Raw genomic sequence first — 57,671 nt, forward strand, 5'->3', positions numbered from 1 at the left:
CAAGCGGATGGCTTACGGCTACCGGGACAGCGAGTTCTTTTTCATGAAGATCAAGAATGACTTTCCCGGCAATCCGTGAAGAACCTTTTTTTTGCATGAAATTCTTACTGAGCAAGGCGAACTGAGCACCTGTGGGAGCGGGCGCGCCCGCGAAGAGGCGCATAAAACCTCCAAAACCCTATGGCTGGACCCACGCTTTCGCGGGCATGCCCGCTCCCACCTTGTCCGCGCCAGCCTGCTGCTACAAAAACTTTTTCACCCAGCAGCGAAATCTGCTTTCAGGAGCCCTGTGGAAAACCCCGCTTCAGCTCCGTTGATAAGCAGGCTTTTTTTCTGAGGGCAAACCCGCCTGTGGGTAAACAGGCATTTAATCCACAGGCTAAATCGTGTTATCCATAACCCTCATGGCACTCCAACCACAGGGTTTAATTTCTCTGTACATGCCGTAATTCATGGCCTTCAAAGGTTTATCCACAGATCAGGCTGTGCATAAGAATAAACATAAAAACAAAGCTTTTATAAATTTCTTCTTGTTGATTTCTGTTGTCTGCCACTCATCCACAGACTGGTCAAAATTTGCTCAGATGGTTTCTTTAAAGGGGGTGAAGTCCCTATACTTGTCCGCTTACCTTCTCTATTCGCAAAAACAGGCACGAGGTGCGTGGTGGATTTCCCTTCCCGTTTTGAAGTGATCGTCATCGGCGGCGGCCATGCCGGTACCGAGGCTGCGCTTGCGTCTGCACGCATGGGTGTGAAAACCCTGCTGTTGACCCATAACGTGGAAACCCTCGGTCACATGAGCTGCAACCCCGCCATCGGCGGTATTGGCAAAAGCCATCTGGTCAAAGAGATCGATGCCCTCGGCGGCGCCATGGCGCTGGCCACCGACAAGAGCGGCATCCAGTTCCGCGTTTTGAACAACCGCAAGGGCCCGGCCGTACGCGCCACCCGTGCACAGGCCGACCGCGCCATCTACAAGGCAGTGGTGCGTGAAATCCTGGAAAACCAGCCGAACCTGTGGATATTCCAGCAGTCCTGCGACGACCTGATCGTCGAACAGGACCAGGTCAAAGGCGTGGTCACGCAGATGGGTCTGCGTTTCTTCGCCGAATCGGTGGTGTTGACCACCGGTACCTTCCTTGGCGGCCTTATCCACATTGGTTTGCAAAACCATTCCGGCGGTCGCGCCGGTGATCCGCCTTCGATTGCCCTGGCCCACCGCATGCGTGAACTGCCGCTGCGCGTCGGTCGCCTGAAAACCGGTACACCGCCACGTATTGATGGCCGTTCGGTGGACTTCTCGGTCATGACCGAGCAGCCAGGCGATACGCCGATCCCGGTGATGTCGTTCATGGGCAATGCCGAGATGCACCCACGTCAAGTGAGCTGCTGGATTACCCACACCAACGCGCGCACCCACGAGATAATTGCCTCCAACCTTGACCGCTCGCCGATGTATTCGGGCGTGATCGAGGGCGTCGGCCCGCGCTACTGCCCTTCGATCGAAGACAAGATCCACCGCTTCGCCGACAAGGAAAGCCACCAGGTGTTCATCGAGCCGGAAGGCCTGACCACCCACGAGCTTTACCCCAACGGCATTTCCACTTCGTTGCCGTTCGACGTGCAGCTTGAGTTGGTGCGTTCGATCCGCGGTATGGAAAACGCCCACATCGTGCGCCCGGGCTACGCCATCGAGTACGACTACTTCGACCCGCGAGACCTCAAGTACAGCCTCGAGACCAAAGTGATCGGTGGCCTGTTCTTCGCCGGGCAAATCAACGGCACAACCGGTTACGAAGAAGCCGGCGCACAAGGCTTGCTGGCGGGTACCAACGCTGCACTGCGCGCGCAAGGCCGCGAAAGCTGGTGCCCGCGTCGCGATGAAGCGTACATCGGGGTACTGGTCGACGACCTGATCACCCTGGGTACCCAGGAGCCGTACCGCATGTTCACTTCGCGTGCCGAGTACCGCCTGATCCTGCGTGAAGACAACGCCGACCTGCGCCTGACCGAAAAAGGCCGTGAACTGGGCCTGATCGATGACCAGCGCTGGGCCGCCTTCTGCGCCAAGCGCGACGGCATCGAGCGTGAGGAACAGCGCCTGAAGTCGACCTGGGTGCGCCCGAACACCGAGCAAGGCCAAGCCATTGTGGATAAGTTCGGCACCCCGCTGAGTCACGAGTACAGCCTGCTCAACCTGCTGGCGCGCCCGGAAATCGACTATGCCGGCCTGATCGAGGCAACCGGTGGTGAGACGATTGATCCACAGGTCGCCGAGCAGGTCGAAATCCGCACCAAGTACGCCGGCTACATCGACCGCCAGCAGGATGAAATCGCCCGCCTGCGTGCCAGTGAAGATACGGTCCTGCCTGTGGATATCGACTACTCGACAATTTCCGGCCTGTCCAAGGAGATCCAGGGCAAGCTTGGCCAGACCCGTCCGCAAACCCTGGGCCAGGCCTCGCGCATTCCTGGCGTGACACCGGCGGCGATCTCCCTGTTGCTGATTTACTTGAAAAAACGCGGCGCTGGCCGCGAATTGGAGCAAAGCGCTTGAGTTCCCTGGTCACCCCGCAACACGCCGAAGAGTTGTCCACAGGTGCGCGCCAGCTCGGTGTCGAGTTGAGCCCCGAGCATCACGAAAAACTGCTCGGCTACCTGGCCCTGCTGATCAAATGGAACAAAGCCTACAATCTCACCGCCGTGCGCGACCCGGACGAAATGGTGTCGCGCCATCTGCTCGACAGCCTCAGCGTCATGTCGTTTATCCACAGCGAGCGTGAAAACTGGCTGGACGTCGGTAGCGGTGGTGGCATGCCCGGCATCCCGTTGGCTATCCTGCATCCGCACAAACGTGTGACGGTGCTGGACGCCAATGGCAAGAAGACCCGCTTCCTGACCCAGGTGAAAATGGAGCTGAAACTGGACAACCTCACGGTTATCCACAGCCGGGTCGAAGCCTTCCAGCCGGCACAACCGTTCGACGGAATCATCTCCCGCGCCTTCAGCAGCATGGAGAACTTCACCAACTGGACCCGCCATCTGGGCGACACCGGGACGCAATGGCTTGCAATGAAGGGGCTGCATCCTGCCGATGAACTGGTAGCATTGCCCGCAGACTTCACAGTGGAAAGCGAACAGGCCCTGACCGTTCCGGGTTGCCAGGGCCAGCGCCATCTGCTGATACTGCGCCGCAAGGCATGACTGGGAACACGCGCATCAATGGCTAAGGTATTCGCAATCGCGAACCAGAAAGGTGGTGTAGGCAAGACCACCACCTGTATCAATCTCGCCGCCTCGCTGGCTGCGACAAAGCGTCGTGTGCTGCTGATCGACCTCGATCCGCAGGGCAACGCCACCATGGGCAGCGGTGTGGACAAGCACGAGCTCGAGCACTCGGTCTACGACCTGTTGATCGGGGAATGCGACCTGGCCCAGGCCATGCATTACTCCGAGCACGGTGGCTTCCAGTTGCTGCCGGCCAACCGGGACCTGACCGCCGCCGAAGTGGTGCTGCTGGAAATGCAGGTCAAGGAAAGCCGTCTGCGCAACGCCCTGGCACCCATCCGCGAGAACTACGACTACATCCTCATCGACTGCCCGCCGTCGTTGTCGATGCTTACGCTCAACGCCCTGGTCGCTTCCGATGGCGTGATTATCCCCATGCAGTGCGAGTACTACGCACTGGAAGGTCTCAGCGATCTTGTGGATAACATCAAGCGCATCGCTGCCCGGTTGAACCCGGAGCTGAAGATCGAGGGCTTGCTGCGGACCATGTACGATCCGCGCCTGAGCCTGAACAACGATGTTTCGGCGCAGCTGAAGGAGCACTTTGGTCCGCAGCTGTACGACACGGTGATTCCGCGCAATATCCGCCTGGCCGAAGCCCCGAGTTTCGGCATGCCGGCCCTGGCTTACGACAAGCAATCGCGCGGCGCGCTGGCTTATCTGGCCCTGGCTGGGGAACTGGTTCGCCGTCAACGCCGTCAATCACGCACTGCACAAACAACTTAAGGAATCCGTATGGCCGTCAAGAAACGGGGTCTCGGACGTGGGTTGGATGCACTGCTCAGTGGTCCTTCCGTCAGCGCGCTCGAAGAGCAGGCTGTAAAGATCGACCAGAAAGAACTGCAACACCTGCCGGTCGAGCTGATCCAGCGCGGCAAATACCAGCCGCGCCGGGACATGGACCCGCAGGCGCTGGAAGAACTCGCGCACTCCATCCGCACCCATGGCGTCATGCAACCGATCGTGGTGCGCCCGATTGGCGACAACCGCTACGAAATCATTGCCGGTGAGCGCCGCTGGCGGGCAACCCAGCAGGCCGGCCTGGACACGATCCCGGCCATGGTCCGTGAAGTGGCCGATGAAGCCGCCATTGCCATGGCGTTGATCGAGAACATCCAGCGCGAAGACCTCAACCCGCTGGAAGAAGCCCTGGCGCTGCAGCGCCTGCAGCAGGAATTCGAGCTCACCCAGCAACAGGTGGCTGACGCCGTGGGCAAGTCGCGGGTAACCGTGGCCAACCTGCTGCGGCTGATCACCCTGCCCGAGGCGATCAAGACCATGCTCGCCCACGGCGACCTGGAGATGGGTCACGCCCGTGCATTGCTCGGTCTGGAGGAAACCCGCCAGGAGGAGGGGGCGCGTCATGTTGTCGCACGTGGCCTCACCGTGCGCCAAACTGAGGCACTGGTGCGTCAGTGGCTCAGCGACAAGCCTGATCCGGTCGAACCGAGCAAACCTGATCCGGATATCGCACGCCTTGAACAGCGGCTCGCAGAGCGCCTGGGCTCGGCTGTTCAGATCCGTCATGGCAACAAGGGCAAAGGCCAGTTGGTTATTCGTTACAACTCGCTTGACGAGTTGCAAGGCGTGCTTGCTCACATCCGCTGAAACAATTCCTGTTGTAGCGCGCAGTCGGAAATCACTACCGAAGAGTTGAATAGGGGTTAAACCACCCCTATACTCTGCGCGCATTTTGTCGGCACAAATTATGCCAAGTCATTACTGACTTGTTGGTCGACTTCCGAGGAGCAGTTGTGATGGAAATCCGCACGCCAAACCGCCTGCCTTTCCATCGCTGGGCGGTTTTTCCGGTACTGCTGGCTCAATTTGTCGTACTGCTGCTGGCAACCCTGATGTTGTGGCAGTGGAAAGGGGTAGTCAGTGGATATTCAGGCCTTTGCGGAGGTTTGATTGCTTGGCTGCCCAATGTGTATTTCGCCTGGAAGGCTTTTCGCTTCAGCGGAGCTCGGGCGGCACAAGCCATCGTCAAGTCGTTTTACGCGGGCGAGGCAGGCAAGATGATTTTGACGGCAGTGCTTTTTGCACTGACCTTCGCAGGAGTGAAGCCACTGGCGCCGTTAGCAGTATTCGGCGTCTTCGTGCTGACCCTTTTGGTCAGCTGGTTCGCGCCCCTGCTGATGAATAAAAGACTTTCGAGACCTTAGGGCGTTTGAGGCAACCATGGCAGAAGAAACCGCTTCGGGTTATATCCAGCACCACTTGCAGAACCTGACCTATGGTCAATTACCAGACGGCAGCTGGGGCTTTGCCCATTCGGCTGCAGAAGCCAAGGCAATGGGCTTCTGGGCGTTCCACGTGGACACCCTGGGTTGGTCCGTCGCGCTGGGTCTGATCTTCCTGTTCATCTTCCGCATGGCGGCCAAGAAGGCGACTTCCGGCCAACCAGGCGGCTTGCAGAACTTCGTGGAAGTGATGGTCGACTTCGTCCATGGCAGCGTGAAGGACTCCTTCCACGGCCGTAGCCCGGTAATCGCTCCGCTGGCGCTGACCATTTTCGTCTGGGTATTCCTGATGAACGCCGTCGACCTGGTTCCGGTCGACTGGATTCCTCAGCTGGCCATCCTGATTTCCGGTGACCCGCACATTCCGTTCCGCGCCGTGTCGACCACCGACCCGAACGCGACCCTGGCCATGGCCTTCTGCGTGTTTGCCCTGATCATCTTCTACAGCATCAAGGTCAAGGGCCTGGGCGGCTTCATCGGCGAGCTGACCCTGCACCCGTTCGGCAGCAAGAACATCTTCGTTCAAATCCTGCTGATTCCGGTCAACTTCCTGCTGGAATTCGTCACCCTGATCGCCAAGCCGATCTCGCTGGCACTGCGTCTGTTCGGCAACATGTACGCCGGCGAACTGGTGTTCATCCTGATCGCGGTCATGTTCGGCTCCGGCCTGCTGTGGCTCAGCGGCCTGGGTGTGGTGCTGCAATGGGCGTGGGCTGTGTTCCACATCCTGATCATCACCCTGCAAGCTTTCATCTTCATGATGCTGACCATCGTCTACCTGTCGATGGCGCACGAAGATAACCATTAAGACCGCCTGGCGTGTCTGATAGCCTTCCCCGCCTGTTTGGGGGGAGGGCTTAAAAAGTCCGCAAGGGCATGCTGTACCAAACGATTTGTTTTACCGCTTCAACTTAAAAACCTAACCAATACGACGTAAAAGTCGGGAGGAAAGATGGAAACTGTAGTTGGTCTGACCGCTATCGCTGTTGCTCTGCTGATCGGCCTGGGTGCTCTGGGTACCGCCATTGGTTTCGGCCTGCTGGGCGGCAAATTCCTGGAAGGCGCTGCTCGTCAACCAGAAATGGTTCCGATGCTGCAGGTTAAAATGTTCATCGTTGCCGGTCTGCTCGACGCCGTAACCATGATCGGTGTTGGTATCGCTCTGTTCTTCACCTTCGCGAATCCGTTCGTTGGTCAGATCGCCGGCTAATCACTCGTCACCACGAGTTGATGGCTGTATGAATTAAGACCGAGCGAGGTGTTGGCGTGAACATTAATGCAACCCTGATTGGCCAATCCGTTGCTTTTCTGATTTTTGTACTCTTCTGCATGAAGTATGTATGGCCTCCGGTCATCACTGCCCTGCAAGAGCGCCAAAAGAAGATTGCCGACGGCTTGGACGCTGCCAACCGCGCAGCTCGCGACCTGGAGCTGGCCCAAGAGAAAGCGGGTCAGCAACTGCGTGAAGCTAAAGCCCAGGCAGCCGAAATCATTGAGCAAAGCAAGAAACGCGCTGCTCAGCTTGTCGAGGAAGCCCGTGAACAGGCCCGCGTCGAAGCTGACCGTGTGAAGGCTCAGGCTCTGGCCGAGATCGAACAGGAACTGAACAGTGCTAAAGACGCCCTGCGTGCCCAAGTGGGTGCCCTGGCCGTTGGCGGTGCTGAAAAGATCCTTGGCGCCACAATCGATCAAAACGCGCATGCGGAGCTGGTTAACAAACTGGCCGCTGAAATTTAAGCGAGGGCGATCATGGCAGAACTGACCACGTTGGCCCGACCTTACGCTAAGGCTGCCTTTGAGCATGCCCAGGCCCATCAGCAACTGGCCAATTGGTCAGCCATGCTCGGCCTGGCTGCTGCGGTGTCGCAAGACGACACCATGCAGCGCCTGCTCAAGGCCCCGCGACTGACGAGCGCAGAAAAGGCCGCCACGTTCATTGACGTGTGCGGTGACAAGTTCAATGCACAGGCACAGAATTTCATTCATGTTGCCGCGGAAAACGACCGTCTCCTGCTTCTGCCGGAGATTGCCGCTCTGTTCGACCTGTACAAGGCCGAGCAAGAGAAGTCCGTGGACGTGGAAGTCACCAGTGCCTTCGCGTTGAACCAAGAACAGCAAGACAAACTCGCCAAGGTTCTCAGTGCACGGTTAGGCCAGGAAGTGCGCCTGCACGCGTCGGAGGATGCCAGCCTGATTGGCGGCGTCGTCATCCGCGCTGGTGACCTGGTAATCGATGGCTCTGTTCGCGGCAAAATCGCGAAACTGGCCGAAGCATTGAAATCTTGAGTTTGAAGGGGCAGCAGAGCAATGCAGCAACTCAATCCTTCCGAAATTAGTGAAATCATCAAGGGCCGCATCGACAACCTCGATGTGAGCTCCCAAGCCCGTAACGAAGGTACCGTTGTTTCGGTATCCGACGGTATCGTGCGGATCCACGGTCTGGCCGACGTCATGTACGGCGAAATGATCGAGTTCCCTGGCAGCGTATTCGGCATGGCCCTGAACCTGGAGCAAGACTCCGTAGGTGCAGTGATCCTGGGTGCATACGACACCCTCGCCGAAGGCATGAGCGCCAAGTGCACCGGCCGTATCCTGGAAGTTCCGGTTGGTAAGGAACTGCTGGGTCGCGTCGTTGACGCACTGGGCAACCCGATCGACGGCAAAGGTCCTCTGGGCAACACCCAGACCGACGCAGTCGAGAAAGTAGCTCCAGGCGTGATCTGGCGTAAGTCGGTAGACCAGCCTGTACAGACTGGCTACAAGTCCGTCGACGCCATGATCCCTGTCGGCCGTGGCCAGCGCGAGCTGATCATCGGTGACCGTCAGATCGGCAAGACCGCCATGGCCATCGACGCCATCATCAACCAGAAAGACTCCGGTATTTTCTGTGTTTATGTTGCTGTCGGCCAGAAGCGTTCCACCGTTGCCAACATCGTTCGCAAGCTGGAAGAAGCCGGCGCCCTGGCCAACACCATCGTGGTCGTTGCCAGTGCTTCGGAATCCGCCGCACTGCAGTTCCTGGCGCCATACGCCGGCTGCACCATGGGCGAGTTCTTCCGTGACCGCGGTGAAGATGCCCTGATCGTTTACGATGACCTGTCCAAGCAGGCCGTTGCCTACCGTCAGATCTCCCTGCTGCTGCGCCGTCCACCAGGACGTGAAGCGTACCCAGGCGACGTGTTCTATCTCCACTCCCGTCTGCTGGAGCGTGCATCGCGCGTTTCGGAAGAGTACGTCGAGAAGTTCACCAACGGTGCTGTGACTGGCAAAACCGGTTCCCTGACCGCTCTGCCGATCATCGAAACCCAGGCTGGCGACGTTTCCGCGTTCGTTCCGACCAACGTGATTTCCATCACCGACGGTCAGATCTTCCTGGAATCGGCCATGTTCAACTCGGGCATCCGCCCTGCAGTGAACGCCGGTGTTTCGGTATCCCGCGTAGGTGGTGCCGCTCAGACCAAGATCATCAAGAAGCTGTCCGGTGGTATCCGTACCGCTCTGGCTCAGTACCGTGAACTGGCTGCATTCGCCCAGTTCGCCTCCGATCTGGACGAAGCGACCCGCAAACAGCTGGAGCATGGTCAGCGCGTAACCGAGCTGATGAAGCAGAAGCAGTACGCGCCAATGTCCATCGCGGACATGGCCCTGTCGCTGTATGCCGCTGAGCGTGGCTTCCTGACTGACGTAGAAGTCTCCAAGATCGGTAGCTTCGAGCAAGCACTGATCGCCTTCTTCAACCGTGATCACGCTGAACTGATGGCGAAGATCAACGTGAAGGGTGACTTCAACGACGAAATCGACGCTGGCCTGAAAGCCGGTATCGAGAAGTTCAAGGCCACCCAGACCTGGTAAGCCGCAGCGGGGGCCCAGGCCCCCGCTTGCTAACCTGATAGGTGATACATGGCAGGCGCAAAAGAGATTCGCAGTAAGATTGCGAGCATCAAAAGCACGCAAAAAATTACCAGCGCCATGGAGAAAGTGGCGGTCAGCAAGATGCGCAAGGCACAAATGCGCATGGCTGCTAGCCGTCCTTACGCGGAGCGTATCCGCCAGGTGATCGGTCATCTGGCCAACGCCAACCCGGAATACCGCCACCCGTTCATGATCGAGCGCCCTGTAAAGCGCGCCGGTTATATCGTGGTGAGCAGTGACCGTGGTCTGTGCGGTGGCTTGAACACCAACCTGTTCAAGGCCCTGGTCAAGGACATGAGCGCAAACCGCGAACAGGGCGTGGAAATCGACCTGTGCGTGATCGGCAGCAAGGGTGCGACTTTCTTCCGCATCTTTGGCGGCAACGTTGTAGCCGCGATCAGCCACTTGGGCGAAGAGCCATCGATCAACGATCTGATCGGCTCCGTCAAAGTGATGCTGGACGCCTACCTGGACGGCCGTATCGATCGCCTCTCCGTGGTTTCGAACAAGTTCATCAACACCATGACCCAGAAGCCAACGGTCGAGCAATTGGTACCGTTGGTGGCAACCCCGGATCAGGATCTCAAGCATCACTGGGATTACCTGTACGAACCCGACGCAAAAGAGCTGCTGGACGGCTTGATGGTGCGTTACGTGGAGTCGCAGGTATACCAGGCGGTGGTCGAGAACAACGCTGCTGAACAAGCGGCCCGGATGATCGCCATGAAGAACGCCACAGACAACGCCGGTGATTTGATCAAAGAGCTTCAATTGATCTACAACAAGGCGCGTCAGGCTGCGATCACCCAGGAGATCTCGGAAATCGTCGGCGGCGCTGCCGCGGTTTAACGGTTCAAAAATTCAGAGGATCCAGCTATGAGTAGCGGACGTATCGTTCAAATCATCGGCGCCGTCATCGACGTGGAATTCCCACGTGACGTCGTGCCGAGTGTTTACAACGCGCTGAAAGTACAAGGCGCGGAAACCACCCTGGAAGTTCAGCAGCAGCTGGGCGACGGTGTGGTTCGTACCATTGCGATGGGCTCGACCGAAGGCCTGAAGCGCGGTCTGGAAGTCGTTGACTCCGGCGCTGCCATTTCCGTTCCAGTTGGTAAGGCCACCCTGGGCCGTATCATGGACGTACTGGGCAACCCGATCGACGAAGCCGGCCCGATCGGCGAAGAAGAGCGTCGCGGTATCCACCAGCCAGCGCCTTCGTTCGCTGACCAGGCAGGCGGCAACGACCTGCTGGAAACCGGCATCAAGGTTATCGACCTGGTTTGCCCGTTCGCCAAGGGTGGTAAGGTTGGTCTGTTCGGTGGTGCCGGTGTCGGCAAGACCGTAAACATGATGGAACTGATCCGTAACATCGCCATGGAACACAGCGGTTATTCCGTGTTCGCTGGTGTGGGTGAGCGTACTCGTGAGGGTAACGACTTCTACCACGAGATGAAGGACTCCAACGTTCTCGACAAAGTAGCGCTGGTCTACGGTCAGATGAACGAGCCACCAGGAAACCGTCTGCGCGTAGCGCTGACCGGCCTGACCATGGCTGAGAAGTTCCGTGACGAAGGTAACGACGTTCTGCTGTTCGTCGACAACATCTATCGTTACACCCTGGCCGGTACCGAAGTATCCGCACTGCTGGGCCGTATGCCTTCGGCAGTAGGTTACCAGCCGACCCTGGCTGAAGAGATGGGCGTTCTGCAAGAGCGCATCACCTCCACCAAGGAAGGTTCGATCACCTCCGTTCAGGCCGTATACGTACCTGCGGACGACTTGACCGACCCGTCGCCAGCGACCACCTTCGCCCACTTGGACGCCACCGTCGTTCTGTCCCGTGACATCGCCTCCCTGGGTATCTACCCAGCGGTCGACCCACTGGACTCGACTTCGCGCCAGCTGGACCCGAACGTGATCGGCAACGAGCACTACGACACCGCTCGTGGCGTTCAGTATGTTCTGCAGCGCTACAAAGAGCTGAAGGACATCATTGCGATCCTGGGTATGGACGAACTGTCCGAGACCGACAAGCAACTGGTAGCCCGCGCTCGTAAGATCCAGCGCTTCCTGTCGCAGCCGTTCTTCGTGGCCGAAGTCTTCACCGGTTCGCCAGGCAAGTACGTTTCCCTGAAAGACACCATCGCTGGCTTCAGCGGCATCCTCAAAGGTGACTACGACCACCTGCCAGAACAAGCGTTCTACATGGTCGGCAGCATCGACGAAGCGATCGAGAAAGCCAAGAAACTGTAATTCCTGCGCCCCGCAAGGGGCGCTATCAGGTTGAGGCAAGCAGATGGCTATGACAGTCCATTGCGATATCGTCAGCGCGGAAGGAGAAATTTTCTCCGGTCTGGTCGAGATGGTGGTTGCGCACGGTAACCTGGGTGATCTTGGTATCGCTCCGGGTCACGCGCCGCTGATCACCAATCTGAAGCCAGGTCCGATCACGCTGACCAAGCAGGGTGGCGCCCAAGAGGTGTTCTACATCTCTGGTGGCTTCCTCGAGGTTCAGCCGAACATGGTCAAGGTGCTTGCCGATACCGTGCAACGTGCTGCAGACCTGGATGAAGCTCAGGCTCAGGAGGCCCTCAAGGCTGCTGAGAACGCCCTGAATCTGAAAGGCGCGGACTTCGACTACGGTGCCGCCGCCGCACGTCTGGCCGAGGCCGCAGCTCAGCTGCGTACCGTCCAGCAAATGCGCAAAGGCAAGTAATTGGCCCTTGGCTGATAACTTCTGTTGCGATTGAGTAAAAGGGTAGCCTCGGCTACCCTTTTTCTTTTTCTGATTTCTCCCCCCGGTCATTTCACTGACCGCCCAGGATTGGTAGCCAGTAATGTCACTCGATATCGTTATTCTCGCCGCCGGCCAAGGCACGCGCATGCGCTCGGCGCTGCCCAAGGTGCTGCACCCGGTAGCCGGCAATTCCATGCTCGGCCATGTTATCCACAGTGCGCGCCAGCTGCAGCCGCAAGGCATTCACGTGGTCATTGGCCATGGTGCCGAGCTGGTTCGCGAGCGCCTGGCCGCTGACGACCTGAACTTCGTCATGCAGGAAAAGCAGTTGGGTACCGGCCATGCGGTAGCCCAGGCCCTGCCGGCCGTTACCGCCGACACTGTGCTGGTGTTGTACGGCGATGTACCGTTGATCGAAGTGGAGACCCTGCAGCGTCTGCTGGCCAAGGCCAATGACCAGCAGCTGGGCCTGCTCACTGTCACCCTCGACGACCCGACCGGCTATGGTCGTATCGTGCGTGACGAGCAGGGCAAGGTAACTGCCATCGTTGAGCACAAGGACGCCAACGACGCGCAGAAAGCAATCAAGGAAGGCAATACGGGTATTCTGGCCCTGCCAGCCGCCCGCCTGGCCGACTGGATGGGCCGCCTGTCGAACAACAACGCCCAAGGCGAGTATTACCTGACCGACGTCATCGCCATGGCGGTGGCCGATGGCCTGGTTGTGGCCACCGAACAGCCGCACGATCCGATGGAAGTGCAGGGCGCCAACGACCGCCGCCAGCTGTCCGAGCTGGAGCGTCACTACCAGCTGCGTGAAGGCCGCCGCCTGATGGCCCAGGGTGTGACCCTGCGCGACCCGGCGCGCTTCGATGTACGGGGTGAAGTGACCGTTGGTCGTGATGTGCTGATAGACATCAACGTGATTCTCGAAGGCAAGGTGGTCATCGAGGACGATGTGCAGATTGGCCCGAATTGCGTAATCAAGAACACCACCCTGCGCAAAGGCGCGGTGGTGAAGGCCAACAGCCACCTTGAAGGGGCCGTGATGGGCGAGGGCAGCGATGCCGGCCCGTTTGCTCGCCTGCGCCCGGGCAGCGTGCTGGAGGCCAAGGCCCATGTGGGTAACTTCGTCGAACTGAAAAACGCCCACCTGGGTGAAGGAGCCAAGGCCGGTCACCTGACCTACCTGGGCGATGCCGAGATTGGTGCGCGCACCAACATCGGCGCTGGCACCATCACCTGCAACTACGATGGCGCCAACAAGTTCAAGACGGTGATGGGTGAAGACGTGTTCATCGGTTCGAACAATTCGCTGGTGGCGCCTGTAGAAATCCAGGCCGGTGCGACCACGGCTGCCGGTTCGACCATTACCCAGACAGTCGAGGCTGGTGACCTGGCCGTGGCGCGTGCGCGCCAGCGCAACATAGCGGGTTGGAAGCGGCCGGAGAAGATCAAGAAGAGCTGAGTTATTCACAGCTGTTTCGATCGAAAGCCGACTTATGTGAATAAGTCGGCTTTTTTTTGGCTGGACACATACCCACGGCATTAACTGCTTTGCTCAATTTCCAGACACCGCCGCGATCCCCTGTGGGAGCGGGCGTGCCCGCGAATACCGGCGCAGCCGGTGCCATTCACCGCGCTGGATTCTTCGCGGGCTCGCCCGCTCCCACAGCGGCCAGGTTGTCGCAAAGGTTTATCCACAGCTTGACGAATCGTCCATCTTAGGTTTTGATTGCAATCATTATCTTTCGAAACGAAACTTAAGCGCTCATGTCGAAACGAAACACACCGCAACGTCGTCACAATATCCTGGCTTTGCTCAGCGAGCAGGGCGAGGTGAGCGTGGACGCCTTGGCCAAGCGTTTCGAGACTTCGGAAGTGACCATTCGCAAAGACCTCGCCGCGCTGGAAACCAACGGCCTGTTGCTGCGCCGTTATGGTGGTGCGGTACCGGTACCGCAAGAACTGCTCGGTGAGCCAGCCCAGCCTGTGTCTTCCTACAAGAAGGCCATTGCTCGCGCCGCCGTTGGCCGTATCCGTGAACATGCGCGCATCATCATCGACAGTGGCAGCACCACGGCAGCGATGATCCCTGAACTGGGGCGTCAGCCTGGCCTGGTGGTCATGACCAACTCGCTGAACGTGGCCCGTGCCATCAGCGATCTCGAACACGAACCGGTGCTGCTGATGACCGGTGGGACTTGGGACCCGCATTCCGAGTCGTTCCAGGGCCAGGTCGCCGAGCAGGTGTTGCGCTCCTACGATTTCGACCAGCTGTTCATCGGTGCCGACGGTATCGACCTCAGCCGGGGCACCACCACGTTCAACGAGCTGCTCGGGCTTAGCCGGGTCATGGCTGAAGTTGCCCGTGAAGTGATCGTGATGGTCGAGTCGGACAAGGTGGGGCGCAAGATCCCCAACCTTGAGCTGCCCTGGAGCAGCGTGCACACCCTTATTACAGACGAACGCCTGCCCGCAGCGGCACGCGAACAAATTCAAGCCCGCGGCGTCAATCTGATCTGCGCCGCGATCAGCCAGGAGCAATAAAACATGTGTGGAATCGTTGGCGCCGTCGCCGAGCGCAACATCACAGCCATCCTGATCGAAGGCCTCAAGCGTCTTGAGTACCGCGGCTACGACAGCGCCGGTCTGGCCGTTCTCACCCAAAGCGGTGAACTGCAGCGCCGCCGCCGCATTGGCAAGGTCAGCGAGCTGCAAGCTGCTGTTGCCGCTGAGCCACTGGCTGGCCAGCTGGGTATCGCCCACACCCGCTGGGCTACCCACGGTGCGCCGACCGAAGGCAACGCCCACCCGCACTTCTCGGGCAATGAAGTGGCTGTGGTGCACAACGGCATCATCGAGAACCACGAAGAGCTGCGTGAAGAGCTGAAAGGCCTGGGCTACGTCTTCACTTCGCAGACCGACACCGAAGTCATCGTCCACCTGATCCACCACACCCTGAAGAGCATCCCCGACCTGGCCGATGCTTTGAAAGCTGCGGTGAAGCGCCTGCATGGTGCCTATGGCCTGGCACTGATCAGCGCCAAGCAGCCTGACCGCCTGGTGGCTGCTCGCAGCGGCAGCCCGCTGGTGATCGGCCTGGGCCTGGGCGAAAACTTCCTGGCCTCCGACCAGTTGGCGCTGCGCCAGGTCACCGACCGCTTCATGTACCTGGAAGAAGGCGATATCGCTGAAATCCGCCGTGACCAGGTCACCATCTGGGACCAGCAGGGCAACAAGGTCCAGCGCGAAACCGTGCAGTACCATGAAGGCGCCGAAGCTGCCGACAAGGGCAACTACCGCCACTTCATGCTCAAGGAAATCCATGAGCAACCAAGCGTCGTGCAGCGCACGCTGGAAGGCCGCCTGGGCAAAGACAACGTGATGGTCCAGGCCTTTGGCCCGAACGCTGCCGAACTGTTCGCCAAGGTGCGCAACGTGCAGATCGTTGCCTGTGGCACCAGCTACCACGCCGGTATGGTCGCCCGTTACTGGCTGGAAAGCCTGGCTGGCATTCCGTGCCAGGTGGAAGTGGCCAGTGAGTTCCGTTACCGCAAAGTAGTGGTGCAGCCGGATACCCTGTTCGTCTCCATTTCGCAGTCCGGCGAAACTGCCGACACGCTGGCTGCGCTGCGTAATGCCAAGGAACTCGGCTTCCTCGGCAGTCTGGCAATCTGCAACGTGGGCATCAGCTCGCTGGTTCGTGAGTCGGACCTGACCCTGCTGACCCTTGCTGGCCCGGAAATCGGCGTGGCCTCGACCAAAGCCTTCACCACCCAGCTGGTGTCGCTGATGCTGCTGACCCTGGCCCTTGGCCAAGTGCGCGGTACCCTGGAAGCCGGTGTCGAGGCCGAGCTGGTTGAAGAGCTGCGTCGTCTGCCGACCCGTCTGGGCGAAGCCCTGGCCATGGACGCGACTGTCGAGAAGATCGCCGAGCTGTTCGCTGACAAGCATCACACCCTGTTCCTAGGCCGTGGTGCGCAGTACCCGGTGGCGATGGAAGGTGCTTTGAAGCTCAAGGAGATTTCCTACATCCACGCCGAAGCTTACCCGGCAGGCGAGCTGAAGCACGGCCCGCTGGCCCTGGTGGACAACGACATGCCGGTGGTTACCGTTGCGCCTAACAACGAACTGCTGGAGAAGCTGAAGTCCAACCTGCAGGAAGTGCGTGCCCGTGGTGGCGAGTTGGTGGTGTTCGCCGACGAGCAGGCTGGCATGAGCAATGGTGAAGGCACCCACGTGATCAAGGTACCGCACATCGCCGATGCCCTGGCGCCGATCCTGTACACCATTCCGCTGCAGCTGCTGTCGTACTACGTGGCCGTGCTCAAGGGCACCGACGTAGACCAGCCGCGTAACCTGGCCAAGTCGGTTACGGTTGAGTAAACACCGCTAGTTGTCGGTTTGAAAGTGAAAGTCTGGAATTAAGTCGGTAACGCAGGAATAGAATCGGTAACGGACGGCAGCCGGTAGCGGCTCCCGTCCTTATCAATTTCACCCCTTAACTACTATTGAACACCTCACGACGGCGTATCAGATGCTTTTACAAATCCTGCCTGATGAGTCGCTCGGTTCGTATGTGCGTCGGACGCTCTTCCTGAACAGGTACGACGCTAATTTCGGGGCATTCAAGTTTCTAGCTGGTCGGCCAGGATTCAGGAACAGTGAGATCAATCTGATTGCCGAGTCGCTCGGATGGCCAGGTTGTTACGGATTCAACCGTCTATTGCACCATCACACTCCGATGGCCGCTCATTTCGTCATAAAGTACCCCCAAGAAGCCGCGTACTCAGGTAAGGCTTATGGTGAGCGCGTGTCGCACTTTGAGGTCTGGGACGCTTCGTTCTGTCCAGACTGCGTGCGAGAAGATCTTTTTAACCTGGGGTTCTCTTACTGGCGACGCTTGCTCAACCCTTCAATCACTGCGTGTCATAGGCACAACACCGTCCTGCTCGACCGTTGCCCCTTCTGCGGTAAGTCCTTTAACTGCCGGGGGCACACAATGGATGTGATGTGGAGTGGGTGCGGAGGAAGGCATCTTGGGGAAGCCATTTCGGTGCCTAACCAAGACCATCATGAGTTTAAGCGAGCCAAGGCTTTCTACGGCGTATGCTCGTCGCCCAACTACATCCCTTACGAAGGGACGATTCGTGCCCTTTATGCCAAGACCGAATTCCTTCTCTCATTCTCAGATGGGGCCCGAGCAACTGAGCTTCAGACGCTGAGTCAGCGTTTAGGCGCACGCTTGAGACATATAAGCAAACAAGCGGAGATAAAGGAGGCATTTCCATTCGAGCAACTCAGATACCTGCTAATTGATATAATTGCGATTGTCTACGAGTCGGTTACTGAGTTCTTGGTGGATGCCAGTTTTCATGAGCAGCGTCCTCGTGCTATCAGCACGCTCTGGGCGACCTACCAAGCTGGCGGCCAAGAGTCCGCTCATTATGTTGAAGAAGACTACATTTACGGAGTTGGACATTGGTATTGTCCATACCCATCGGCGAGCAGCGAGCAGGACCGTAGTGGCGATGGCTATGCAAGGCGTCGTCCTAAAATCTATCCGTGTTGCAATTTTCCCCATTCCAAAGGCAAGGGGCAGCGACTTTCAAGCATTACGGTGAAAGCGCTTCCGGGCATTCCTGTGCGGCCAGCACGAGCGAAAGCTCTCGGGCTGGCCACTCCCCCAATTCCCGCTGAATAGCTAGAGAATCAGTGATCAATCAGCCGGAATGACCGGCTTAGCTGGCGCGCTTGAGATGATCGATCCGTAGATAGGTTTCATACAACGAGATGAGATTTCCTTGAGCCATTACCTCAAGCGGTGTGCGGCCACCGAAAAAGGGATTTTCGTTGCGCATCCCAGCGAAACCCTGAACGTTGTCCTGGTTTTTGAACACGCTGCGCAGGGAAGCATGGATATTCAGCACCAAGCTGATTCTCTGCTGTTGGTCCCGGTCGAGGCGAACAATGGCCGTGCGTTCCTGTATGACGCGGTGACGGGTGGCGGGACAAATGCGCAAAATGCGACACGCTTGGGAGTCGGTTGCTCGCCATGCTTCGATGATTCGCAAAGCAGCTCTTAACCCAGTGGTCGCTTGGGCATGGGTGAGCGATAAATTTGAGCCAGCCATTCTCCTAAGCCCTCTGAGTACTGGAAACACTACGTGGCACGTACGCAATGATGACATAAAAATGCTTTACCGCTCGAATCCCTGGATTCGAGCCATAAATTGGCTCGCCCTTGGCTATGAAACTCAGGCGTGGCACCAGGCAATCCGCGAGCAATAGCAGCATCAACACCCGCTCGAAGAGGTTTGGCTCTTGGCTCATATACGTCGAATTTATAGGTACATGTAGATGACCAGTACGCAATTAAACCCTAAGACGGCGCTATTCCGGAGCAATCTGGGCTGCCATCAGCTTAGATGCTGGCACCGTTGAGCTTTAGTCCCAAGCTCAAGCGAGCTATCAGATTATACGCGCCGTACCAAACCCGGCAGTAACCCTCGCTACCACCATGACCTCCGATAAACTGACCGGGCGCCCAGCTTTCAGAGGGTCATCAAGCGTCGCCGCATCAGCGTGATGGTTCGCCCAACTTGATCCCCCCAAGATACACCGATTCCGCCAGACAGGTTTAGCCTGATGATTTTTCAGATTCCTCGGCAATCTTCGAGCGACTCTCCGCAATGGAAAGCAACTGCAGTTTGAGCTTTCCTAGTTCGGCTATATCGAGCGAAGATAGATCCATGGTTGACGAGTCCACCTCAGGAATTGAAATTGGAGCACGTTGAGCATATGGTCCTAGAAGGTTCCTAACGGCTTGATGCTCCTTTAGGGAAAATTCAGCCAGCTTCAAAGTTCGCTCCGCCTTCTCCCTGCTGAATAGAGTGTGAGGCCTTGCAACGACCCCATCAATTATTCCGACATATAGCGACGAGTTTTTGTTGTCGTTCCTATAATTGACCATTTGAGAACCGAATTTTGCGATGATTTCAGCTAAATCAGATACCCCTGCGCCGGCTGCCATAATCATGGTATCTGCAGATTCGCTCCTGAGCTTCTCTTTATGATCGGTGAGGCGTTTCGAGAGCTTTCTGAAGTCAACCTTGTGTCCAGCTAAGAGCCTGGTTCCAGCTGCTTCGAGCATTCCGACTTTCGCCAATTCCTCTCTCGCGAAATGCGCAAGCGAGAAACTTCTCGCATATGCATTGCCATCCAATAGCAGCCTGCTTTCACTAATCAATTGTTCGGCGTTAACAATTAAACCTTCGATATAGGAGTCGATCTGCTCTATTGACCAAGTCATGAGCGCTTCCTTCAATGTGGCAGCACGCCCCATGGGCGTGCCGAAAAACATTCTGTAGCCGGAGACCCTCTCGCTAGATTTTGATCGAGCACTTATTGATCGTTCTCCGGTAAAGCGTGACGAGAGTTGGCTTCGACTTATCTGTGGGAGAGAAGATGCTTTTTAAGTGAGGAGCTATCGCCTTCCAAGCTCTTTCCGAGCGAACCTCATAGCCGCGCGAGTGCTTGATAATTTCACCGGAGTCGATCAGCTCGCTCAGTGATGGCGCGCTGTTAATCTGATCAATGCGCTCTTGCAGCTTGCCGCGCAGGTCGTCCATATCCAAGTTCATGTGATATCCCTGTAAGCTGGGTGGTGGAATCCAAAGGTTTGAAAGGCCGCATCCGCGCACACGGCCTTCCTAGCCTCACACCTTTGTCAGGACAACAGCAACGCAAAGCACCAGTACAACAGCGGTTACTGGGGCAACGCCAGCTGTGCAGAGCACAGCGACGACGCTACCGAACGCCGTAAGGCGCAGGTGTAAAGCTGCTGAACCAGCTCGTTCGAAAATGCTCATCGCATCCCTCCCTCGCTGTTCTCCCAGTCTCATATAGCAGTTGGCGGGGAGGTTCAGACTTCGCTGCAGATTTCCCGTTGGGTACAGTGGGGTAGGACGCAGCGTCCAACTGTTCTTTGGCAACCATCGCAATATCGAGATGGCCAGAATCCTCAAGGCGAGCCATCAAATTAGCATCACGTGTGAAGTGCGTCCAGACACCCAGCACTCAACGCGTTATGCGTCATAGGCTGCAGATGGTCTGCTCCGAACCGACGATGCGTGATTGGTAGCAGGCTGCGATAATTGTCGCTGGGGTGCTGGGGTGCTGGAGGCTTATGGCGACCGTGGCCGGCGCTGCATGGATCATGGTTACCTGGATCGACAAGATCTCCAAAGAGCGCAAGCACCCAGCGCCTAGCGATTCTTCAGTTTCTTCGCAATTTTTTGCCAACTGCGCAAGACCGCTCTAGGCCTGTGGCTGTTTTGGGTGAAAGGAAGCCTAGGGGGCCAAAGCGGTCATTCATGAAGGCTGCTTCCGTGCTTCAAATAAAGGCGGAGCTGATTACAACCTGCAGCACAACCTCAACAGTGTCATTCCAGGCCGGAGCATTCCACGCGCAAAATTGGAAAAAGTTCGTCTGGATTACGACATTCGCTGCTCATCCTTGCACGCGCTGCTTCCGCTAGCGCCTTGGTCGGATAGCTTGGCTCCAGCCGAAGCTTCTCTTGATTATCGTAAATGTCAAACCCACCCGGCACTGTAACCGCGTAGAAGCGAGATCCTGATTGAATGGCCTCCTTTTCTATCGGTACAGCAGGAACGATAACGAATCTTGGTTGCATGTTTTTGCCTCCCCAAGCTTATACCTTAGTATTAGCCTGAGTATTGAATATCATCAACATGACTCATGAAGCCGAATCAGTGACGTTGTGAGCACCTTTAGCTGATGTCTAGAGTCACGTCTCTATTAGTGGCGACTAGTGGCGACGACCCGATTTCGCCCCACAGCGGCCACCAGTGGAAGGCAGCTCACCGCACAATTATGCCGATCAGAACGGTGGGTATCGGTGTAGCCGTCTAGCCCGAAGCCTCTTCCGACGGCAGAAATTCGGTTCGGATTTCAAGTTCCAAGATCGGATCTGGACTGGGGCGAAAATCTGCGAAACCCAGCGGGTAGGTACCCTTTCGTTTCATCACTCCAACGCTGGGATTCGACAATTCTACGCCTGTATCGATACGTCGCTCTGTTCTACAGCCATCAGATCTAAAGGCAGTAGGCGGCGGTTATCTGAGCAAAATAAAGTCCCGTTTCGCTGCCGGGGCTTTTGCATTTCGTAACCTGAATCGAACACGGGATCGACCGGCTTAGGCTGCTTTCAGAGCTGCGTTACCTGTGGCTCGGGCTTTCATATTGTTCAAGAGAGCATCCACGCTTATTGCCCCACCGCCGAATGCTGCGATCTGCAACAAACCGCCCGCGATCGAGATGTTCTTGAAGAAGTTGATGAATTGACCTTGGTCCACCAGCTCGTTGTGGAAGGCCAGCGCGGCGATCACTGTAAACAGAGCCATGACCACAGATACGATGCGCGTTTGAAACCCGATGATCAGCAATGTTGCGAGCCCCAGTTCAACGCCCAACGCCACCAGGTAGCTGAGAACCGGGAACGGCAGGCCGCTCGATTCAATGTAGGCAATCGTACCTTCGGGCGAGGCTAATTTGCTGAAGCCACTAAGTAAGAACAGGACGGCCAGCAACACGCGGCCAATAATTGCAGTTGTATCCTTCACAGAGTTCATTTCGTTGCTCCTAACTTGAGTTAGCCGGATCGGCTTGAGATGGCGAAATCATAAAAGCACCACGTTTCAGCAACAATATGACAAATATAAACTTAACTGTTTCCAGATCTGAGACAATCTACAAATCGTAGCGCTAATAAGCGCCACAGAGCTAATCGCTTCAACGAAAGGAATGCTTACGGTCGCAAGCTGCAGCCTCTTCAGAGGCAGCAGATCTCAAATTGAAGACTTAAAAAACTTCCGAAAAAAAACCGCGACCTCCAATGCATTCTGTGCAGTAGGGATCGCGGCCTAAAGGGAGGACGTAACGGAGTGACCGAGCAAAGTCTCAAATGGGGGAAGACTATGCTGGGTCGGGGCTTGGAGCCCGAGGATCAACACTATCGATTTGAAACCGGGGGGCATCGACAAAGGATAGTGAAAAGGAGATCACGCCTCTGTCCTCCAAATGCAACAAAAAGCCTTAAGTTGCGGGATTAGGTTAATACCGCTAGAGGATTATTTCTTGCATAGACGTGCTGTACGGCTGGCTGCTCCGGGTGCAGCCCCTACGGATCGCTCAGCGAAATCGCTGAGGAGAGCCAGGCCACCAACAGGGCGCTTTCATTCCGCTCCGAACTGTTGACGGTACTGATTAGGGCTCACCCCGATACGCTCACAGAACACCTTCCGCATGTACTTGGCGGTGCAGAACCCGCATCGAGTCGCGATGGTTTTGAGAGGCAGGTTTGTTCCCTCAAGCAGCCTTCGCGCGTGATCAATCCTGGCGTTCTGTACGAACTGCATCGGAGTCAGGCCTGCCTCCCGCTGAAACGCCCTAGCGAAATTCCTCGAACTCATGGCAACCATGTCAGCCATCGACTGGACGGAGTACATCTGTTCGATGTGATCAACGACGTAAGCTTGAACCCTAGCTACGGGCGAGCCATCTCGGGTCACTGATGCCAGCAAAGGACCAAATTGCGTCTGGCCCCCTTGCCGCTTCATAACGACCAGCAGCACCTTGGCCACTTCCAAGGCGAGCTCCTTCCCATGGTCTTCAGCGACGATCGCCAGCGCCATGTCGATCCCCGCAGTGATCCCCCCTGAAGTGATCAGATTGCGGTCAACAACATAGATTTGCTCACTCTCGACCTTTGCCTCAGGATGTCGCTGAGCCAGTCTGCCGATATAGTTCCAGTGAGTAGTACAGCGATATCCATCAAGCAGACCTGCTTTGCCCAGCAGGAACGCCCCCGTGCAAATGGCACCAAAACGCTTGGCGTTTCGCGCTGCTTCGGGAAGCCACTCTTGAATAACAGGATGAGGGTCGTCGTAAGCCCCTGGCCCGCCTGGAACTAATAGCAGATCTACATCACTAGGCGCTTGGGCCAACGCAAAATCGGCTTTAACCTGAAGCCCGCAAGAGCTTCGAATCAATCCATCCTCAACCCCTAGCGTCAGCATGCGATACCGTCTTTCCTCAGGAAGGAAACGGTTCGCCACCGCAAATGCATCCATTGGCCCGGTGATGTCTAGCATCAAAACGCCATCAAACACGACCATGGCTATCGTTTTGGCTGTCTCGCCTTCTTGCATGTTGCGCCGCCTGCATAGGAGCCGTTGAAATACAGTTCCAGCCTTGGAATTGAGTGATGGATTCAATGCGGCAGTAGGGAAGGTAGAGCCAGCATTGGGGCTAAAATACCACCTATTCGTACAGAAATGACCCGATTGGATCTGTGGAAATGCCAGATAGTGCGCGACGTTTGCCGCCCAGTGGCATGATCACCCTTCGACATTGCCAGGCATACCACTCAGCAATGGCGAGCGTCCTAGCGAATGCTGCTGAACTGATTTAATAAGTCTTAAGAACTTCCTAAGGACTTTGCTTGCGGACAGTTGCCAAACTCTCCAGTACTGAAATGGAGAGTCGCTATGAGCTATCAACAAGCCGTTCGGGCTGAATCGACCAACCATCGACACATCCAGTTACTCGTTGGAATTGATGAGGCGCTTCTTCGAATCAAGCCGACCGAACTTGCTTCACAGCGTCCAACTTCCGTGCCGGAGAGCCTTTGGGGTAACGAAAAAAAAGCGACTCCCGGCTCCCTAGCGCCGCATCACCTACGGCGGGCAACTGAGCTATTGCTGGCTAACTTGAGCGGCCCCATGGGGATCATTGAGATCGCCCACGCCTGCGACCTAACTCGCAGCCATTTTTCGCGTGCTTTCAAGCTCAGTACAGGGGTATCGCCGGTCGAGTGGCGCCTGAATGCACGCCTAGAGAAAGCCAAGGAATTGCTCACTACCTCGCTGACCCTTACCGAGGTGGGACTGGAAGCAGGGTTCTGTGATCAAGCGCATTTCACGAAAGCTTTCACGCGCTCGGCAGGGGTTACTCCAAGAAAATGGCGGGCCGAAATCGCAATTGAATCAATTTGATACATCTATTAATGGCTAGCTACACCTCGGGGTATATCCCTCGGGACAATAGCGAGAAGAGCCCATTGCTGAAATTCTAAAGATCCTCGTGCATGAGCGAGGGTTCAACTTTTTGCCGCATTGGCGTTACTTCATAGAGGTGAACATGGGTGCCCACGAAGAAATCGTGACGCTTGTCATCAAGCATCGGGTGAAGCCTGGTTACGAGGCAGCCTATGAAACCTGGTTGAAGAAGACGGTGAACGTTGCTAGCCGACGTGAAGGTCACTTGGGTGCTGACATTCACCGGGACAATCGTGGCGGGCTTCAAGTTTTTACCTGTGTGCTGCGCTTTTGCTCGACGGATGTAATGCAGTCATGGCTCGACTCGGCGGAACGGCACGATCTAGTTCAAGAAGCACTGCCTATGCTGGCAGATGGGGATCAAACAGAGGTCACTACAGGCAGCGAATTTTGGTTTGCGCCGGCTGCTGAAAATCAGCAGCAGCCCCCACGCTGGAAGCAAGCGGTTATCTCCTTCCTGGTGATTCTGCCGCTGAGCTTGATCGTCCCCAAGCTCTGGATGCCAGTTCTCGGTCTGCACCCCTTCTGGGCCGGCTACCTCGGTAGCAACATCGTGATCACCGCAACAATCGTAACGCTCGTTGTGTACCTCTGCATGCCTGCGGCGATGCGTCTGTTTGCCCCATGGCTTAGCAAATCCAGTACACCGACTATCCAAAGTGAGATTTAGCTGACCATGCGGCCTCTACGCTCACAGCCATGAAAAGACTCGGCTCTCCAACGTGCCTGGCAGCGATCTCCAAGGTTTCTGGGGCGTCCTCAACTGCTCCTTCTTCACGTTCTAACAAACCGCAATTTTCATCCACCCGCGTAAGGTGCAATAACATGAGCAATCCAGATTACAAGCGCTTGAACAAAGACGACGCCGTGGTCCTGCTGGTAGACCATCAGACCGGCCTCATCTCGCTTGTGCAGGACTTCTCGCCAAACGAGTTTAAAAACAACGTTCTGGCCTTGGGTGACCTGGCCAAATTCTTCGGTCTGCCAACCATTCTGACCACTAGCTTCGAACAGGGCCCGAACGGCCCGATCGTTCCTGAGCTGAAGGAAATGTTCCCGGACGCTCCGTACATCGCGCGCCCTGGTCAGATCAACGCGTGGGACAACGAAGACTTCGTCAAAGCCATCAAAGCTACCGGCCGCAAGCAGCTGATCATCGCTGGTGTTGTAACCGACGTATGCGTTGCTTTCCCGACGTTGTCCGCCCTGGCTGAAGGCTTCGAAGTGTTCGTTGTGACCGACGCTTCCGGCACCTTCAACGAAACCGTGCAGCAAGCTTCGTGGGCTCGCATGACTCAAGCCGGCGCTCAGCTGATGAACTGGTTCTCGGTAGCTTGTGAGCTGCACCGCGACTGGCGCAACGACATTGAAGGCCTGGGCAACCTGCTGTCCCAGCGCATTCCTAACTACCGCAACCTGATGAACAGCTACGCTGCACTGACCTCCAAATAGAGGCGTGTGCTATGAAGAAGCCTGCTATCGCAGGCTTTTTCATAACTGCGGCCCCAAATGTCACAACGCAAAACAGATGATTGTCTCGCAAGACGAGACAGTGTGATCTGCTTTGATGGGTTTTTCCGGACGTAGAGTTTCTTTAGTATTTAGACATTGCTTCACAGCACCTACTTAATTATCTCAAGCCATATTAATCATTAGGGAAAAATCATGTCTGATAAAAAAACAGCATTGCCAAAGAAAACCGCCAGCTTCGGTGTCGCCTGGGAAGGTTTGTACGGGTACGTTCAAGCTGTGCAAGTTAAGGACACCATCTACCTGTCCGGTCAGTTGAGCCATGATCGGGAAGGTAATCTGATTGCACCCGCAGCGTTGAATGACAGCGGTAAGCCCGCAGATTTCTCGACCATGGAAGCTCAGATGAGGCAGACCTATGTGAACATAGTGTCACTGCTCGAAGAGTTTGGCGCCTCTTTGGATGATGTTGTGGAAGAGACCATCTTCGTCATCGATGTGCCTGCAGCGTTCGCTGCCTGCGGTAAAGTACGCAAAGAATTTTATGGAGTGGAAACACCGCAAGTTGCCAGTAACCTCATCGGCGTCTCCGGGTTGGCGTTCCCTGAGCAACTTGTGGAAATTACCATTCGAGCGGTCGTGGCCTAACCCCATTGGCTCAAGGGGTGTATGCCCAGATGGAGGCCATCATTCGCCGCTATCTGGGCATGCATCGACGGTCCGGCTCATAGCCTCAGTACCGCTCATCACCATGCCAGCGCTAAATAGGAACACACCACCGAATACGACAACCTCCGGAGGGGGATGTCTCTGCATACAGTCTGCCCCCGTGAGCTTTCACAACCGAACTGCAGATCGCCAATCCCATCCCCAGCCCCTGTGTCTTGGTCGTGTAGAAAGCTCCGAAGATTTGTTCGCGTTCGTCCAAGGGGATGCCGGGACCGTTGTCATCGACGCTCACCTCAACAACTTCACCCACTCTGCGGGTCGTAATCCGCATCACACCATCACCAGTGCGAAAACCTGATAAGGCCTCCAGGCCATTGTTGATAAGGTTGTAGACCAACTGCTGGATCTGCACCGAATCCGCCATAACGGGCACTTGGGCGTCAAAATCGGTTTCAATTTTCACGCCTTGCTTCAGCGCTTCCGCTGAAGTCAACCTAATCACTTCTTGAACAACATCGTCCAGAGCGATAGCCCTCAACTGGGCGGGTACTTGCTTAGCTAGCGCGCGAAGAGCCCTCACGATACCAGCAGCTCGCTCACTGTCGGCTCGAATATCTTCGAGACCTGCGATCGCTTCGTCCATGTTGGGTGTGCCTCGTTTTAGCCAACGCAAACTCGCGGCAGCATTCGATGCGATCCCCAACAGCGGCTGGCTTATCTCATGAGCAATGGATGCGGAGAGCTCACCCATTACTTGCGTATGGGCGGTGCGGGCCAGCTCTGCTCGGGAGCGCCTAAGCTCCTCCTCCATCTGAGCTTTGATCTGATTATCCTCCGCCAGCCGCGTGAAGAACTTCGCAGCCTGGAGCGAAACCGCAGCTTGAGAGGCAAGAATCTCCAGCATGGCCAGACGTTGAGAACCGAAAAGATGAGGTACCAATCGGTTTTCCAGATAAACCAAGCCAATCAGCACTCCCTGTTTTACAAGCGGCAAGCAAAGCACCGAACGGGCATTTCGCTGCTGCAGTTCACTCCTGAAAGCATCTGGGCACTCGAGCAGAGCATCATGCAACACCAGGTTTGACTTGGTACGCATCGTAGCGTTCAGGATTGAAACTGGGGCTTGAGTCAGGAATTTCTGGCAATTCTCCATCGTGACATTGAGCCCATCATCATTGATGTCCGCGAGCGCAGCCATTTGGAATTCCGCGCCGCTCACGATGAGTAATGCACCATGGTCAGCACCAGAGTGCTGCATCAGATGGCTCATCAGCGTTTCAATGAGCCGCTCAAGAAGCACCTCTTCTGAAAGCGCTCGCGCGGCCTCAATACCGACTTCCAAATCTAGGTTGGCTTGGGATGAGCTCCTGAAGGTTTCCTGAACCGGCTGAATGCGCAAAAACGGGTGCAGTGTCTCCAACTGTCGAACTTTTCCATTGGCTCCCCAGATGTGGAAGCAGTCTCGAGCTACGCGAAGGTGCAAATTTGCACCGGAAATGAGACCGCTAGGTATACACACTTCAGCGAGCTGCTCGTGGGCAAGAGCTTGCTCGTGGAGGAAACCGGCTGCCGCAGCTGCAATTTGCGCCTGATCGAAGCAGCGAATCGCTACGAGTCCATCACCGTTCAACTTGGCGATGACGCCTTCGATCAGCAATAGCTTATTGCGGAACGTGACGGGGTTCAGGGCTGCCCAGCTAGCAAAGCGTTCACGGTTATTAGACAGCGCTTCGAGTTTCGACTCTGTCGTTCCTGGTGCCTCTGGGCTTCCCAGAGCCAAACTATAAAACAGATATAAATCAGAAAGGTTTATATGCGCAGGTGCCGACCATGCCACTGTCTGGGCGGCTTGGAAGCGGCGGACAGCATAGGGGATATTTCCCAGATAGAAGGCAGACATCCCAGCGTAAAGCGAGCTGAAGAAAAGCGTGGTTTTGGAGGTCGCCGCTCTCTCAATCGCTTCGTACAGCGGCGATTCCGTAGAAGCCAAGTCGACCGTTAGCCTTGGCGGACATCCATCAGAAAGCTCTTGAACGAAGTGCTCCTGCGCGACAAGAATTTTCTCGACGTCCGCGTAGTCGTACTTGCGAACCACCTCAAGACCTCGGTCGATCACCTTGGCAACCTCCTGCAAATGATCGCCCATGATCAACGAGTCAGAAACTAAGTGGTTGCATGCGTAACAGGCCATTGCCAAGTCGCCGCTCAGGTGTCCCGTATCGAATGCCTCTGAAGCTTTCTGCTTGGAGTACTCCATCGGGGCTGTCCACGCACTGACTTGATCAAGCGCAACCAGCGCACCCGTCAGGTCAGCCTCGAAGCCGTAGCGTTCGATAATTTTGATAGCGACTAAGCAACACGAATAACCGTCGTGATACTCACCAAAACGCTCAGCGATCATCACGCCATACCACGACAGGCCATAGGTACTGCCAGGAGCGATGCCGTACTGCAGAGAGAGCTCGATAATCTTGGCAAGGTGCAGGAACCGGATATCGTCCTCAATGAAGAAAGACGAGCCGAGGGTAGCGAGGAGCTCGATGGCCGCTTCGGCTTCTGGATTCGTGACTCTTGGTAGAGACTCCAACCCAAACAATCCGCGCTTACTGATCAGCTGCTGAATCTTGGCGTGCTCGGCAGCAGCGAGGTCTGGAAGGATACCGCGATGTACTGTTATCCCTAATCCTGCGAGTCCTTCAAGAGCTTCGCCAATTGCAGATTCGTAATCCGATCGCAGAGTGAGGAGCTTGGCTTTGAGTTTGTGACCACGGGCACGCTCAATCCCATTGTTCGCGCGACGCATGCACTCTGTAATTTTTTGTTCCGCGCTGACCATGTCCGATAGCTGCATATCGCATTCCGCCGCTTGGCACATGATCGCGAATGAGAACTTGAGTCGAAGTTCGTCGGAGCCGCTTGATTGCTGAAGCTCCTCGGCGGAGACAAGGTAGCCTGCTGCCTGATCGAATGCTGCCGCATCACGTGCTCGAGCAGCTGCTTCCAGTAGCAACGCGATGAAGTCCTCAGCCTGGCTTGGCTGATACGCAATTTTTTCTGAGAGATGTACCTGGTTGGCAATTTCGAAGGTCGCTTGAGGAAGCTCATCTCGCCACAGTTTGTGCATATTGATGGCGATTTCAGCGTGCTGCTTCGGGCGCTGCGCGGGCGTCGTCAATTCGTATGCTGCTTCAAGCACCCGATCGTGAGTAAAGAGAATGCCTCCCTGGACCGATGAAACGAAACCAGCACTGACCAAGCTTTTAAGGCGACTCGACAAAAGCTCTGAATCAGTTTTGGCCAGTGCTGCCAGCAATTTTTCATCGCATTTTCCTCCGGCAGCAGCGATCAGCCGAAGGATCTCCTGCTGTTTGGAAGGCAGACGCTGCAAGCGCTGGATCATGAGATCGGCCACGTTATCAGCGTAGCGATGCTGCGCGACTGCCTTTAAAGACCAAGTCCAGCCCATCTTTGTGCTGTCGAATTCGACCAGCTTATCTTCGATCATCACCTTCAAGATCTGATTGACGAAAAAGGGGTTGCCGGCGGTCTTCTCGTGAACGAGTTTTGCGACATCAACGACACTTTCGAACGGGCTATGGAATCGTTGCGCGATCAGCGCTGTCACTGCTTCTACTGATAGCGGGGGGAGAGAAATGTGGTGAGAAAGAATCGAGCAAGCCCCCTGCTGCAGTAGGCTCGAATCCAATTCCTGCAAAGCCTCTTGGTCTTCTGTGCGAAAGGCTAGTACCAGAAGCGTGTTGCGTAGCGGGCGGGCAAGATACTCCCTCAACAGGCAATGGGTTGAGTCATCAGCCCATTGCATGTCATCGAGGAAAATCACCAAAGGCTTACCTGGCGCGCCGAAGAACTCCAAGAAATCGAGAATCGCTCTGTTTTCTCTCTCCAGTGCGAGCCGCGTAGGCTTTTCAGGAAGTTCAGCCATGGGGCCGATGATGATTTTCAAATAAGGAGCTAGCTTCGCGAGTAGCTTGCCACGGCCTTTAAGTCGACTCCTGATGTCAGCTTTGATTGAGTCGAGGTCACTGCTGTTTTTGATCAGCAACTGGGTAGTCAACGACCCCAGGATGTCTCTCCATGGCCCATAGGGAATCGCCTGATCAGAGGTATTGCACTTCCCTGAGGCCCAATAGCTTTCCGTATGCGCTCGTAGCGAGGAGGTCACCAATGAAGACTTACCGCTACCCGCAGGACCAGAAACGGTAAGCACGCGAGGACCGCTGTCACGACGCAACACACGAAGGGTGCTCTCGACCTTCGCCTGTTCCTCAGCGCGACCAAATAGAACATCGCCGCCAATTGAGGTGATATCAGCAGTCCCCAGGACGAATGGGGATATGAGTCGACTAGCCGACCACTGACGCAAGCAGTGCTCTAAGTCGACTGCCAACGCTTTAGCGGACTGATAGCGAGCGTTCGGTTCTTTGGCCAATGCCTTCAGCAGAATGTCACTGAGCACGGGAGGAACATCAGCGTTGATCTCGGCAGGTGGCTTCGCCTGCACGCCTGCATGTAGCTGTCGCCAATGCGATTTGTCCCGCCCTTCTAGAGGCAACTCACCAACCAGCAACTGGTATAGCGCAGCACCCAATGCGTAGATGTCGCTTCTCTGATCGGTTAAAGACCCATGCGGACACACCTGCTCCGGTGCTAGGTAATTCCAATGATCCGTTGTGGAGCTTTCCGTATTGATTAGCTCCAGCGTGTCAGCCCTAAAGCAACTGAGCCTGACAGAATCGTCGTCTTTAACGACGATGTGCTGAGCCTGCAGAGAGCCGTGCGTTACCCCCTTCTCGTGGGCAAGAGCCAGAGATTTTGAGGCATTGGACGCTAGACGAAGGAAACGCTCATGAGATACGCCACCTGCGGTAACCAAGTTTTTAAGACTTTGATCACTGGAAGGCGGATAGATCATCAATGGCCCCTCCGCAGAACGGACGAAGCCCACCGGAAGGATGGCCCAATCGGGCTCGAGCCGGATTCGGTAGTCTCGCTCAAGCCGCTGACAGGCAGCTGGTGACTCAATCGGCGCACGAGCTGCCATCCAGATCTTAGAGGTCTCTGGATCAAAGAAGTCACAGTAAGTGAGCTCTCCCTCATGCCTTCGAAGGGAAACGCTGCATCGATTCAGCCACTCCTCATCTAGCATAAGTTCCTCGCGCAAAAGCATGTGAGGGAGACGTTCTTCTAGCATCGTGCCACCATTAATGAACCATTCATTTCGTTCCGCGGTCGAGTATACGCAGGGCGTTTCGGTTGTAGGACGACACTGGTAGCTTTGGCTGAATGAGGCCCCCTGATGACCGTCGAGTACCCCTAATAGCGGTTACACTAACTCTGCGATTACAGATACATGCAGCAATTCATAAATGAGCCCTATCCCCCAGCATAATTGTATTAAGACAGGATTAAGCTTACGGTCGCGTGGCCTTGCTCCGGCCAACGTCGGTTAGTCAAAAATGTTGAGAACATCATGATCCGATTAGGCAACGCGACAATTTCCCTGGAGCGCCGAGAGGCATTCCTAGACGGTCGGCCGGTCCGTATCGGCGGCCGTGCATTTGACATCCTCGCCGCCCTCATCCGAGCGAAAGGTCGGATCGTTGAGAAAGATGATCTGATCAACCAGGTGTGGCCTGGCACCGTTGTTGAAGAAAACAATCTCCAGGTGCAGATCTCTTCGCTTCGCAAAACATTCGGTCCGCAGGAGCTGATACAGACCGTACCGCGACGCGGATACCGTCTGTCTGCTGAGATCGATATCGCTGAGACTCAACCGCCTCGAAATGAAATAATCCTACCGACAGAGACAGCTTCCTCAGTGGATGCCTCTGCCGTAAGAGTTTTCGTGATCGATGACGATGCATCTATCAGGAACGCATTGTCACGACTGCTCCGTGCTGAAGATATACCTCATGCATTGTTCGGATCAGCTGAAGAATTTCTGGCCGCTAAGTGGGAAAGCCCATACGCTTGCATTTTGTTGGATATCAACTTGCCTGATAAGAGCGGTCTCGACCTGCAAGAGGCATTGAGAAAAATTAAAGCGCCTTGGCCAATCATTTTTATGACCGGCAACGGAACTATTCAAATTACTGTCCAGGCAATGAAGGCAGGGGCCAAGGAATTCCTAACAAAGCCTTTTGATGATGAACATCTGCTTGATGTATTAGCAAGTGCTCGCAAGAAGGCAGTAGAGTGCGGTGATGCATGGCATTACATGAAAATGTCGATCGAGAAGTATGGCAAGCTGACTAGCCGTGAAAAAGAAGTATATTCGCTAGTCGTGAGTGGCCTGACCCATAAAGAGATATCCCAAAAGATAGGCACTAGCGAAGTTACAACGAAAGTCCATAAAAAGAACATCATGTTAAAGATGCAATCGAGATCACTCATTGAGCTGGTATCGATGTACAACACGATTAAATTGAACCGCCATCCTGAGGATCAGGAACCTGCATGAATAGAAACTCTGAGTGCGAAGCATTCAGTTCGGATACGTCAGATTTGATTGTCGTCTGCATCGTTGACGATGACTCATCCGTACGGAGGAGCCTTTCGAACCTACTGCGCTCTGCCGGCTTTGACACCTTGGCATTCGCATCAGGGGAGGACTTCCTTGCCTCGCCGCAAGCACTCGGAGCAGGTTGTGCTTTGCTCGATTTGAAGATGCAGGGGTTGTCTGGCTCGGACGTGCAAAAGGAGCTTATACGCTTAGATAACCCATTGCCGGTGATCTGCATGTCCGCTCATTGGGACGATAGTGCTCTGTCGGAGTCCATACGGCAGGGTGCCATTGCATGCTTGTCTAAGCCGTTTACCGAAGAAGCCTTGCTCGATGCCGTCGAAGAAGCGACCAAAGGCACAAGACACTGAGCAGCAATCAGCAACCAAGCTCTGCCCTCAGAGCACAGCTTTGCAATAAATATTATTGATGGCTAGATATTCTCTAGGCTCACCCTTTTACCGCAGAGCTGAGAATGTCCAGCCTCCAAGTACTTTGCATTTCCGCTGCACTCTTGACTGCAAACATTCCTTGGGGCAAATCAGAAGCCCCAACTCTCACAGCAGTGCCAGCTTGGACCGGGCAAGCGTGTCGCTGAAATCCCTTTGCTCAAATGGACCTGTCCAGCATATCCGCCTCTTAAGAGCATCTGATCGGCCGTTAGTGCGAGACTGGTGGGGATACCGAGCAGAGAACGAAAACAGCCCGTGCAATTCTGCACGAGCTGGGATGGGGATGTCTGCGAAACGATTAGGAAAGGGTGCGCTGAGGTGCCTTATGCACCATGGTGTAGGCGTAGTCGACGCCCATGCCGTAGGCACCGCTGTGTTCCCGGACCAGGTCCATGACCGGCTGGTAGGTGTCCTTGTGAGCCCAGTCACGCTGATACTCGAGCAGAACTTGCTGCCAGGTCACTGGAATTGCGCCGGCCTGAATCATGCGTTGCACCGACATGTCGTGGGCTTCTTGGGTAGTACCGCCCGAGGCGTCAGTGACGATATAGACCTCATAGCCGGCTTCCATCGCTTCCAGTGCTGGGAAGGTCAGGCAGACCTCGGTCCACAGTGCCGCCATGATCAGCTTCTTGCGGCCGGTGGCCTTCACCGCTTCTACCAGCTTGGCGTCTTCCCAGCTGTTCATCGAAGTGCGTTCAATCGGCTGAGCCCCTGGGTTCACCGCCAGCAGCTCCGGCCAGATGTAGCCGCTGAAGCTTTCGGTTTCGACCGAGGTGTAGATGGTTGGGACGTTGAAGATCTTGGCGGTTTTGGCCAGGCCAACAGTGTTGTTCTTCAGCGTCTGACGGTCGATCGACTGAACACCGAAAGCCATTTGCGGCTGGTGGTCGATCAGGATCAGAGCGGAGTTGGTTGGGTTCAGCAGTTCGCGTTTAGACATGGTCGTAATCTCTTCAGAATGGTTGAAAGCTTTGGGTTTTAAATGGGTCCCGCGCTTAGCCGGTGGCGTTGTCAGCGGTATGGGGCCATTCTGAAGCTGGTGATGATTCAAGACAATTAGGCAAAAACAAGAATCATTGATTCAAAATAAGGGACAATTTCGTGGATCGAATTGAATGCATGCGGACCTTCATCGCCACCGTTGACGCGAATGGATTTACTGCGGCGGCTAGGATTCTGCATGTGCCACGTTCAAAGGTGAGTAAGCAAATCCAAGCTCTGGAAGAGGCGCTTGGCGTTCAACTGTTGCACCGTACGACGCGAAGCTTGCATCTCACTGAGGCCGGATGCGAGTACTACGAAGCGTGTCGTGAAGTGGTAGCTTCGCTTGAGGAAGCGGAGCAGCGAGCACGAAGTGGCTTGGCGGAAGTGCAAGGCGTATTGCGTGTGAACGCACCAATGTCCTTTGGGCTGTGTCGTCTAGGCCCGCTGTTGCCTCAGTTTCATGCTCTCTATCCCAAGGTAGAGCTGCAGCTAGTACTGAGCGATCAGCAAGTCGACCCTATCAAAGGGGGATTCGATGTGACGATTCGTATTGCGAGTCTGACGGACTCGTCGCTTGTGGCCCGGCACCTCTCCCCAGCGCCCCGGGTGTTGGTCGCGTCGCCAGGCTATTTGGCGCAGCATGGGGTACCAGAAGCCCCTAAAGATCTTGCGTGTCACCAATGCCTAAACTACGGCTACCTACAGAGTGGAGCTAGTTTGCAGTTGAGCAACGGCAAAGAAACTCAGCGGGTGCACGTGACGGGGCCTCTGCATGCGAATAACGGCGATCTGCTTGCGCAGGGAGCTGAGGCTGACATGGGGATTGCCTTGCTGCCCCTCTTCATTGTCGAAAAGGCTTTAGCTGAAGGTCGGTTGATCCAGGTCCTGGACGAGTGGGAGGCACCTCCAATCTCGATCAATGCCGTTTATCCAACGGCTCGTCGAGTACCTCTCAAGACGCGCGCGTTTCTGGATTTCCTCGCTGCGGAACTTCGGATTTCCGAGACAGCAATAGTTTCATAGAAATCAGATAGGGGCCGAGTCGCTGATGTTAGCCTGAGCAAGGTTGTCACTCAGGCTATCGGCTTCACGCCTTTCTGTCAGGACAGATATTGAAGGCCATGCCTCGGTATGTCGCGGGCAAAGCAAGAATCTCTAGAGTCGGCAGGCGTCTGGAGCTCTGCCTCATGATTGCTCAGTTATACTGCAGGTTAGCTTCGGGCTCGGCTGCTGCCTGGCGCACTGAGACCTTGACTGCCGCCAATGGCTCAGCGGATTGAGCAGGCGGTAGTCATATCATCCCGCTATACCGCGCGAAAGTGAGGGACGTCGGAAGAAGCATTACTACCTGCTAGGTTGGGAAATTGCATCTGATTTGACCAAGCGTTTGCACCCCAATGGACCACCTGTTCGCATTCGACTTGACCAGCCATTTGCATCAGACGTGACCAGCGCACGGGTACGTTTTGACCGGCTGGAATCGACCCAAGCGGCCCTCTGTTACGGGTGCGCGGTACGATGGGACCGCCATCGTGCCTCTACCCACTGTTTTGGGGACATCCGATCCATTTTGAGATAAGATTGAGGGTCTCCGTATTACGGTTGAGCAATTTTTCCGTGCTAGTGCAAGGGAATTGATCTAGTGAAGAAACGTAGACAATCAGACTGGATAAAGCAATGCAATGCGTCTCGTCGTGCATACCACAGTTTAGCGAGACCAAAGTACTCACCCAGTCCGTATCTCGTAAATTCGGTGTTAGGCTTATATACTATTCCATTGCCTGAGAACTTGAGCGTATTCTCCGACACTAAACGCTATGAACTTTACAAGCTATTACGCCAGATAACTGACACTCCCAAAGAAGCAAAGATACTGCTAGACTTTCGTCGCCTTTCAACATTCAAGATCTCAGCAATCATTATTCTTTTTGCGCATCTAGAGATGCTAATTGAATCGCGCGAAAAAATGAGAATGAGATGGCACCTCTCCTTGGATGAAACAATAAATGAAAAGCTTGATCAACTTGGGTTCTGGGAGCTCCTGGGGGGGGATTACACCCCGAAGGAAAACACAATTAAAATTTGCTCCATATCCCATCAGCAGAAAGAAAATGACGATAAGCGCCCACTGAAAGAAGCAATTCGTTACGCTGAACGCGCAATTTCTTCCTACGAACCAACTAGCCCCACTGAAGAAACAGACGCCCTCTTATTTGAAGCCGTTTCTGAATCATTCTCAAATGTATGGCAACATGCATATGCATCTGATATCGAAAAGAAGCATAGCACTTTGCCGGTAGCAATCAAATCTCAGAAGTGGTGGATTGCTCTTCAGCATGTTGATGACCAGCTATTTATGGCTGTATATGATATTGGAGTCGGCATACCCGCAAGCACAAAAAGGAAGCCGTGGTATAGATCACTTAGCGCTGAGGTGCTAGCCAGATTAAAAGGGATGAGTTCAGACAGCATTGATATCCAGACTGCTCTAGAGTATGGAAACTCAAGATATCGAACTCAAGGTAGAGGCAACGGCTTACCTGCCGTAAAACGTTTTGTTGAGATCAATCCAAATGGACAGCTACATATCATGTCCGGTAAGAGCCTGTATAGATTCCGGTCCAAAGGAAAGGCGGAGAACTGGGTAAGCCTTCAAAATCAGTTCCCTGGGACTTTGATTCAGTGGAACTTTGCCTTGACCGATACAAATGGTGATAGTGATGAAACCTGAGAAAGTATTCAATGTAGCAAAATATACCGACACACCAATCGGACGAAACTCTCTCGACGGTCCAAAAAACGGCGCTGACTACAGAGACAATGTTATTGTGCCTGCACTTTCAGATTACCAAACAATCAAACTTGATTTCTCGGAAACTATAGGCACCACGCCTTCCTTCCTTGAGGAGATTTTTGGGGGCATCATAAGGGATAGAATCCTTAGTCCGACTGAGCTAAAAAGGCGCGTTATCGTGATCTCGAAGTACGAAAGCGTCAAAAGAAATATAATCAAATACATCGACGAAGCAGCTGCGAAACTGAATTAAGTGGACGATTCTTAGGATGGACAAACTTGCGCTCGTCATTGCCGTGATTGCGATAGTCGCCACATTTGCCTCTGCAACTTCTGCGAGCGTCCGCAATGAGGCTCACCAGCAGGCTAATAACATTCAATCGATCCTCAAGGAACTTTCGGAGATTACGCACCGCCAATTTGAATCTTATCTATCGCTTGGGCAAGAAGATGCCACAATCGAGCATGCTAAAGCCAATATATACGAAGCTACTTTCAACATGAAGCTGGACTTGCTTGAGTCAACCCTTGAATTATTAGTAAGACGGTGTTCCCGCATGTTTTTCTATGATGCCGAGTCCCCAGAGTTTCATGATCAGTACATTGAAATGATTAGCGACCTTAGGAATCAGATATCAACCTTCGCATATATGACTAAAGATTCGCGCCGCAGCATACTTGTTATTGATGGAAAGTTGACAGCATTGTACTCAGAACTCAATCGCTATATAGGAAATAGGTTCAGGCCTATTTTTGAAAAAAGAGATGACACAATCTAAACGACCAGTAAAAGATAAATTAGCCCGACGCATAGCACTAAACAGTTCGATCAGTTTTCCTATAGGCGGAAGATCTGCCGTGAAAACGCCGCGACCTCCAAGATAACGTCCATGAAATATCCCGGCCACGATAATCGGTTAACTTTAATACATTGCTCTCCATTGTTGAACCGGCACATCATCTCCTCCTCATCTCCCAGTCAGGGGAAGCTGTACACTGGCGGTCCACATTGTTCAATTCTCCTCTCGCATTCGTTGAATTCATCCATCACTTGCATCAACCGGTCACATGTCACCGACTGCTTGAGCGTATCTGCTGACCCTGCCCGCTTACGGCCTGCTCAAACTGCCACTCTCGATGGCGCCACCTATGCTGGACTGCAGGACAAAGTAGGCAGCATGATATCCCGGCACAGGCAACGTCTTTGGCGCCGTGGTACACGCGGCTGAGCGCAGCGATGTCGATACTATTATCGCGCAGATCGGTCACCGGTAATTAGTATTTTTCTCTACTGATGCCGGTTTTAGCCGATCTGTTAGGTAGGAACACCATAGCTGCCGGCACCGCATTTTTGTTCGTATGTGGATGCTTGCGAGGGGTAAGCGTCCGGTTAAGTCATCTTGACGAGCGAGAGCCGGGAGGTAGCTCCAAGAGTGTGAGCATTGGCCAAACCTCTAACCAGCTTTTGGACTTGACGCGCTTTTGATAGATAGCATTTTTCTCTGTGGCGAACCTCCCCGCTGGGCGGATGATCAAGTCGAAAAGATCATCAAGCCCAAGCGGCGCGGCGATTTCGCATGTGCCGTTCTCTAGCAGCCTTACTGCTACCGCCGTGGCCGTTTCTGGCCAGTAACGCATTGCATCGGTCGCTGAATGATAGGAATCATCGCCGTTTTGAACATGCATTCTCGCTTGGTTTTTCACAGACCACAGTACGTTCGGATCTAGGTCTCTGAGGCGCGCCTCCAGAGCATCATCTTGTTTCTGTGTGCAGCGGTCGCCATCAAACCAGATGACGTCAACGTCTGTTGAGACCGGTGATGAGTCACGACCATGCAGATAATCCCAAACCGCGTTTCGGACGAAACCTGCTCCTATCCAGCAGTCTGGCAAGTTTAGGGAGCGTACTATTTCGAGCAGCCTTCGCCGAACGGGGTCATCCGAAATGATCGCTTGAATTGTCGAGCTATTGTCCAATCAGATATCACCTTGTTGAAGCTAGGCCTGCCACTGATGCGGCAGCAACTGTCCAATCTCACTGGCCTTCTGCGTCGGCAGCCGCATCAGCACATCCTTGAGATAGGCATATGGGTCATGCCCGTTCATGCGCGCCGATTGGATCAAGCTCATGATGGCCGCAGCCCGCTTACCGCTGCGCAGCGATCCAGCAAATAGCCAGTTCGAGCGCCCGAGTGCCCATGGCCGTATCTGGTTCTCGACCTGGTTGTTGTCGATGGGCACAGCCCCATCGTCTGGGTAGCGCGTCAGCGCTACCCAGCGTTTCAAACTGTAATCGAGGGCTTTAGCTGTGGCTGATCCGTTGGGCACCAAGTCGCGCTGGGCCAACATCCAGTCATGCAGTGTTTTGAGGATCGGCACCGCCATTTCCTGACGTATTCGCCAACGGTCTTCGTTGCTCATATCCCGAGCCTGGCGTTCAACCTCGTACAAACCGCTAATCGAGTGCAGAGCCTGTTCGGCCAGCTGACTTTTGTTCGCGACATGCAGGTCGAAGAACTTGCGGCGAGCATGAGCCATGCAGCCGATTTCAGTAATGCCTTGCTCAAAACCGGCTTTGTAGCCCGCGAAGTCATCGCAGACCAACTTGCCATTCCAGGTGTCCAGGAAGTTGCGCGCATGTTCGCCTGCGCGGCTTGGGCTGAAGTCATACACCACCGCGTTGAGTGCTGAAAACGGCGTCGTGCTGTAGGCCCATACATAGGCCCGGTGGGTTTTCTTCTCGCCTGGCGCAAGCATTTGCACCGGTGTTTCATCGGCGTGAATTACGCCTTGGCTCAGCACCGCTTCACGCAGTGCATCGACCAACGGCTGGAGCCGCACGCCGGTTTGCCCGACCCACTGGGCCAAGGTCGAGCGAGCAATGGCCAGCCCGGCACGGCCAAAGATTTTCTCCTGCCGGTAGAGCGGCAAGTGATCGGCAAACTTGGCCACCATCACGTGAGCCAGCAGGCCTGCGGTCGGGATACCTTTGTCGATAACTTGCGCCGGAACCGGCGCCTGAATCAGGGTTTCGCACTGACGGCAGGCCCATTTGCCACGCACATGTTGCTCGACGGTAAACACGCCCGGCGTGTAATCCAGCTTCTCGCTGACATCTTCGCCAATGCGCTGAAGCTGACAGCCACAGGCGCACTGAGTGTTTTCGGGTTCGTGACGAATCACGGTGCGCGGAAACTGCGGCGGCAATGGCGCACGCTTGGGCGATTGTCGCGATTCGGCCTGTGACGAAGCGGGAAGAAGCTGTTTTAGCTCTGCCTCGATAGCTTCAAGGTCTGTATCGAGCAGGTCATCCAGCAAGCTGCCTTGCGCCGGGCTGATTTGTTCGCTGCGCTTGGCAAACTTGTGGCGCTTGAGCAGGGCGATTTCGAACTTGAACTGTTCGATGAGGATTTCATCGTTCTGGATCTTCTTGCTCATCGCCTCGACCTGGGACTGCAACTGCAACGCCTGTGCCGCCAAGGCACGAAGCTGTTCCGGGGTCATCTGGTCGAGGTTGGGCGAGGAAGTCATGCCGCCGATTGTGCCAGAGCAGGCACGTGACGACGACACGTAGACCGGCCAAATGCACGGCGGTTACAGCATGCTGATCACACCGCCTGCACCAACGCGCTGCCACGGCAAGCCCAGCACCAAGGCCTGGAGTTGTTCACTATCGAGTTCGACCTCGCAACCATGACGAATGCCGGGCCAGTGAAACTTGCCTTGATTCAGGCGCCGCGCGGCAAGCCAGACACCCACGCCATCGTGCACCAGCACTTTCATCCGGTTAGCCCGGCGATTGGCGAACAGATAAGCGCAGTGCGGCTTCGCCGCACCGAACACCGCGATCACTCGGGCTAATGCGGTTTCGGTACCAGCGCGCATGTCCATCGGCTCGGTGGCCAGCCAGATCGTATCGATGCGGATCATTGAGCGACAGCCCGGATAAATTGCGCGCAGCCCTCGGGATCTGAGGTTGGCCATTTCACCGTGATCACTTGCCCGGCCATGGGCAACTCGATGATCACTGACGCTTCAGCTGGCCGTTTAGGCGCAACCTTCAGTGGCACAAAGGCCGGTAGCGAAGTTGTCGCGGACTGGTCTCGATAGAGCGGCAGCCATTTGCGGATGACATTGGCGTTGATGCCGTGGCTGATGGCGACACTGGACACTGTCGCGCCAGGTTGTAGGCATTCCTGAACGACCTGGGCTTTGAAAGGCTTCGGATAAGAGCTTCGTTGGCGCATGGAGATCCTGGCGATAAGGGTTATCGCGTCCGCTTAAAAATACGCGGACACCATCGCCCTTAAAGCTGGAGTTCGGAAGGTGAGTTCGCCGGACGCTTACTGCGAGGGTGCGCTGTGGGTCGATAGCGGTCAATTGTGAATACTGCTTTCGCCTCTTTCCATGCGAGCGGAGGGTCAATATCGAAGAAAATCACTGGTCAAATGAAGGGCAGTTTTTCGCTGCTTGCATGTAGGGGATGAGCTGACGTGGGCCGTATATTAATGACTTTTTTGTGCGGGCCCGCCAAGGGCGTTCAGCTGGTAGTCTGTGACCGCCTGGAAACGATGTTCAGCCATTAACCGAAGGCGCTCCAACTCCGCTCCAACGACCCCTTCAGCCTGGGCTTGGTGATACAACTTGAGTGCTTCGACGGCCTCGGTGTACAGAGGGTGATCGGGCTTAAGTACTTTGCTCTGATCTCGTTTCACGATCTCTCCCTTTCGCCATGGCGATCCCGACACGACGCCATGCCACCAAGGCGTGAATTTAGCCTACCACTGCTGATCAGGTTGGACAGAGTGGGCGTACATCAATGCTTCGTCTGCGAGTTCCGACATATCGACCAAGGTTCCTGAATCTGCGGCATGCGTGTCAGGTAGCGGATATGCTTGATGCAGGAGCTCGAGGTGATGTTTCCTCGGCGCTTGAAGCAATGCTTCGGTGTCGTTGAGGAGCTGTCGCCACTCTTGAGTCGTCATTACGGGAAGATTGGTGGCTGTCATGGAGGCATCCTCGCTGCCGTATGTACGTACAGTCTCCAGAAAAAGCCCGACTGCATGGCTATTACAGACGAAATGCGCCTGCAGGTAGGTTTTCGGTGGGAGCGACCATGCATCGCCCAGATGGAACTCCACATAGCATCACCATAGAAAAAGCCCCCCTCAAGGGGGCTTAAGCGAACCATAAGTGGAGCGTGTTACTGGGCGAGCCAGCCTTCCACCACGTCCGCACCATACTGGGCTTTCCACTCTTTGAGCAGCTTGTGATTTCCACCCTTGGTCTCGATGATTTCACCGTTGTGCGGGTTCTTATACTGCTTAACTTGGCGAGCGCGACGTGGGGCCTTCTCAGCTACTGCTGGGGCGACAGCACGACGGTTGGCTTGAGGATCCAGGATGTTGACGATGTCGCGCAGGCTGAAACCATATCTGTTCAGCAGGTCACGCAATTTGGTCTCAAATTCGATTTCTGCTTGAAGCTCTGATGAGCCTTTCATCGCTTCCAGTTCGGCCAGCTGTGCGGCCAATGTTTGCTCAAGCTTACGGAATTCTGCGAGGCGGGACATATGAAATCCTCAAATTTAGGGAAACAGACGGAACATCTTAAAGCATCTCGTTAGCGATGTCTTTCAGTAGGACGTTGATTCTGAATCTTTGTTCGATTTAGTTCGAATTAAACTATTTAGAAGCGTGAACTCAGGTCTCGCCATTTCAATTATCCGTCTGGGGCGATCGAGTCAAAAGAAGATAGGTGTTTCTCTAAATCCATAAGCCTCGACGCCTTGGTGATGTCGTACTCACCACGACCGCGACCAAGCCAAATGCCTTCATCGCTGCTATTTTGTAAGTAAACAGCGAATGCCGTCACCCGGATGAACTTTTTCCGTTCTTGAGGGTGGAATGCATTGCTACCGAGAAGTGACTTGGGAGAGCTGCTTGCCCCGCCAATGTGGGGGCTTTAGGTGAGCGCAGAACAAGCAGCTGGTTAGCCGAGCGAGTCTGAGTCGATAGCCGTCAGTCGTGAACGGCGGCAGCCGGCCCAAACTCCGTCACTGCGTGTCTTGATTGGTCACATCCTATGCGCAAATGCATGGTCAAGTCGAATGCAAACACGAGGTCAAATCAATGCAACTACCCATACTTCCTAGCAAATATGGAGTTTTGCGCAGGCTGGTAGTCGGTAAGCCTGCTAGGAAGCCCAACAACCGAAATGGGTTGGCTTACTGAAATGCATCAGGGCGAACGCCTTGATTTAATCAAGCTGTCAGGTGGTGTCACTGCCTCACCCAAGTAGCGGGCGATGAGCCGGAGTTGAGGCCGCAGTGACAGCGCCTGGTACAGTAAGTCAGGCTGGATGGATCATTACGTTTATGCGACGACGCTCGATGACTTTCTGAGTGCCGGGCGCACCGGTGAGCTTGTCGAAAGTGACAGTGGTGTCGGCGTTGACCGCCGGGTTTGGCACGACTCGTATGACCTGATAGGGCTGGTCATTTTGCGCTTGGGGTTGGAGTTCTACGGTCCCGGTGTCCGGGGTGCTGGCGACCCAGGTTTCTCCGGGAGCCACTGCAAGCTTGGCCGCGTAGGTGTCGCCGGCCACGCTGTGGAAGGTGCAGCCATCAATGACCTGATCCTGTGAAGGGCAATGGGCGGCTTTGGCGCCGGGGCGCAGCGGGTTCTCGATGGCGTAGGTGATGGCTTGCGTGTCGGCGAATGCCTGCGAACCAAGGGTGCTGGCTAGAAAGACGATGGTGAGTTTTCCGCGCATTGCAGTGCTTCCTTGTGTGCAAATGAATTTCATGCATTACTGCGCTTTGCGAAAAGCACAGGCACATTGATGGCCCAGGCTCCTGGACCAGTAATAGCCAGTCCCGCGTACAGTACAGTGAACAGCCAAGCGAACTGTGCTTCTTCCAAAGTCCATTCTGGATGAACCATTACCAGAGCAATCCCGAGAACCGCGAGCACAGGCAGGCAAGCAAGCCGTGCAAACACTCCGAGAATCAGTAACAGCGGACAGATCACCTCAGCAAACACCGCCAGTGCTAGTGTCAGAGTTGCCCCCAAGCCAAATGGATCTTCGATCCGCTGCAGCTCTGTGCTCCAGTTGAGCAGCTTCGGAAGGCCGTGAATTTGCAGTAGTAGCAGAGCGGCCGACACGCGTAAAAAGAGCAGACCGAATGGCACTGAGAAGTCAGCCAAGGACGTTGGTCTGTGTTGAATTTGTGGAGTAGACATGTCGCGCATCCTCTTTCCTAAATGTTAGAAATCCATGGATCAGTCATCGCTGTACAGCGATGGATCGTTGTTCTCGTTTCGCACGTGATGCCATTGACAGCTATTTGATGATCGGACGCCGCATCGCCTGCTTCACCGCAGAGAACACGGCTTTGAACGCTAAAAGCGTTAAGGCACCGACACCGATTCCTGCCAGTCCAAGCACCAGGTACTCCTTCATGCTGTCGAAGGCGTACAAGATCGGTCCACCAAAGCCAGCACCGAGCGCTAGTGCACTGCTGCACCAGAGCAGTGAACCCAAAATGCTGTAGCCAACAAAGTGTGATTTGGGCATGGCCATTTGACCGGCCAGCAACGTTGAAACTGCTCCCGCTCCTGGAATGAATTTGGCGAAGACCAACACCACCGCTCCATACCGCAGGTAGGCTTTACGCCCTTGAGCAAAAGCAGCACTCATCTTCGGTGAGCCTCGGCAAATCCTGCGAGTCAGGGCATCGCCGAATCGGGCGCCCATGAGGTACCAGATGCAGTCAGCAAGCAGACAAACGACCAGAGCCATCAAAACGACGAGCTCGGGATCAGGTGATCCATGCTTACTGGCGAATGCCCCCGCGAGAACAAGCGAAGGGTACGACGGTATGGGTAAGCCGATTTGATCGCCGAAAATGTTCACGGCGAGCAGCAACAACGGGTGATCTACGGCGAGGCTCTCAACTGGACTCATGGCGGCACCTCTTCGGGCTCGACTGTAGTCGGATCGCTGAAGGCAGGGTGCGACGAGTCAGCGTAAAGCCGTCATCCTGAGCACAGTCTTGGCTCAGGATGACGGTTCACGTCTAACGGTCAGGACACCTTACGTTGGGGGGCTTTGTGAACCATGGTGTAGGCGTAGTCGACGCCCATGCCGTAGGCACCGCTGTGTTCCCGGACCAGGTCCATGACCGGCTGGTAGGTGTCCTTGTGAGCCCAGTCACGCTGATACTCGAGCAGAACTTGCTGCCAGGTCACTGGAATTGCGCCGGCCTGAATCATGCGTTGCACCGACATGTCGTGGGCTTCTTGGGTAGTACCGCCCGAGGCGTCAGTGACGATATAGACCTCATAGCCGGCTTCCATCGCTTCCAGTGCTGGGAAGGTCAGGCAGACCTCGGTCCACAGTGCCGCCATGATCAGCTTCTTGCGGCCGGTGGCCTTCACCGCTTCTACCAGCTTGGCGTCTTCCCAGCTGTTCATCGAAGTGCGTTCAATCGGCTGAGCCCCTGGGTTCACCGCCAGCAGCTCCGGCCAGATGTAGCCGCTGAAGCTTTCGGTTTCGACCGAGGTGTAGATGGTTGGGACGTTGAAGATCTTGGCGGTTTTGGCCAGGCCAACAGTGTTGTTCTTCAGCGTCTGACGGTCGATCGACTGAACACCGAAAGCCATTTGCGGCTGGTGGTCGATCAGGATCAGAGCGGAGTTGGTTGGGTTCAGCAGTTCGCGTTTGGACATGGTCGTAATCTCTTCAGAATGGTCAAAAGCTTTAGGTTTTAAATGAGTCCCGCGCTTAGCCGGTTGCGTCGTCTGCGGTATGGGGGCCATTCTGAAGCCGGTGCTGATTCAAGACAATTAGGCGAAAAAAGGAAATATTGTTCCCTAAATAGGGACAATCAGGTTGCAGCGTTTAAATTTCTACAAAGCCTCTCTAGCTAATGAGTCTACCAACGCTGACAGGGCTACCTGGTGATCTGCCCGATGACAATGATCATCCCGAAGCTACTTTCTTCGTTCTTCGCGAGCTCCCAGCAGCTCTGCGGCATGATCATTAGCAATCTAATCGTTAACGTATTCGTCACCTCGCCTTTGGTGTTTTGCATCATGCCTTGGATAACTCGCTGCTGTGTCAGCTGGTTGGGCATCAGAGCAATGGCCCACCGCACATCAGTCCAATCCTCGGCCATATTTCAGCTGGCATGCTCTGCGGTTACATCTGTCGCCGCCGCACCCACACGGAGTTGAATATGTCTCAGGATCACAACGACAAGACCCGTCGCCAGTTCCTCGCCACCAGCACCGTGCTCGGTGCTGCCGGCGCGCTCTGGTCCGCATTGCCCTTCACCGGCCAGGCCGGTTCCGCTCACGCATCCACCCTAGGAGGTTCCATGACCGCCGACCTGATTCTGTTCAACGGCAAGTTGCACACCGTTGACCGCGAAAAGCCCATCGCGACCGCCGTCGCCATCAAGGACGGCCGCTTCCTCGCCGTGGGCAGCGACGCCGAGGCCATGGCCCTCAAGGGCGCCACCACGCAAATCATCGACCTCAAGCAGCGCACGGTTATCCCGGGCCTGAACGACTCGCACCTGCACCTGATCCGTGGTGGCCTGAACTACAACCTGGAGCTGCGCTGGGAAGGCGTGCCGTCGGTGGCCGATGCCCTGCGCATGCTCAAGGACCAGGCCGCCCGCACGCCAACCCCACAGTGGGTGCGCGTGGTGGGTGGCTGGAACGAATTCCAGTTCGCCGAAAAACGCATGCCAACCCTGGAAGAAATCAACCAGGCTGCACCCGATACCCCGGTGTTCCTGTTGCACCTTTACGACCGCGCATTGCTCAACCGCGCTGCGCTCAAGGCTGTCGGCTATGACAAGAGCACCCCGAACCCACCGGGTGGCGAGATTCAGCGTGACAAGTTCGGCAACCCGACCGGCATGCTGATTGCCCGCCCGAACGCGATGATCCTCTACGCCACCCTGGCCAAAGGGCCGAAGCTGCCGCTGGAGTATCAGGTCAACTCGACCCGTCAGTTCATGCGTGAGCTGAACCGCCTGGGCCTGACCAGCGCCATCGACGCCGGCGGCGGTTACCAGAATTTCCCCGATGACTATTCGGTGATCCAGGAGCTGGCCGACAACAACCAGCTGACCGTGCGCATCGCCTACAACCTGTTCACCCAGAAGCCCAAGGAAGAGCTGGACGACTTCAAGAAGTGGACGTCCAGCGTCAAGCTGCACAGCGGCACCGACTTCCTGCGCCACAACGGCGCCGGCGAAATGCTGGTGTTCTCCGCCGCCGACTTCGAGGACTTCCTCGAGCCGCGCCCGGACCTGCCGCAGACCATGGAAGAAGAGCTGGAGCCGGTGGTACGCCACCTGGTCGAGCAGCGTTGGCCGTTCCGCCTGCACGCCACCTACAACGAATCGATCACGCGCATGCTCGACGTGTTCGAGAAGGTCAACCGCGACATCCCGTTCAACGGCCTGCCGTGGTTCTTCGACCACGCCGAAACCATCACCCCGCAGAACATCGAGCGTGTGCGTGCGCTGGGCGGCGGTATCGCCATCCAGGACCGCATGGCCTTCCAGGGTGAGTACTTCGTCGATCGCTACGGCGCCAAGGCCGCTGAGCAGACCCCGCCGATCAAGCGCATGCTCGACATGGGTGTGCCGGTCGGTGCCGGTACCGACGCCACCCGCGTGTCCAGCTACAACCCGTGGACCTCGCTGTACTGGCTGGTCAGCGGCAAGACCGTGGGCGGCATGGAGCTGTACAAGGAAGGCCTGGACCGCGAGACCGCGCTGCAGCTGTTCACCCAGGGCAGCGCCTGGTTCTCCAGCGAGCAGGGCAAGAAGGGCCAGATCAAGGTCGGCCAGCTGGCTGACCTGGCAGCCTTGTCGCTGGACTTCTTCAGCGTTGATGAAGAGGCGATCAAGGGCATCGAGTCGGTGCTGACCATTGTCGATGGCAAGGTTGTGTACGGTGCCGGCGAGTTCGATCGCCTCGGCCCACCGCAGGTGCCAGTGCTGCCGGAATGGTCGCCTGTGGCCAAGGTGCCAGGTCACTGGCGCGTGGGTACACCGTCGCTGGCAGCAGCCGTGCACCAGTGCTCGGGGCCGTGCGGGGTGCATGCGCACAGCCATGACAAGGCGCGCAAATCGAGTGTGCCGGTCAATGACTTCCAGGGCTTCTGGGGGGCGCTGGGCTGTTCATGCTTTGCTTTCTAATGTGATGTGATTTGATGTCATAAGAAGGGGCCTCGATGGCCCCTTTCTTTGCCTCTGCCCCAACCTCGGTAAGTAGTGCCGTACACATACAGCCTATTAAGCGAGTATTTGATGATCAGGTCGACACGGTCGATTTTGTCTCCTGTCTGGGCCCCAAACTCTGCGCGATTTCTAGGCTTTGGGACTTGGCACGGGGTGCCAAGTATTGAAGACCCTGCATAGTGCCATTGGGCATTTTCTCGGCCTTCTCGCACTCACTAACTGAAAGTCCATCATCACCAGCGAGGCTTTAGAGGCTCAGTGTTGATGATGGACGTTCAAAGGCCTCGCGAGCGTTTACTCAGAGCGGCACTGTTGGGATCGATGCCGGAAGCCTCCGTGGTTCTAATGGCCGCTAGACCGATGATGCTTATGAGTTTCAGCCAATAAATGACGGATTTTCACGGGTACGTCTACGGTCTGGAATTTGCGCACTTGAGCTTCGATTTTCAACTCGCCACGCGTAACCCGATGGTGATGACGCAAGTGTTCAAGCCAGGACTCTTCGAAGAAAAATTCCTGCCACAACGACGGCTCCGAGCTGTCCTGCATCAACCCCCAGGACAATGCACCGTTTCGCTTGCGCATTGCTTCCAGATCACGAGCAGCCTGGGTGAAAGCCTCAGCTTTGGCAGGATCGATGTGGTACTCGACTGTCACCATTACAGGACCGCGCTCCTGATCCATCTCATCGCTGATCAATGGAGTTGGCCAGTGCAGCGAAGGCGCGAGCTCTTCAGCTTCAGTTTCGGGTAGCGCTACTTTGCAGGTAACGAGGGTTGCCAGAGCAAGACCGCCAGCAGCTAACAACAGACTCAGAGTGATTGAGGCATGGCTGGCTACGGTTCCCCACAGGAGTCCACCACCCGCCATAGAACCGAAGAAGACCAGGATGTATACCGACAGTGCACGGGCTCGCACCCACGCTGGCACAGAGGTCTGAGCAGCAACCTGCATGTTAGAGAGCACGGCGATCCACGCGGCTCCGCTAATCAGCATCGCTGGCATCAGCACATAGAAATTGCGAACCGATGCGAGCACAAGCAGGAACACGGCATACAACAAGCTCGCAACCATGACCAAACGGTCCCGGCTGACCCGCTCACGCAGTTTAGGCAGCAGCGTCGCACCACCTACGGCGCCGATACCAATTGCAGCAAGAAGCAAGCCGAAGTCGGCCGCCGTGCCATGCATCTCGCCACGTACGATCAGTGGCAGCAATGAAGTGCCGGCACTCGCAAACAGGAAAAAGGCCAATGCACGAATCAGTACAGCTTGCAGCGGTTTAGAGCTTCGAGCGAATCGCATACCTGTACGCATTGCGCCGATGAAGCGCTCAGCAGGCAGCAGCGGCTCTTTCACCTCGCGCTTCCACATGAACAGCACCAGGATTACACCAGCGAACGAAACAGCGTTGAGTGCGAATGTCAGCCACGGGCCGACCAGGCTCACCACAACACCTGCCAAGGCAGGGCCGATAGCACGCGAGACGTTTATGCCGACACTTGAGATGGCCACCGCATTGGACAGATCTTCCTTTCCGACAAGCTCAGGTGTAAGCGCGCTCCACGCCGGCATCATCAACGCGGTACCAATGCCCAAGGCTAAAGTCAGTATCAGGAGCAATGGAACGTTCATCAGTCCTAGCAGCGTGAGGCTTGCCAGTGTCACTGCGACTGCCGACATCCAGAGTTGCACGAGAAGGAGGTAACGCCGTTTATCGACAATGTCCGCAGCGGCTCCAGCCGGAAGGGCCAAGAAGAACATAGGTAGCGAACCTGCCACCTGAATCAGTGCAACGTGCAGCGGGCTGGCGGAAAGGGTGGTCATCAACCAGCCAGCGCCGACCTCGTGCATCCAAGTGCCGATGTTGGAAGCGATCGTTGCGATCCACAACATACGGAAGGTGGTATTGCGCAAGGGGCTCCAAGCGCCAGATGTTGATGTGCTCATTCCATTGCTGCCTTTAACAAAATTGGTTTGATTCAGTCAGTAACCTAGGGCGCCATAGCTAAGCCATGCACGCCTAGGGGAGCGAGCACGACTCATCTAGCTAGCATCGGGCCGGCCAGAATCAGTTTGTGGGGTGGGTGAAGTCTTAAGGATGTGAGTGCCAAATTCGGCACTCCTTAATCCACTGAGGAGCTTGCTGTCTTACCGCTCTGCGAGGAGAGGCAAGACAGTCATCCAGGTGCATGTTTCAAGGCATGCGTGGCAGCTCATTAGGTCGCAGATCAAAGACGATCACTTCTGCGTCACGGCCTTTGGAAAGCTCAATCACCTGCTCCTTCCTCATCCGAACACCGTCACCTTCGCGGAGCAGTTGACCATTCAGCTCGATGCGCCCACGCGCTACGTGTACGTAGGCATAACGGTCGTCGGCCAGAGTCAGAGTGGCATGCTCATCGCCATCGAAGAGGCCCGCATAAACGCGCGCGTCTTGGCGAACTTGAAGCGAACCCTGCTTGCCATCTGGCGAAATTATCAGACGCAGCTTGCCGCGTTTTTCAGCATCACTGAAATGCTGCTGCTGATAACGGGGAGTCGCACCACGTGCATTGGGCACAATCCAGATCTGCAAGAAGTGAACCGGCTGCGTTTTGCTGTGGTTGAACTCGCTGTGAGCCACTCCGCTGCCTGCGCTCATCAATTGAACATCACCTGGTTTGATTACCGAACCGGTACCCAGAGTGTCTTTGTGCTCTAGGGCGCCCTCGAGGACATAGGAGAAAATCTCCATGTCACGATGAGGATGCTGGCCGAAGCCTTTACCGGCAATTACCCGGTCATCGTTGATGACCAGAAGGTCAGAAAAACCTCGCTCGTCGGGATCGTAGTAATCAGCAAATGAGAAGGTATGAGATGACTTCAACCAGCCATGATTGGCGCGGCCACGTTCTTCAGCGTTACGGATAGTGATCATGATTCGTCTCCTTGAGGCCTAGGTGCCTCTATGTGATGAATCAACTGTACTGTCAGGAGTTGAAGACAAAAAGACCTCTGTTATGGAATTACTGTCTCGTAAAAAGGGACAATATGCTAAGGATCAACTGAGCTCTCAGCTCACCTAGTTGGACCCTTCGATGACGTGGGCTACCCTTGCGGAGGTGAGCTGTGGTTTGTGCGGAGGGAAGCTAGGGATCGTTGCGGTCAGCTGTGATGGCTGTCAAAGGTGCGTTGGCGGGATGCTATTAAGAAGTTTCCTCGCCTTAGGATAGCGAGCCCGCTTTTCGAGAGCTGCGCTCAATCGCGGGATACGGAGAAGAATGTCATCCTTCGAAAAGCCATAGGCGAGCCTACTCATCACCTGCTCAATCAACATGCAGAGTCGTTCATCGCGCATGACCCAGTCTAGTTTATTTGATTCACTGTGTCGCTCTTTGGGTAAGTGGGAACACTGGCTAGATAGCCAGCTTCTATCATTCCTGTAAAGCCATGCGTAAGAGTTTGGTAGCAGTGATCGGATACGTTTAGCACCAAAGTCGGGATTTTCTCTTACAGCCGACTGCCATATGTTGCGGTGCTTTTCGCATAACTCAAAGAAGCGAAGGTCAGATCTTGCCTTTCTAACATGAGGATTCGCGCGAAGAAGTCGATTTATGGTAGATACGGAAACTCCAAATTTAGCGGTAACATCGTGCTTCTCAATCCCTTTTTGTAACTCCAAGAGTATTGTGTCTTTTAGGGGATCGAATAACTTCTTAGGCCTAGGTTTTCCAGTGCTTTCCAAGCGGATATCTATTTTCAGCCTATCGGAAGTCGCATGTGCATCTGGGCTCGCACAGTTGCAAACCAGTTCGGAATCAGTTTTTTTACTGTATCTGTAAGCGGTGATGAAGTCGTCAAAGCTTCCGAAGATCCACTGAATAAGGATTAAGTGCTTGAGTGGGTGCGAGTACCGACGAGGGCGGCGTAGCATCTGATTTATATAAAGGATTGCCTCGTGGCATGAGGATGGCAAAGAGTGAAACGGCCAAAATTGGCGAAAAAGAGAGCAAAATTCCGCAAATTCACGTGCCAATTGCACCTGTTCAGGTCCGCGATGCTTCATGGGATTCAAGGCTGTTTTGTAGACTTGAGCGACAGTAGAGGTATCAAATCTTCTATGTTTCCCATATTGAGCTAATGATCGGGCTGCGTTTCCCAAATCTACGAGTGCGGACTGGACCTTATCGCTCAACGGTGGCCAGGGAGGAACCACCAGTTCATCTTCACTCGGTAGCGCCCATTGAAACCGCGTGCCCCACTGCCGATTGGTCGAAGATTCTCTAAGTAGGCAACCGTGTTTGGGGCAGATTAGAACTCCCGGATATTGGTGTGATAGATGCCAGTATGAAAGGCCGTAGGTAGTGCGATCATTAATAATACAATTCAAACATGCCTTCAACGGATGTTCACCACCAAAACGTCCCGCAATCAATCCGATTTTGTATTTGATAGAGCCGAGTTGTGGTCCAGACAACGCCGCTACTAAAGCTTCCTGGCTGCGCTCGGATTGAAATGGAAAAAATATGGGGGTTATCGTGTGCTCGAAAATTATTTTTTCAGCATTACCCCACGCCATTCTAGCCTTTGAAACCAAGTTTTTTAAGTTGCACGGAAAGTCATGCGTGTAATAGGTAACTTTGGTTTCGAAGATTTGTTCTAGAGTATCGATCGCTGATCGATTGCGTAAGAAAAAATGTTGGCGACTTCCGAGGCTAAAGAACGTTTCATCATCTAGCCAATTGAGGAGTGGAGGGGGGCGAGTTGATGGCTTCATGAGCTGCTCCGAGGGTCGAGCAATACGATAGCTCTGACGTTTAGGTGCAGAAAATAATGATTGGCAATTTCAACAGGCAATTTTATAATTAACGGTTTTGTCGGCCCCAAAATGTTAACCGTTAAAGGTTAATTATATCGCGCGATCGCTCTAGTTTGGGGCTTAGATGAATGAAGGTCTCTTCATCAACGCAAACGGACAGCCTTTTCTCACGTTACTGAAAATTGAGAAATAGAGACCAAACATATTGCCAGAGTGTTTTTTACGGCAGTAACATATTCCGGTTACAAGCAAAACGGCTCCAGCGCGCCCCCTATTTTTAACAGGGACCTACAGTGAGGTTCAGAAAAGCAGGCGTCAGTCAGCGGTGACTGCGTCCGTTTACGATGTGCACATAAGGAATTCGAATGAACGCAGGCTAAAACAACGCGTAATCAGTCAATAGACAAAGGCCCAAGTGCGACCTTGGGCCTCTGTGGATAAGTCAGAATCGACAGCTGACTTCTCCATTGTCTATCCATAGCTGTAGGACGTCAAGTCCTGCACGTACACGCTCGTCCACAGGAAAGTAGGCGTTATCCACAACTGGATTTTGCCTAGAAGCCCCGCAGGACAAGGGATTCGCTGATGCCCGACAATTTATCCCCAGACGGGTGGGCATCGCGAAGGCCATGAGATTGGAAGGCTAGGATGAAAGAACAGGACAGATTTGACGTCATCACAAAGCGTCAAGGCGCGTTCGAGTGGGGTGATTTATACGTCCCATCTATATTGGCTGTGCCGCGAGAAGCACCCCGAGGGTCTCGTGTATCCAGGCTGTATAGCCACAAGCTGAATCGAACGTTGCACGCGCTCTCGACTCCCGAGAGGTTTTTTACACAGCTAGCGCTTCACCATCCCAACCTATTTGAACTCCATGAACAGAAAATGCTATGGCCCATGGATGCTCCGCACCCATTGGAGGGGCATCCACGGACAAGGGGGCAATTTCTTCAACCTCTGCGTGGCACTGTTTCAATCGCGGAAGAAATTGGTTTTAAGCATCACGCACTCATCGTCACCGATGAGTGGGGGGAGCGCACTAGGCAGGCTTATCCATACCTAGGGGACCTCTTGCTCTACCTTGAGAACGATCAAGGCCGGCCCTATGCAATCAACTGGAGCGTCAAAGACACCCTGCAAGCTTTTAATGAACGCAGGGCTAGGATGCCCAAAACACTTGTTCAGCGGCAGAAGGATCGCGAGCATGCCCGGCTGCGGGGCTGCCTGGAGCGCCTGTATTATGCCAGTGCCGGTATCAGGACCATTGAGGTCGCTAAGGATCAGATTCCTGCCGCAGTCGAAGCGAACCTCGATCTACTATTCAATATTCATGGCCTGCCCGTATCCTTAGATCCAATCTTGTTGGAAGATTTCTGCGCTGCAGTCCAAGACGTTGTCCATGCTGGCGATCCCCTGAACTTTCTGGCTATTCGCTTCGGCAGGCGCTGGGGGAGTACTAGCCACTTCATCGCGAAAATTTATCAAGAAATCTGGCAGCGGCGAGTTATTGTAGACTTCAACAAACCTATTTTGATTGATCATCCGCTCAACACCGACGGGCCAGATCTGCTGGTGCAATTCAGCTCCCTGTTTGAGGGTTTTCAGGGATGAGTCCGGGTTCAAAAATTTTCGCACCTGAGGGATTTAAGTGTCTCAAGGTTGGGGTAATTTATCATTTTCTAATCAGTGACGGCGCACGCAGCCGAGTTCATTTAGTTGAATTTGTCTATCAAAATCAACGGCCTGAGGCACGACTAATTACTTTGAGACAGTTCGAATTCGAAGAAGCCTTGGAGAATGGATGGCTAGTCGAAGATGGCGTGCCAGCTTCACTGCCCCCTTGGCTTGAGCCTATCGAGGGTAAACCAATATGGTATTTAGAACAAAAAAGAGTTTCTAAGAAAAAAAGTTATGAGTCATATGTAAATCATCGTTTCGAGATGATATCTGACCTTGTTTTGCGTAAAGAAAAGATTCTTGGCGAAGATAATCCGGACGCTGCAGTTAACCTTGAAGCAAAAAAACTAAAGCAGGCCCCGGCTAGGCTTCGAGCGTGGTTTTATACATATCTCATGTATGGGCAGAACAGATGGACATTGATACCAAGCTTTCAGAATAACGGCCGCTATATTAGAGATGCACCTGAGCGAAAAATTAAATTAGGGCGCCCCTCATCACAAGGTAAACGTTTTGGTTATCCTTGTAATAAGGAAATGAAAGAAAAGATCAAGAACGGTTTTAACCGTTACGCAGATCCAAGCCTTACGCAGGCTAAAATCTATAGTAAGGTTCTAAAGAAAGAATTTGGATGTAAATCTAAGAAGATTGGTGCAAAACAGTATGAGTTCACTCATCCCAATGGTGAGCCCTTTCCTTCGTTTGATCAGTTCATGTATTGGGCTAAAAAGCAAGTTTCCCCTAAGCAGCTGAATGTTGCACTCAAAGGCGAGCATGGTACACGTGCAATTTCCGGTTCTATGGGGACTTTCGACGAAAAGATTTTGAACGTATATCAGCGTGTCGAATTCGATGGCTATTACTTTAACGAGAAACTTCAGGGACTCACTGAAGGAAGCGCGGTGGACGGCTATTGTGTTGTTCGAGCGCGCTGCGTCGGGTCTGGCTATATTTTGGGTATAGGTTTCTCCGAGGGTAGAGAAAACATGGCTGCATATATGGCGACCCTGTTCTGCATGGCCATAGGCAAGGTGAAGTACTGTGAGCTTTTTGGCTTGACTATCGCTGCAGATGAGTGGGTCAGTGAAGGGCTATGTAGCGGAATTGTGCTCGATCGGGGACCTGCTGCTATGTTCGAATGCGGACCAAAAGTGAATTGGCTGAACTCTGTTGAATTGACACCCACTTTCTCTGGTCAATCGAAAGCAACGATTGAGTCCTCGCATCCCAAGAAAAAGAAAATTAAAGGTCAGCCCACACATCATCATAGTGATCATAATTTTGTTCAAATGGCCAAGCGAGAGATCCTTCGAGCAGTGAAGGACAATCATTCATTAGGTAAAGTAAATCTGGAGGATGAGCTAGTCCTTGCAGGCGTAGCGCCGACGCCACACGGGGTTTTTGGCTATTGGGCGGAGCTAGGTAGAAGCTCTGCAATCACTATAAATTTCGATACCGCTGTAAGAACTTTTTTAGTATCTCATCCAGTGACTATTCGTAAGGACGCGGTATATTTGTATGGGCGTAAATACCGGTCCAAGGAACTGGTTGATACGGGGCTTTTTGACTCTGTGGCCAGGCACGGCGTCGTTGAAACCGAAGCTTATGTTCTGACGATGTGTGTTCGTCATATTTGGATTGATGTTAAAGGGCATCTTTATCAACTTGATGTTATTCGCACGGTACGTTCTGCGGCAGGTCTTGAGGACATAACGCTGAAGGAGTTGCAGCAGATCGATAAAATGCGCCAAGAGGGTTATTCTGATCACCGTCGTCAGGCTGCAGCACGAGATCAGTACTATATGGATAGGCATGAAGAGGCTGTTGGCTTGGAGTGGCATGGCGGTCAGAAAAAGTCGCGAGCAGCTCCAAAAGGGGCCGCATATAAACAAGATATGAATGACTATCGCACTGTCATGGGCACAAAAAAATGAACCCCACGATTGATTCGCGTTTTCATAGTTACTTGGATATCGAAGGTATCCGTGATCGAATCACTGTACGCCCTCAACCCGTAGAGGATTTGCAACGTTATCGCCAGCTAGGGGCGGATGTGCTTTTCAGGCAACTTAAGAAAATTTATCTACCAACCCGGTTTTCCCTCGATTTTATCCATGAAATGCTCGGGCGAGCGAGCTTGCATCATAGCGGGATTCTTTCCGATCAAGTTACTTATAATTCCGGGATTTTTAATCCGCCTGTTAATGAAAGCTTTCCTATCTGTTTAACAGGCCTTACGGGGGTCGGGAAAAGTAGAACGATTCAAGCGTTGCTTCACGCCCTACCGCCTCCGATTGAGCTGTCCTGTAGTCTTTTCCAAGGGGTGGTTGAGCTGAATTCGTTTTGGTATGCAAGCGCTCGGGGGAAATCTAGCGGGAAACAGATTCTTTTAGATTTTTTGGTTGCCAGCGGTAAAGATCGGCTGAAAGCTAGTCGTGCCTCCCTGACTGAACTTTTGGACGAATGTCGGAGCATCGCCAATCGCCATGGAGTATCAATAACTGTCTTGGATGAGATGCAGTTCATTTCTACGGGAGCAGGTGCTTCCAAGGTTACCGATATCTTAATCAATGCAGCCGATCTCGGGATGCCGTTGATTTTCGTTTCAAACTATAGCTTGATAAATAAGCTTTGGGAGCGAAACAGTGAGGATACCCAGCGCCTGTTGGCGGAGCCTCGCGTCATGCTGCCAGATGATCCTACAAGCC

The 57,671-nt window shown here is 54.7% G+C and carries 54 protein-coding genes and 1 pseudogene (1 of these 55 running past the window's edge); 33 read left to right on the plus strand and 22 right to left on the minus strand.

Features of this window, described 5'->3' with window-relative positions:
* The first annotated feature begins 664 nt into the window (after positions 1-664).
* The 17 genes from mnmG (at position 665) to ACFY9W_RS14080 (ending at position 17,887) form a co-directional block, all read left to right on the plus strand.
* On the plus strand, positions 665-2,557 hold the full coding sequence (gene mnmG / locus ACFY9W_RS14000; protein WP_391131157.1) for a tRNA uridine-5-carboxymethylaminomethyl(34) synthesis enzyme MnmG: 1,893 nt from the start codon (positions 665-667) through the stop codon (positions 2,555-2,557).
* Positions 2,554-3,204 carry a 16S rRNA (guanine(527)-N(7))-methyltransferase RsmG gene (gene rsmG, locus ACFY9W_RS14005; protein ID WP_391131160.1) on the plus strand — a complete coding sequence of 217 codons (651 nt, stop codon included), beginning with the start codon at positions 2,554-2,556 and terminating at the stop codon, positions 3,202-3,204. The genes mnmG and rsmG overlap by 4 nt, the downstream gene beginning before the upstream one ends.
* Before the next feature lie 18 nt (positions 3,205-3,222).
* Positions 3,223-4,014: a ParA family protein gene (locus ACFY9W_RS14010; RefSeq protein WP_012274913.1), complete on the plus strand. Its 792-nt coding sequence runs from the start codon at positions 3,223-3,225 to the stop codon at positions 4,012-4,014.
* Between the two features lie 9 nt (positions 4,015-4,023).
* Positions 4,024-4,896, plus strand: a complete 873-nt coding sequence (locus tag ACFY9W_RS14015; protein WP_391131164.1) for a ParB/RepB/Spo0J family partition protein — start codon at positions 4,024-4,026, stop codon at positions 4,894-4,896.
* 149 nt (positions 4,897-5,045) lie between these two features.
* Positions 5,046-5,453 carry a F0F1 ATP synthase subunit I gene (locus tag ACFY9W_RS14020; RefSeq protein WP_391131167.1) on the plus strand — a complete coding sequence of 136 codons (408 nt, stop codon included), beginning with the start codon at positions 5,046-5,048 and terminating at the stop codon, positions 5,451-5,453.
* A 16-nt stretch (positions 5,454-5,469) separates the two neighbouring features.
* A complete protein-coding gene (gene atpB, locus ACFY9W_RS14025; protein WP_167063655.1) occupies positions 5,470-6,339 on the plus strand; it encodes a F0F1 ATP synthase subunit A in 870 nt (289 codons plus the stop codon).
* A 144-nt stretch (positions 6,340-6,483) separates the two neighbouring features.
* Positions 6,484-6,741 carry a F0F1 ATP synthase subunit C gene (gene atpE / locus ACFY9W_RS14030; RefSeq protein ID WP_003097235.1) on the plus strand — a complete coding sequence of 86 codons (258 nt, stop codon included), beginning with the start codon at positions 6,484-6,486 and terminating at the stop codon, positions 6,739-6,741.
* 56 nt (positions 6,742-6,797) lie between these two features.
* Positions 6,798-7,268, plus strand: a complete 471-nt coding sequence (locus ACFY9W_RS14035; protein WP_003253189.1) for a F0F1 ATP synthase subunit B — start codon at positions 6,798-6,800, stop codon at positions 7,266-7,268.
* A gap of 12 nt (positions 7,269-7,280) precedes the next feature.
* Complete coding sequence (locus tag ACFY9W_RS14040; RefSeq protein WP_003253191.1) at positions 7,281-7,817, plus strand: F0F1 ATP synthase subunit delta; 537 nt, start codon at positions 7,281-7,283, stop codon at positions 7,815-7,817.
* A 21-nt stretch (positions 7,818-7,838) separates the two neighbouring features.
* On the plus strand, positions 7,839-9,383 hold the full coding sequence (gene atpA / locus ACFY9W_RS14045) for a F0F1 ATP synthase subunit alpha (protein ID WP_016712768.1): 1,545 nt from the start codon (positions 7,839-7,841) through the stop codon (positions 9,381-9,383).
* 48 nt (positions 9,384-9,431) lie between these two features.
* A complete protein-coding gene (gene atpG / locus ACFY9W_RS14050) occupies positions 9,432-10,292 on the plus strand; it encodes a F0F1 ATP synthase subunit gamma (RefSeq protein ID WP_003253195.1) in 861 nt (286 codons plus the stop codon).
* A gap of 27 nt (positions 10,293-10,319) precedes the next feature.
* The gene (gene atpD / locus ACFY9W_RS14055; RefSeq protein ID WP_016502294.1) at positions 10,320-11,696 is read left to right on the plus strand and encodes a F0F1 ATP synthase subunit beta; all 1,377 of its coding nucleotides are present in this window, start codon (positions 10,320-10,322) and stop codon (positions 11,694-11,696) included.
* A 43-nt stretch (positions 11,697-11,739) separates the two neighbouring features.
* On the plus strand, positions 11,740-12,159 hold the full coding sequence (locus ACFY9W_RS14060; protein ID WP_016489909.1) for a F0F1 ATP synthase subunit epsilon: 420 nt from the start codon (positions 11,740-11,742) through the stop codon (positions 12,157-12,159).
* A gap of 121 nt (positions 12,160-12,280) precedes the next feature.
* The gene (gene glmU, locus ACFY9W_RS14065) at positions 12,281-13,648 is read left to right on the plus strand and encodes a bifunctional UDP-N-acetylglucosamine diphosphorylase/glucosamine-1-phosphate N-acetyltransferase GlmU (protein ID WP_391131174.1); all 1,368 of its coding nucleotides are present in this window, start codon (positions 12,281-12,283) and stop codon (positions 13,646-13,648) included.
* Between the two features lie 305 nt (positions 13,649-13,953).
* Positions 13,954-14,730, plus strand: a complete 777-nt coding sequence (locus ACFY9W_RS14070; RefSeq protein ID WP_391131177.1) for a DeoR family transcriptional regulator — start codon at positions 13,954-13,956, stop codon at positions 14,728-14,730.
* Between the two features lie 3 nt (positions 14,731-14,733).
* Positions 14,734-16,569 carry a glutamine--fructose-6-phosphate transaminase (isomerizing) gene (glmS, locus tag ACFY9W_RS14075; protein ID WP_391131179.1) on the plus strand — a complete coding sequence of 612 codons (1,836 nt, stop codon included), beginning with the start codon at positions 14,734-14,736 and terminating at the stop codon, positions 16,567-16,569.
* A gap of 670 nt (positions 16,570-17,239) precedes the next feature.
* Complete coding sequence (locus ACFY9W_RS14080; protein ID WP_391131182.1) at positions 17,240-17,887, plus strand: hypothetical protein; 648 nt, start codon at positions 17,240-17,242, stop codon at positions 17,885-17,887.
* A gap of 37 nt (positions 17,888-17,924) precedes the next feature.
* On the opposite strand, the gene ACFY9W_RS14085 is transcribed toward ACFY9W_RS14080, so the two are convergent.
* From ACFY9W_RS14085 to ACFY9W_RS14100, 4 genes are all read right to left on the minus strand, one after another.
* Positions 17,925-18,317, minus strand: a complete 393-nt coding sequence (locus tag ACFY9W_RS14085) for an antitoxin Xre-like helix-turn-helix domain-containing protein (protein ID WP_197873909.1) — start codon at positions 18,315-18,317, stop codon at positions 17,925-17,927.
* Between the two features lie 506 nt (positions 18,318-18,823).
* The gene (locus ACFY9W_RS14090) at positions 18,824-19,495 is read right to left on the minus strand and encodes an AbiV family abortive infection protein (protein ID WP_391131186.1); all 672 of its coding nucleotides are present in this window, start codon (positions 19,493-19,495) and stop codon (positions 18,824-18,826) included.
* Positions 19,496-19,568: 73 nt separating this feature from the next.
* On the minus strand, positions 19,569-19,814 hold the full coding sequence (locus tag ACFY9W_RS14095) for a hypothetical protein (RefSeq protein ID WP_391131189.1): 246 nt from the start codon (positions 19,812-19,814) through the stop codon (positions 19,569-19,571).
* An 813-nt stretch (positions 19,815-20,627) separates the two neighbouring features.
* Positions 20,628-20,879 (minus strand): hypothetical protein, encoded by a 252-nt coding sequence (locus ACFY9W_RS14100; protein ID WP_391131192.1) that lies wholly within the window; start codon positions 20,877-20,879, stop codon positions 20,628-20,630.
* A gap of 175 nt (positions 20,880-21,054) precedes the next feature.
* Here ACFY9W_RS14100 and ACFY9W_RS14105 point away from each other — a divergent pair, with 175 nt between their 5' ends.
* Positions 21,055-21,375, plus strand: coding sequence for an acyloxyacyl hydrolase (locus ACFY9W_RS14105; protein ID WP_391131195.1), 321 nt, complete (start codon positions 21,055-21,057; stop codon positions 21,373-21,375).
* Between the two features lie 27 nt (positions 21,376-21,402).
* Here ACFY9W_RS14105 and ACFY9W_RS14110 read toward each other — a convergent pair whose 3' ends face one another.
* Both ACFY9W_RS14110 and ACFY9W_RS14115 read right to left on the minus strand, forming a co-directional pair.
* Positions 21,403-21,837, minus strand: coding sequence for a DoxX family membrane protein (locus tag ACFY9W_RS14110; RefSeq protein WP_391131198.1), 435 nt, complete (start codon positions 21,835-21,837; stop codon positions 21,403-21,405).
* 603 nt (positions 21,838-22,440) lie between these two features.
* On the minus strand, positions 22,441-23,415 hold the full coding sequence (locus ACFY9W_RS14115; protein ID WP_391131201.1) for a DJ-1/PfpI family protein: 975 nt from the start codon (positions 23,413-23,415) through the stop codon (positions 22,441-22,443).
* A 465-nt stretch (positions 23,416-23,880) separates the two neighbouring features.
* Between ACFY9W_RS14115 and ACFY9W_RS14120 the strand changes: the two genes are divergently transcribed.
* From ACFY9W_RS14120 to ACFY9W_RS14135, 4 genes are all read left to right on the plus strand, one after another.
* The gene (locus ACFY9W_RS14120; protein WP_391131411.1) at positions 23,881-24,261 is read left to right on the plus strand and encodes a helix-turn-helix domain-containing protein; all 381 of its coding nucleotides are present in this window, start codon (positions 23,881-23,883) and stop codon (positions 24,259-24,261) included.
* Between the two features lie 145 nt (positions 24,262-24,406).
* Positions 24,407-24,994 carry an antibiotic biosynthesis monooxygenase gene (locus ACFY9W_RS14125; RefSeq protein WP_391131204.1) on the plus strand — a complete coding sequence of 196 codons (588 nt, stop codon included), beginning with the start codon at positions 24,407-24,409 and terminating at the stop codon, positions 24,992-24,994.
* A 155-nt stretch (positions 24,995-25,149) separates the two neighbouring features.
* Positions 25,150-25,776, plus strand: coding sequence for an isochorismate family cysteine hydrolase YcaC (gene ycaC, locus ACFY9W_RS14130; RefSeq protein ID WP_391131206.1), 627 nt, complete (start codon positions 25,150-25,152; stop codon positions 25,774-25,776).
* A 213-nt stretch (positions 25,777-25,989) separates the two neighbouring features.
* A complete protein-coding gene (locus ACFY9W_RS14135; protein WP_391131208.1) occupies positions 25,990-26,442 on the plus strand; it encodes a Rid family hydrolase in 453 nt (150 codons plus the stop codon).
* A 112-nt stretch (positions 26,443-26,554) separates the two neighbouring features.
* On the opposite strand, the gene ACFY9W_RS14140 is transcribed toward ACFY9W_RS14135, so the two are convergent.
* Positions 26,555-31,675, minus strand: a complete 5,121-nt coding sequence (locus ACFY9W_RS14140) for an AAA family ATPase (RefSeq protein WP_391131211.1) — start codon at positions 31,673-31,675, stop codon at positions 26,555-26,557.
* A gap of 279 nt (positions 31,676-31,954) precedes the next feature.
* Between ACFY9W_RS14140 and ACFY9W_RS14145 the strand changes: the two genes are divergently transcribed.
* On the plus strand, positions 31,955-32,944 hold the full coding sequence (locus ACFY9W_RS14145) for a response regulator (protein WP_391131214.1): 990 nt from the start codon (positions 31,955-31,957) through the stop codon (positions 32,942-32,944).
* Positions 32,941-33,357, plus strand: a complete 417-nt coding sequence (locus ACFY9W_RS14150) for a response regulator (RefSeq protein WP_391131217.1) — start codon at positions 32,941-32,943, stop codon at positions 33,355-33,357. Before ACFY9W_RS14145 ends, ACFY9W_RS14150 begins: the two co-directional genes overlap by 4 nt.
* A 379-nt stretch (positions 33,358-33,736) precedes the next feature.
* On the opposite strand, the gene ACFY9W_RS14155 is transcribed toward ACFY9W_RS14150, so the two are convergent.
* Positions 33,737-34,381 carry an isochorismatase family protein gene (locus tag ACFY9W_RS14155; RefSeq protein WP_391131220.1) on the minus strand — a complete coding sequence of 215 codons (645 nt, stop codon included), beginning with the start codon at positions 34,379-34,381 and terminating at the stop codon, positions 33,737-33,739.
* Positions 34,382-34,542: 161 nt separating this feature from the next.
* On the opposite strand from ACFY9W_RS14155, the gene ACFY9W_RS14160 reads away from it, so the two are divergent.
* From ACFY9W_RS14160 to ACFY9W_RS14175, 4 genes are all read left to right on the plus strand, one after another.
* On the plus strand, positions 34,543-35,448 hold the full coding sequence (locus tag ACFY9W_RS14160; RefSeq protein ID WP_391131223.1) for a LysR substrate-binding domain-containing protein: 906 nt from the start codon (positions 34,543-34,545) through the stop codon (positions 35,446-35,448).
* A 766-nt stretch (positions 35,449-36,214) separates the two neighbouring features.
* Positions 36,215-37,156: a hypothetical protein gene (locus ACFY9W_RS14165; RefSeq protein WP_391131226.1), complete on the plus strand. Its 942-nt coding sequence runs from the start codon at positions 36,215-36,217 to the stop codon at positions 37,154-37,156.
* The gene (locus ACFY9W_RS14170; RefSeq protein ID WP_391131228.1) at positions 37,146-37,472 is read left to right on the plus strand and encodes an STAS-like domain-containing protein; all 327 of its coding nucleotides are present in this window, start codon (positions 37,146-37,148) and stop codon (positions 37,470-37,472) included. The genes ACFY9W_RS14165 and ACFY9W_RS14170 overlap by 11 nt, the downstream gene beginning before the upstream one ends.
* 16 nt (positions 37,473-37,488) lie before the next feature.
* Positions 37,489-37,998, plus strand: coding sequence for a hypothetical protein (locus tag ACFY9W_RS14175; RefSeq protein WP_391131230.1), 510 nt, complete (start codon positions 37,489-37,491; stop codon positions 37,996-37,998).
* Positions 37,999-38,614: 616 nt separating this feature from the next.
* Here the strand turns inward: ACFY9W_RS14175 and ACFY9W_RS14180 are convergent.
* The 11 genes from ACFY9W_RS14180 to ACFY9W_RS14230 form a co-directional block, all read right to left on the minus strand.
* A complete protein-coding gene (locus ACFY9W_RS14180) occupies positions 38,615-39,196 on the minus strand; it encodes a nucleotidyltransferase family protein (protein WP_266025106.1) in 582 nt (193 codons plus the stop codon).
* Positions 39,197-39,217: 21 nt separating this feature from the next.
* On the minus strand, positions 39,218-40,750 hold the full coding sequence (gene tnpC / locus ACFY9W_RS14185) for an IS66 family transposase (RefSeq protein ID WP_391131232.1): 1,533 nt from the start codon (positions 40,748-40,750) through the stop codon (positions 39,218-39,220).
* Positions 40,751-40,813: 63 nt separating this feature from the next.
* Positions 40,814-41,149, minus strand: coding sequence for an IS66 family insertion sequence element accessory protein TnpB (tnpB, locus tag ACFY9W_RS14190; protein WP_180336131.1), 336 nt, complete (start codon positions 41,147-41,149; stop codon positions 40,814-40,816).
* Positions 41,146-41,466 (minus strand): IS66-like element accessory protein TnpA, encoded by a 321-nt coding sequence (tnpA, locus tag ACFY9W_RS14195; protein WP_391131235.1) that lies wholly within the window; start codon positions 41,464-41,466, stop codon positions 41,146-41,148. Before tnpA ends, tnpB begins: the two co-directional genes overlap by 4 nt.
* Positions 41,467-41,724: 258 nt before the next feature.
* Entirely contained in the window at positions 41,725-41,934 is a 210-nt protein-coding gene (locus tag ACFY9W_RS14200; RefSeq protein ID WP_391131237.1) for a hypothetical protein, read from the minus strand.
* A gap of 63 nt (positions 41,935-41,997) precedes the next feature.
* On the minus strand, positions 41,998-42,360 hold the full coding sequence (locus tag ACFY9W_RS14205; protein WP_391131239.1) for a hypothetical protein: 363 nt from the start codon (positions 42,358-42,360) through the stop codon (positions 41,998-42,000).
* A gap of 62 nt (positions 42,361-42,422) precedes the next feature.
* On the minus strand, positions 42,423-42,791 hold the full coding sequence (locus ACFY9W_RS14210; protein WP_391131241.1) for a histone-like nucleoid-structuring protein, MvaT/MvaU family: 369 nt from the start codon (positions 42,789-42,791) through the stop codon (positions 42,423-42,425).
* 779 nt (positions 42,792-43,570) lie between these two features.
* Entirely contained in the window at positions 43,571-43,993 is a 423-nt protein-coding gene (locus ACFY9W_RS14215) for a hypothetical protein (protein ID WP_391131243.1), read from the minus strand.
* A gap of 29 nt (positions 43,994-44,022) precedes the next feature.
* Positions 44,023-44,463 carry a DoxX family membrane protein gene (locus ACFY9W_RS14220; RefSeq protein ID WP_391131245.1) on the minus strand — a complete coding sequence of 147 codons (441 nt, stop codon included), beginning with the start codon at positions 44,461-44,463 and terminating at the stop codon, positions 44,023-44,025.
* Between the two features lie 100 nt (positions 44,464-44,563).
* On the minus strand, positions 44,564-45,187 hold the full coding sequence (locus ACFY9W_RS14225; protein WP_391131247.1) for a VTT domain-containing protein: 624 nt from the start codon (positions 45,185-45,187) through the stop codon (positions 44,564-44,566).
* A gap of 119 nt (positions 45,188-45,306) precedes the next feature.
* Positions 45,307-45,951, minus strand: a complete 645-nt coding sequence (locus ACFY9W_RS14230) for an isochorismatase family protein (RefSeq protein WP_391131249.1) — start codon at positions 45,949-45,951, stop codon at positions 45,307-45,309.
* Between the two features lie 225 nt (positions 45,952-46,176).
* Here ACFY9W_RS14230 and ACFY9W_RS14235 point away from each other — a divergent pair.
* Together ACFY9W_RS14235 and ACFY9W_RS14240 are read left to right on the plus strand one after the other, a co-directional pair.
* Positions 46,177-46,353: pseudogene (locus ACFY9W_RS14235) on the plus strand (antibiotic biosynthesis monooxygenase); the annotation flags it as partial.
* Positions 46,354-46,460: 107 nt separating this feature from the next.
* Complete coding sequence (locus ACFY9W_RS14240; protein WP_391131250.1) at positions 46,461-48,443, plus strand: amidohydrolase family protein; 1,983 nt, start codon at positions 46,461-46,463, stop codon at positions 48,441-48,443.
* 384 nt (positions 48,444-48,827) lie between these two features.
* Here the strand turns inward: ACFY9W_RS14240 and ACFY9W_RS14245 are convergent, their stop codons facing one another.
* The 3 genes from ACFY9W_RS14245 to ACFY9W_RS14255 all read right to left on the minus strand — a co-directional run bounded on the left by ACFY9W_RS14245 (position 48,828) and on the right by ACFY9W_RS14255 (position 53,244).
* The gene (locus ACFY9W_RS14245) at positions 48,828-50,435 is read right to left on the minus strand and encodes an MFS transporter (RefSeq protein ID WP_391131252.1); all 1,608 of its coding nucleotides are present in this window, start codon (positions 50,433-50,435) and stop codon (positions 48,828-48,830) included.
* Positions 50,436-50,682: 247 nt separating this feature from the next.
* Positions 50,683-51,405 carry a pirin family protein gene (locus ACFY9W_RS14250; protein WP_391131254.1) on the minus strand — a complete coding sequence of 241 codons (723 nt, stop codon included), beginning with the start codon at positions 51,403-51,405 and terminating at the stop codon, positions 50,683-50,685.
* A 243-nt stretch (positions 51,406-51,648) separates the two neighbouring features.
* Positions 51,649-53,244, minus strand: coding sequence for a TnsD family Tn7-like transposition protein (locus ACFY9W_RS14255; RefSeq protein WP_391131256.1), 1,596 nt, complete (start codon positions 53,242-53,244; stop codon positions 51,649-51,651).
* Positions 53,245-53,934: 690 nt separating this feature from the next.
* On the opposite strand from ACFY9W_RS14255, the gene ACFY9W_RS14260 reads away from it, so the two are divergent.
* The 3 genes in view from ACFY9W_RS14260 to ACFY9W_RS14270 are tightly spaced (each overlapping or abutting the next) and all read left to right on the plus strand, a layout consistent with a single transcriptional unit that may run on beyond the window.
* A complete protein-coding gene (locus tag ACFY9W_RS14260; protein WP_391131258.1) occupies positions 53,935-54,897 on the plus strand; it encodes a hypothetical protein in 963 nt (320 codons plus the stop codon).
* Positions 54,894-56,897 (plus strand): transposase, encoded by a 2,004-nt coding sequence (locus ACFY9W_RS14265; RefSeq protein ID WP_391131260.1) that lies wholly within the window; start codon positions 54,894-54,896, stop codon positions 56,895-56,897. Before ACFY9W_RS14260 ends, ACFY9W_RS14265 begins: the two co-directional genes overlap by 4 nt.
* On the plus strand, positions 56,894-57,671 hold the 5' portion of the coding sequence (locus ACFY9W_RS14270; RefSeq protein ID WP_391131262.1) for an AAA family ATPase. It continues 572 nt past the right edge of the window; the window shows 778 of its 1,350 coding nt (coding positions 1-778); the start codon lies at positions 56,894-56,896; its stop codon lies off the right edge, out of view. Before ACFY9W_RS14265 ends, ACFY9W_RS14270 begins: the two co-directional genes overlap by 4 nt.

This window comes from Pseudomonas sp. NPDC008258 (assembly GCF_042956345.1).
GTDB lineage: Bacteria > Pseudomonadota > Gammaproteobacteria > Pseudomonadales > Pseudomonadaceae > Aquipseudomonas.

Bases quoted from the DNA above. Each gene is read 5' to 3' on its own strand.
- glmS (WP_391131179.1), top strand. From the start codon at position 14,734: ATGTGTGGAATCGTTGGCGCCGTCGCCGAGCGCAACATCACAGCCATC.
- ACFY9W_RS14250 (WP_391131254.1), bottom strand. From the start codon at position 51,405: ATGATCACTATCCGTAACGCTGAAGAACGTGGCCGCGCCAATCATGGC.
- ACFY9W_RS14100 (WP_391131192.1), bottom strand. From the start codon at position 20,879: ATGCAACCAAGATTCGTTATCGTTCCTGCTGTACCGATAGAAAAGGAG.
- ACFY9W_RS14260 (WP_391131258.1), top strand. From the start codon at position 53,935: ATGAAAGAACAGGACAGATTTGACGTCATCACAAAGCGTCAAGGCGCG.
- ACFY9W_RS14140 (WP_391131211.1), bottom strand. From the start codon at position 31,675: ATGCTAGAAGAACGTCTCCCTCACATGCTTTTGCGCGAGGAACTTATG.
- atpA (WP_016712768.1), top strand. From the start codon at position 7,839: ATGCAGCAACTCAATCCTTCCGAAATTAGTGAAATCATCAAGGGCCGC.
- ACFY9W_RS14265 (WP_391131260.1), top strand. From the start codon at position 54,894: ATGAGTCCGGGTTCAAAAATTTTCGCACCTGAGGGATTTAAGTGTCTC.
- ACFY9W_RS14115 (WP_391131201.1), bottom strand. From the start codon at position 23,415: ATGCAAGAAGGCGAGACAGCCAAAACGATAGCCATGGTCGTGTTTGAT.
- ACFY9W_RS14060 (WP_016489909.1), top strand. From the start codon at position 11,740: ATGGCTATGACAGTCCATTGCGATATCGTCAGCGCGGAAGGAGAAATT.
- ACFY9W_RS14255 (WP_391131256.1), bottom strand. From the start codon at position 53,244: ATGAAGCCATCAACTCGCCCCCCTCCACTCCTCAATTGGCTAGATGAT.
- ACFY9W_RS14040 (WP_003253191.1), top strand. From the start codon at position 7,281: ATGGCAGAACTGACCACGTTGGCCCGACCTTACGCTAAGGCTGCCTTT.
- ACFY9W_RS14150 (WP_391131217.1), top strand. From the start codon at position 32,941: ATGAATAGAAACTCTGAGTGCGAAGCATTCAGTTCGGATACGTCAGAT.
- glmU (WP_391131174.1), top strand. From the start codon at position 12,281: ATGTCACTCGATATCGTTATTCTCGCCGCCGGCCAAGGCACGCGCATG.
- tnpC (WP_391131232.1), bottom strand. From the start codon at position 40,750: ATGACTTCCTCGCCCAACCTCGACCAGATGACCCCGGAACAGCTTCGT.
- ACFY9W_RS14020 (WP_391131167.1), top strand. From the start codon at position 5,046: ATGGAAATCCGCACGCCAAACCGCCTGCCTTTCCATCGCTGGGCGGTT.
- atpE (WP_003097235.1), top strand. From the start codon at position 6,484: ATGGAAACTGTAGTTGGTCTGACCGCTATCGCTGTTGCTCTGCTGATC.
- ACFY9W_RS14015 (WP_391131164.1), top strand. From the start codon at position 4,024: ATGGCCGTCAAGAAACGGGGTCTCGGACGTGGGTTGGATGCACTGCTC.
- atpB (WP_167063655.1), top strand. From the start codon at position 5,470: ATGGCAGAAGAAACCGCTTCGGGTTATATCCAGCACCACTTGCAGAAC.
- atpD (WP_016502294.1), top strand. From the start codon at position 10,320: ATGAGTAGCGGACGTATCGTTCAAATCATCGGCGCCGTCATCGACGTG.
- ACFY9W_RS14125 (WP_391131204.1), top strand. From the start codon at position 24,407: ATGGGTGCCCACGAAGAAATCGTGACGCTTGTCATCAAGCATCGGGTG.
- ycaC (WP_391131206.1), top strand. From the start codon at position 25,150: ATGAGCAATCCAGATTACAAGCGCTTGAACAAAGACGACGCCGTGGTC.
- tnpB (WP_180336131.1), bottom strand. From the start codon at position 41,149: ATGATCCGCATCGATACGATCTGGCTGGCCACCGAGCCGATGGACATG.
- ACFY9W_RS14135 (WP_391131208.1), top strand. From the start codon at position 25,990: ATGTCTGATAAAAAAACAGCATTGCCAAAGAAAACCGCCAGCTTCGGT.
- ACFY9W_RS14245 (WP_391131252.1), bottom strand. From the start codon at position 50,435: ATGAGCACATCAACATCTGGCGCTTGGAGCCCCTTGCGCAATACCACC.
- ACFY9W_RS14010 (WP_012274913.1), top strand. From the start codon at position 3,223: ATGGCTAAGGTATTCGCAATCGCGAACCAGAAAGGTGGTGTAGGCAAG.
- tnpA (WP_391131235.1), bottom strand. From the start codon at position 41,466: ATGCGCCAACGAAGCTCTTATCCGAAGCCTTTCAAAGCCCAGGTCGTT.
- ACFY9W_RS14225 (WP_391131247.1), bottom strand. From the start codon at position 45,187: ATGAGTCCAGTTGAGAGCCTCGCCGTAGATCACCCGTTGTTGCTGCTC.
- ACFY9W_RS14240 (WP_391131250.1), top strand. From the start codon at position 46,461: ATGTCTCAGGATCACAACGACAAGACCCGTCGCCAGTTCCTCGCCACC.
- ACFY9W_RS14090 (WP_391131186.1), bottom strand. From the start codon at position 19,495: ATGACTTGGTCAATAGAGCAGATCGACTCCTATATCGAAGGTTTAATT.
- ACFY9W_RS14230 (WP_391131249.1), bottom strand. From the start codon at position 45,951: ATGTCCAAACGCGAACTGCTGAACCCAACCAACTCCGCTCTGATCCTG.
- ACFY9W_RS14095 (WP_391131189.1), bottom strand. From the start codon at position 19,814: ATGGACGACCTGCGCGGCAAGCTGCAAGAGCGCATTGATCAGATTAAC.
- ACFY9W_RS14155 (WP_391131220.1), bottom strand. From the start codon at position 34,381: ATGTCTAAACGCGAACTGCTGAACCCAACCAACTCCGCTCTGATCCTG.
- ACFY9W_RS14210 (WP_391131241.1), bottom strand. From the start codon at position 42,791: ATGTCCCGCCTCGCAGAATTCCGTAAGCTTGAGCAAACATTGGCCGCA.
- ACFY9W_RS14145 (WP_391131214.1), top strand. From the start codon at position 31,955: ATGATCCGATTAGGCAACGCGACAATTTCCCTGGAGCGCCGAGAGGCA.
- ACFY9W_RS14110 (WP_391131198.1), bottom strand. From the start codon at position 21,837: ATGAACTCTGTGAAGGATACAACTGCAATTATTGGCCGCGTGTTGCTG.
- ACFY9W_RS14215 (WP_391131243.1), bottom strand. From the start codon at position 43,993: ATGCGCGGAAAACTCACCATCGTCTTTCTAGCCAGCACCCTTGGTTCG.
- ACFY9W_RS14170 (WP_391131228.1), top strand. From the start codon at position 37,146: ATGAAACCTGAGAAAGTATTCAATGTAGCAAAATATACCGACACACCA.
- ACFY9W_RS14070 (WP_391131177.1), top strand. From the start codon at position 13,954: ATGTCGAAACGAAACACACCGCAACGTCGTCACAATATCCTGGCTTTG.
- ACFY9W_RS14220 (WP_391131245.1), bottom strand. From the start codon at position 44,463: ATGTCTACTCCACAAATTCAACACAGACCAACGTCCTTGGCTGACTTC.
- ACFY9W_RS14175 (WP_391131230.1), top strand. From the start codon at position 37,489: ATGGACAAACTTGCGCTCGTCATTGCCGTGATTGCGATAGTCGCCACA.
- atpG (WP_003253195.1), top strand. From the start codon at position 9,432: ATGGCAGGCGCAAAAGAGATTCGCAGTAAGATTGCGAGCATCAAAAGC.
- ACFY9W_RS14085 (WP_197873909.1), bottom strand. From the start codon at position 18,317: ATGGCTGGCTCAAATTTATCGCTCACCCATGCCCAAGCGACCACTGGG.